Source organism: Bacillus cereus group sp. BfR-BA-01310, from assembly GCF_022664325.1.
GTDB lineage: Bacteria > Bacillota > Bacilli > Bacillales > Bacillaceae_G > Bacillus_A > Bacillus_A paramycoides.
Genome location: NZ_JAKUHD010000013.1, coordinates 57,672 through 115,342, shown reverse-complemented (window position 1 = coordinate 115,342; position 57,671 = coordinate 57,672). Strand labels below are relative to the sequence as shown.

The following is a 57,671-nucleotide window of genomic DNA, read 5'->3' as shown; positions in this document are numbered from 1 at the left end:
TCCGTCAAAAAGGGCTTATATCCGTAAACAAAAATGGAAAAGTACAAGATTGGAAAGCTTATTGCCAAAGCTGTGACGGATCTGCATACGTACATGTAAAAGATAAAAATGATACTGAAACGATTAAAGAGATTCAACTTCTTCTCGAAGAGCTTCTTCAGAATAAACAAAACGGAATTGAATTTATTCTACACGATGAAGATGCAAAAGAACGCGGTGCTGATGGTAATTGCTTATTTATGCTAGAAGCCATGGAAGGGTATTACTTCATTGAGAATCATATAGGTGATTTCATAAAAGAGATTACTAGAAAAGATGTTACTTCTAGTAAAAAATATACATTTGGAACACACGGATATTCCCCAACAAAACCTAACTATGAAACAATTTTTATAGCTGCCGGAAAAGGCATTCAAAGTGGCGTTACAATCCCTTATATGAGACTTATTGATGAAGGCCCCACTATCGCTAGGTTACTCGGTTTGCACTTAGGTGAAACAGACGGAGCAATTGTAGAGGATTTACTTCAATTGTAAAGAACTGTGTATATATGTAAAAGTTATGTAAAAATCATCCTTGTTTCTCTTTTTACAATTTTTATTTTTGTACACTGTTAGTAGAACAAATTTAAGGGGGAACATTATATGAAAAAGATGTCCAGGCAAGAAAAAAGCTGGATATTATATGATTGGGCAAACTCGGTATATTCGCTCGTCATTACAACTGCAGTATTTCCTATTTACTTTAAAGCAGCTGCAAAAGAAGCCGGACTATCTGGTGCAACTTCAACAGCTTATTGGGGATATGCAAACTCGTTTGCTACACTTTTAATTTCTATACTTGCTCCTATTCTCGGCACAGTTGCTGATTATAAAGGATTTAAAAAACGATTTTTCACATTCTTCTTTGGACTCGGTATCGTATTTACAAGTATGCTAGCAGTTGTTCCAACATCTCAGTGGTACTTATTACTAGGTTGCTATATGCTCGCATTAGTCGGCTTTGCTGGGGCAAATATTTTTTATGATGCATTTTTAGTAGATGTTACCTCTAAAGATAGAATGGACCGAATTTCTACGAGAGGTTTTGCATTAGGTTATATTGGGAGTACAATTCCTTTTATCGGTTGTATTGCTCTTATTATTCTTGCTCAAAAAGGAACTATCCCCTTATCGGTCGGCATTGCTAGTCAAATTTCCTTTGCAATAACAGCTCTTTGGTGGGGACTATTTACAATTCCAATGCTAAAAAATGTAGAGCAAACACACTATATTGAACGTCAGCCAAGACCAATTGCAATGAGCTTCAAGCGCCTTGCTAATACTTTTAAAAATATTAAAGAATATAAAACTGTATTTATGTTCCTAATAGCTTACTTTTTCTACATTGACGGGGTAGATACAATTATTACTATGTCTACCGCTTACGGAACAGATCTCGGTATTAGTGCAACTAATCTATTAATCATCTTATTTGTAACACAAATTGTCGCTTGTCCATTCGCTTTATTATACGGAAAATTATCGGAAACATTTACCGGTAAAAAAATGCTATATGTCGGTATTATTATTTATATCATTATCTGCACATATGCTTATTTCTTAAAAACGACACTTGATTTCTGGATCTTAGCAATGCTAGTTGCTACTTCTCAAGGCGGAATTCAAGCACTTAGCCGTTCATACTTCGCAAAACTAGTACCGAAAGAATCTGCAAATGAATTCTTCGGATTCTATAATATCTTCGGTAAATTCGCAGCAATTATGGGTCCGGTATTAGTTGGTGTCACAACACAATTAACAGGAAAAACTAACGCTGGTGTCCTTAGTGTTATTGTCCTATTTATTATCGGGGGATTCCTATTAACTAGAGTGCCTGAAAATGATACGTCCGTTACGCCACCTAATCCTAAAACTAAAACAATATAAGAAAAAGATCCTCTTCACACAAGAAGAGGATCTTTTTCTTTATTTTTAACGATAACGCCTTACAATTAAAAACTCTATAGCTGGCTTTACAACTATAGCAGCGCATAACGCAAACAGAAGCGGTATGTTATGAAAATCAATCCATTTATTAAAACCTACCGATGCGAAAAACAAACCAAAAATTAATACAACTAGTACATAATATGTAACATTTGCACTTGTTTTTAATACATGTTTTTCTAAATCTTCGTTCTCCTCAGTTGTCCCTTCAACATTATGCGATACCAAACTTTTAAACATATAATGTAATGCGATGCTACAAATAAATAGTGCATACCAGTTTACTTGAAGTTCAGTTAACCAATAGTAAAGTGCAAACGCTAGCGTACTTATAGCTACTAATGCCGTAACTAAAAGACTTATTTTCTCTTTCCCCAACAACTACTCCCCCTACTGCTTGTACAAAAATAGTTTATCGACAGTTGTTCCTAATACTTCGGCTAAACGGAATGCTAATGCTAAACTTGGGTCATATTTATTATTCTCAATTGCATTTATCGTCTGTCTTGATACGCTACACTTATCAGCTAATGCACCTTGTGAAATATTATTTTCAGTGCGTAATTCATAGATTTGATTTTTCACATTATTTCCCCTAACCTGTAAAATTATTTTTACAACATCAGTATATAGTTGGTACATTTCATTGTCAAAAGATTCCCATAGAAAAAGGGAGCAGCTCCGCTCCCTTACAATGGCTATTTCGAAACCACTGCATTCGTTAGTTCCTCTTGATTAGCAATCTCTTCTTTATTCATCCTCATACGTAAGATTGGCAAAATTGCCAATAAAATAAGTGACATTGCTATACAGAATACAATAACTAGTGAAGTCATTTCCTTCAATCCTCCAGCTAGTGAAGTTCCAATTAACATAGCACCCATAAACAGTGGTAAAATTGTCCCATTTACTCTTCCAATCATATTTTCTGGTACAAGTTGAATCATAAGCGTCCCGACCACAATATTTACACAGGCTAAACAAATTCCTGTGCCAAATCGCATCAAACTAGTAATCCAAAACGATGTAGACAGTCCTTCTACCAAAAATGATATCGCTAATATACTCATGCCGAATACAAACATTTTTTTCGGATTTACTTTTGAAGTAAAAACTGCTGCAACAATACCACCGATTAACATACCTATTCCGTCAGCTGCAGCTAAATATTGAACTGCTTCCTTTTCCATGCCTAAACGTTCGATCACAAGGAATACTTCTAATGGATTCGTTAATCCAACTGCTAAACCAATAATTGTGAAAGTGATCGTAATCATACGTAAATTTTTCGTATGAAGAACGTATTTCCATCCTTCTTTTATATCATTTTTTAATGAACCTCTCACCGCTTGCTCTTGTTCAACCCATTTTGGTAATAGCGAAAGAACAATAGCCGATAACAAAAATAAAATGATCAAGCTATATAGTGACGTAAATAAGCCAAGTTGTGTATACACAATTGAACCTACAACTGGTCCAAAAATCATAAATAATGACTGTAATGTTTGGTTAAATGCAATAGCACTTGCTACCTGTTCTTCCTTTACATAGCGCTTAAATATACGTGAAGATGACGGCTGAGAGAACTGACCTACAATTGCGGAAACGAGTGTTGCAAAAAATATTGCCTGCCAGTAATCAATCTTTAACAACAAAACAATTCCTATAATAGACAGTACACTTAACACATCTCCAGCGACCATTGTTCTTTTCGGGTTCCAGCGATCTGCTAGCGCACCACCAATAAACGAGAAAATAAAAATAGGTGCATATTCCATAACTGATAATAGTGACACTGACATTGGATCATTATTCGTTCGCTCCATTATGAAATACAAAAGAGCCATATTTCTGATCCAAATTGCAAATTGCTGTAAAATATCAGATGCCATAACGAGCATAAATGCTCGATTTTTAAATAAAGCTTTCATTTTCACTCCTCCTTTTATAAACCGACCGTTCGGTCTAATTTGTTTTATAAGAAAAGCTGCTGATTTATTATTCAGCTGCCATCCCTTTTAACAATACATCTATTGCCCTTTTATAAATTCGTTTTAATTCGTTATTATCAAGCTCGTAGTAGAGCACTCCCAGCCCCGATAATAAGCCGTTTACAATATACATAAGATCACGAGTGTTATCTTCACGGAACTCTCCAGACTGTATACCTGTTTCAATTAATTTCTCAAAAATACCATATGATTCTCTAGTTAAAGCTAGCATTTCATCTAAAATCTCTTTGCTTACAACTTGACTCATAGAAAATTCCTCTATTGCATTAGAAATAGGTTGCTGTATATCCTCTACATGATATTCTGCGAAGCCATATAATTTCTCAGTACTAGTAATATACAACTTCTCTTTTTCATTCCATTTCTCAAGCCAATCATACGTATGCTGTTTCACTACAAATAAAAATAATTCTTCTTTACTTTTAAAGTGATAATAAATACTTCCCTTACTTCGCCCTGTAATCTCACAAATATCTTCCATAGATGTAGCTGCATAGCCTTTTTGTGAAAACAGACTCTCTGCTTTATATGCAATTTCTTTCTTTATCTCTTCTGCGCTTTTTCTCATTCTCACACCTCTTTAAACCGACCGTTCAGTCTAATAATAACAAATGAAAAACCTCTATCGCAAGAGGCTATATTCCTTATTTACGAAAACGTATTTTCAAACCAAACTCGAATCATGTGTATTGTTCCAAATTTAAACCCCAGTTTAACAAGAAATACGCCTCCAGCAACTAATAAAAATAATGCTACTTTCCCTTTGTTTTTCACTTTCGGTTCCCTTTTCATTTCCATTCCCCTTATAACATGTTTATAAAGTGAAACTTTAATCAAACGTTTGTTTAACTGTTTTTTATGTGTATGTAATTCCACTAATCAAACGTTTGTTTAAAAAGAAATACGCCCGTATAAGGCGTATTTCTCATCAATCACCACCGCCGCCGCCATCGCAGCTACCTCCACTATCTCCGCCAAAAGATCCTCCGCAATCATGTGAATGACCGCCATCATGTGAACTATTACTATCAGATCCAGCAAAGAAAAATGATGGTGATGAGGTATTAGAAATATTATGTGCATTACTTTTTTTAGTAAGGTTTACTCTTCGATTATTTGATTTAACTGATGCTGCAATCATCCAAACTAAAACACAAAATAGTAACGCTGCAATAACAAACCCCATATAAAAACCTCCCTTATTTTTCTAACAATTGAAGTACTCTCTCTATATTTTCAAGTGAAATAAAGCGCGATTCACGAAGAATCTCCTTCCCTTCATGAAATAATAGAACTGTCGGCCCTGTAAATACTAAATATCGACCCGCAATCTCTTGCATGTCTTGTAGTAAAACCTCTACTTTCTTTACGTAATCATAACCCTCTAATACATAATTTACTTTCCTTAACATAACATCACAAACACCACAATTTTCCGTTTTTATAAACAGAAGTACTAACTGCTGTTCTTCAATATATGTCGCTAATTCTTCTACCGTTTGAAAATGATTCATCTTATCCCTCTTAACGTAATTTGCGAAATACTTTATCTTGATACATACGAAATGCTGAATTGTCTTTAATTTTTCTCTTTTCCATTAACTGCTGAAAACGCAAAGTTTTTACTGTTAGTTCTTCTTGTAATTTTATTCTCTCAACCTCATCATAACAGCAAGCGATTAAATCCTCTATTTTTAATATATCTTTTTGCAATTCCATTTCTGGTGGAATCATACCCGCATTTTTCAATATTTTATAACTCATTCTTAATTCTGGAGGTACCATTGAAAGGTCTTCTAATTGTAGTGGTTTTCCTTTTCCCGGAATATTATTGAGATCTCCATTCCGTATTGCTTGACGAATTTTTTCTTCAGCAATATTCAAAAACACATCCACACTATTCCCTCCTTTACATATTTTTACTATTATTTTACATGAAATTTCAATTTTCTGCTACATTACGCAATAGCAATGACACACAAGTTTTGGATTCTAAAATTAGTAGTAAAACAAATAATCGTTATGTAATTACTAATGTAGGATGGAGTGGCGAAATTCCTCCGGGTGGATTCGTTACAATCAGAGGTGCAGGAATAGGAAATCCTGCTGAACTTTTAAATGCAGTCATTAGTGAAAACTAAACGTAACCTTATTTAATTATTTCAATAAGGTTTGAATTTAGGTTTTAACGTTAATTCCTAAATTCAAACTTTTAATTTTATAAAAAGTAAAAAAATCAACATTCTAATAATCTATTATATTTATATTTAGTTTCTGATATGAAGTTTGTATGAAGCTCAGCTGAATTTTACATGAATTTCCTTTAATTACTATTGTCTTCCCATACTAATCACATTATCCTTTACATATAGGAATAATTTTTATTCCACTTCAAACTATCTATATATATACAAAGAAAGATAGTGGCCTATTAGGGAAAGGCATCTAGTATTATTATAAATATAATCGCAGAAAAAGCACGCTTATAAGCGCACCATAAGAGTGCTTCTTCATACAATTCTCATGTAAGAATTCTCGAAAATCATGTTAAGTACAAAGAAAAGGCATTAGCTCATAAAAGCTAATGCCTTTTCTTTGTGATTATTTTTAAACGTTCCATTCTTCAATATTCCATACTTTTGTTATCCACGCTTTATAGAAAGAGGGCTCATGTGAAACAATTAAAACCGTACCTTTATATTGTTTTAACGCTTCCTGCAAAGCCATCTTAGTCTCTGTATCCAAATGGTTAGTTGGTTCATCTAAAATTAAAACATTGCTTTGAGTTACGATAAGTTCGCATAATCGTACTTTCGTTTGTTCCCCTCCACTTAATAAATGGATAGGTTTTAAAACATGATCTTCTTTCAATCCGCACTTTGCTAATGCTTGTCGGATTTCTTTTCTTGTCATATCTGGTCTCCCTGCCCATACTCTTTCTAGTGCAGTTATTTCTGAAGCGAATTCCTCTTGTGCAAAATAAGCTGGTTTTACCCGTTCACCAATAAAAACTGAACCGCTTAACGGCTTTATTTGTCCTAGTAATGTTTTTAACACTGTTGTTTTTCCAACCCCATTATGACCAACAATTGCAATCTTTTCCCCTTTTTTCACTTGAAAATCCAATTCTGGAAATAACGGTTCACCATAACCAATTTTCAGTTTCTCTACCTGTAATATACGACTCACTGGCTCAGTATAAACATTAAAATCAAAACGCGCACGAGGTACATCATTAACCTTTTCCACCTTTTGCATTTTCTCTAATACCTTCTCACGACTTTTTGCTTGTTTCGCTTTTCGAATTTTATTTTTTTGAATAAAGGTTTCTAAATGTGCAATTTCTTTTTGTTGTTTCGCATACGCCGCTTGTAATTGTTTCCTTTGTAATTGATAACTTTGCAAAAAGGCTTCATAATCTCCTACATAGCGCTTAACCTTTCGTTCTTCTAGATGATAAATAACATTCGTAATATTGTTCAAAAATGCCTCGTCGTGCGAAATGATAATATAAGCTTTTTCATACATTTTTAAATACGATTGCAACCATTCTATATGCGCTGTATCTAAATAGTTAGTTGGCTCATCTAATAATAAAACATCCGCTTTTTCTAAAAGGAGTTTTCCAAGTAATAACTTTGTCCGCTGACCACCACTTAACTTTGAAACATCCTTTTCCATCCCTATTTCAAACAATCCTAAACCGGTTGCTACTTCTTCAATTTCTGTACGAATTTGATAGAAATTAGAACCTTCAAGTATCGTTTGTAGCTCGCCATACTTTACTAATAGTTTCCCTATCTCTTCCGTTATAGCCATCTCTTCTGTAATTTTTAACATTTCACATTCAATCGCATACAAACTAGAAAATGCACTTTGCAAGTATTCTTCAATTGTTATACCTTCTTGTAAATCCATATGTTGCTGTAAAAAGCCAACCTTCACATGTGGAAACCATTCAATTTTCCCATCATCATGTATAAGCTCTCCTGTTAACAGGCGTAACAATGTTGATTTTCCAATTCCATTTTTCCCTACTAACCCAACATGTTCGCCCTTTAATAATCGAAAACATGCATTATATAAAATAGTTTTCTCACCATATGAATGGCTTACATTTTCTACTGTTAATATACTCATTTTATCTCTCTCCTCTACTTATAGTTCATAAGCTAAATAGAGAGAACAACAGTATAAAGCCTTATTTAGTTGTACATATAAAAATGGGTAAGGTGAATACACCTTACCCATTACAATTTATTATCGTAAAAAAGGATTAAGGTTCTTTACCTGCTGTCTTCAATTTAGCTTAATCTTTAAAAATGGGCAGACTTCTCCCGTATCAAGCTAAAACCATTTGAAGAACAGTCGATAAAGTCATTTTATCCTTTCACTCCTTTTACATTTGTTATATTACGAGTATAAACTACTCTGTTATATTCTATTCGCTATTTTTCCTTTTGTTCCTTCTTATTCATTTCATGTTCTGCAAAAAAGTCTCTTAACAGTAATTATACTAAAACTGTTAAGAGGCTTTTTCTATTTTTTCATATAAGGAGCCAATACTCTTAAAATTTCTTCCTTATCTTTCTTTAACTCCAGAGATGTTAACATATCCATCGTTCGCGGTCGAGGTAATTTCACTTGTACCTCTCCAACAATTGATGCCGGTCTTTGAGATAAAATAAATACGCGATCAGAAAGCAAAATTGCCTCATCTAAGTCATGTGTAACCATAACAATTGTCTGCTTTTCTTGATGCCAAGAATTTAAAAGCCAACTGTGTACTTCCATTTTTGTAAATGCATCTAATTTTCCAAAAGGCTCATCGAGTAGCATAATTGGCTTTTCACATAAATATGTGCGAAGGAAACTAATTCTTTGACGCATTCCACCTGATAGCTCATCTGGGTAATGATTTGCATATTCATCTAGCTCAAACTGCTTTAATGCTTCCATTCCCTCTGTCAGCCTTTGTTTTTTAGGCTTCCCTTCGATTTCTAATGGAAGAACTATATTTTGCAAAGCAGATCGCCACGGTAGTAATAAATCTTGTTGTGGCATATAACTAACAACATCTTGTTTTTTTACATAGTTCTCGTTATAAAACACTTCTCCGCTCGTTGGTTGTTCAACACTCGCAATCATATTTAATAATGTGCTTTTTCCACAACCACTTGGGCCTACAAAGGAGACAAACTCTCCCTCTTGTATGGAAGCACTAATATTCGCTAATACATTCTTTCCATCGAAAGCTTTTACAATATCTTTTATTTGTAATCCACTCATTTTTCACTTGGAAGGAATTCATTTGTAAAAGCATCTTTTACATCAATTTTCTTTTTAATAACTTTGTTGTCATATAAGAAATTCATGTAATTCGTCCAAATCTCTTCCTTCTGTACTCCCCACGCTTTTGCATCATCTTGATACTTTGTACTTAACCACTTTTGACTTTCTTGTACTAATTCTTTATTCACATCTGGAACAGCTTTAATTAAAATATCAGCAGCTTCTTTCGGTTCTTTAATTGCAAAATTATAACCTTCCGTCGTTGCAGTCATAAACTTTTTCACAAAATCTTTATCTTGCTTCGTATGTTTTTCACTTGTAATAATGACAGGACTATAGAAATCGAGCGCTGGATCTAAGTCTTTCACCATAATTGTATTTAACTCTTTTCCTTGACGCTTCGCTTCAATTCCATCCCATCCATAATAAATCCATTCAAAGTCTGCATCACGACCGATTGATTTAAAGAAATCTGTTTGTCCAAGAATAATTTTTTCAACTTTATTAAAATCAGCTTGATGTTTATCCATAATTGTCTTTAACGTCGCTTCTTCTGCTGGTCCTCCCCAGCCACCATAACGTTTACCTTCAAAATCTTTCGCTGAAGCAATATTATCTTTCTTTAACGATGCAAAAGCAGATGTATTATGTTGAATAATTGCACCGACCGACACAACAGGAATACCTTCAACGCGAGCCAATGTTACATTTTCTTGTGCACTTATCGCAAAATCAGCTTTTCCTGAAGCTATCATTTGTTCGGCCGTAACATTATCACCTGGTTGAATGATTTCTACATCTAACCCTTGTTTTTTATAATAATCTTTAGTCTTCGCCACATATAAACCAGTATGGTTTGTATTTGGGAACCAATCTAAAACGACTTTCACTTTCTTTTCTTTGCTTGTGCTCTCTTCTTTCTTCGCCGCATTACATCCGGCAACACCAACTGCTAATAATGCAGCTAACATAATTTTTAAACCTTTTTTCATTTTCTGCCGCCCTTTCTGTATATCCATGGTGCTGTTATTCTTGCCATAAATTCAACAATAAAGTACAGGAATAATGTCACCATGACGATAATCGCTGCTACACCAAATACACGAGCTGTTAAAAAGGATTTTGTCGCTCTTGTGAGCATAACGCCTAACCCTTCACTCGCTCCAAGCCACTCCCCAATAATCGCTCCCATCACACTATATGTAACGGCAATTTTTAAACCTGAGAAAAAGTATGGAAGCACTGCTGGAAATTTCACTTTCTGATAAATTTGCCACTTTGTCGCCTTCATCGTTTGTAACAACTTCAGCATATTTTTATCTACCGTTTGGAAGCCTTCTAAAATGCTAAGCGCAATTGGGAAGAAACAAACAAGAATGACAACCATTACCTTTGGCAACATTCCGTACCCAAACCAAATAATAAATAATGGCGCGAGCACAACGATTGGAATTGTTTGCGAAATAACGAGCAACGGATTCATTAAAATCCGAAATAAAGGAATAACATCCATAATGATAGCAATGCTCGTTCCGAGTAAAATCGCAAAAAACAATCCAATAACAACTTCTTGTAACGTTTGTATTGTGTTTGGTAATAATAAATCTTTCATTCCAATTAATTCTTGTACAATTGCAGAAGGCTTTGGTAAAATCCACGGCTCAATTTTAAATAACGAAACAGATCCTTCCCATATAGCAATGAGAAGGATAAGCCAAATTGTTGTAATTATTTTAGATCGCTTCTGGTTTTGCATATTCATCACGGTACTTCCAAACCTTTTCGTCAATCGTTACGCCCGTACTTGGACGATAGTGAATTTTAATAGAAGTGATAACTTCTTCTGCTCCAGCATCGACGCAAGCTTGTTGTGCGCGTTTAATGACGTCAAGAAGTACATCTAATTCTCCTTCCAGCGTTGTTTCCATTGCCCCTACTTCATAACGAACTCCCGATTGTTGTACAACTTCAATCGCTTTATCAACAACAGAATACACATCTTTTGATTTCGCTTGTGGTACTACTGAAAATGAAATTGTAACTTGTTGTGACATAATAAAATCCCCCTTACAAAATATGTTTTCGAAAAAAGAAAAGGCTTTCCTACCATGTAGGAAAGCCTTGTATGCAAGTTATTCTATAATAACTTATGCTACATCACTTTAAAGTAACTCCCTACGCTGGCATTATCCAGATCAGGTTGAGGGTCGATGTATACTTACATCCTCTCAGCCAATTGGCTCCCCGGTTCTTAATTCGTTTTCATTGTAGCATGATTTATTTTATTGAACAAACAAAAGCATGCATAATCATTTCATTTAACTTTTAACTTTTAACTTTTAACTTTTAAATTCCCCAATTAACTCTTGTAACTCCTGTGAAAGCCAGCTTAAAGAAGTAGCTAATTCAGCAATATCTTGTACAGACATTTCCTGTTCTTTCATCCCCTCTTCAATATTACTACTACTATTCGCATACGTATTTGCGACATGTGATAGTTCATTTACAACACGAACAATATTTTGGCTATTTTGCAGTATATCACTTGAATTGCTAGAAACAGCTCTAACTTGATTTGTAACAGATTGTGCTGATTTTGAAATTTTTTCAAAGAAAGCACCACTACTTTGAACAAGTTTAATTCCAGATTCTACTTCTTTTGAACCTTTTTGCATTAAAACAACAGCTTCTTCCGTTTCATCTTGTGTTTCTCCTATTAATTTTGCTATATCTTTTGCTGATGCTTCCGTCTGCTCTGCTAATTTACGCACTTCATCAGCAACAACGGCAAATCCCCTTCCGGTTACCTCAGCACGTGAAGCTTCAATAGAAGCATTTAAAGCTAGCGAATTAGTTTGATTTGAAATACTTGTAATTACAGTTACAATATCACTAATTTCTTTGGATCTTGTTTCCAAAGAATAAATGATAGAAGATAAATCTTGTACTGCATTTTGTATTATGCTCATTTGATTAATCGCCTGTTCAATAACGCCATTTCCTTTTACTGAATGATGCTCCATACCTTCAGACGCTGTCGCCATTTGTTTTGCAGCATTCGCTATCTCTTCCATCTTATCTTCCATTTCATATACAATACCTAAATACTGTTGTACTGAAGTTTCTTGAGACTGAGCGCCAGCTCTTAACCCAACCATAGAACTTACGATTTCTTGAACTGCCATGCTATTCTCTTTCGTACTCACTGACAATTCTTGTGAAGATGAGGAAACCTGTTCTGCTGTCTGCTTCACTTTATCTATAATTCCTTTAAACTTCTCGATTGTATTATTAAAATAGGTATTAATAATACCAATATCATCTGCTCTTTCCTCTAATTTAATACTTAAATCTCCTTCACCCACTTTGCGCAAGCCTTCACGTAAATCTCGCAATGGAGCAAGTGCGTTACGCACAATTAAGAATTGAATAACAATTGCAATTAAAACAGAAATACAAATAAACATTAAACCTTGTATAATGAATTTTTTCTTTGTACTAGGAACAATAGAGGCATCTACATCAGCGGCAACAATTGCGACAATATTTTCTTCTCCATCTTTAATTGGCTCTAATATCGTTACCCATGATCCTAATTCGTCCTCATATACTTCTGTCATGTTTGCTTTTTTCGTGCTCATTACTTTATCATATGCTTTCATCCAACGATCTGGTTGTTTATAATAGTCTCCTGGCTTTACTTGAACAACATTTGCTAATCCTGTAGCCAAACCGACGATTTGTAACTCACCTTTTTCATTTGTTTTTGCTCCAACAACATACGTTTGTCCAACACTGTTCAATTCTTTCGTTACTTCATCTAATTGCTCTGTTAACTTCTCTCTCTTTTCTCTTTGTGCCGTTGGGTCTTTTTCAACATCTCTCACTATTTCTGCGTCTAATTTATGTAATACCGTATCTCCTGTTTCAAAAGAATGCCGTTCAAATAAAGACATCATACTATTTTGAAACATGTTAAAGCTTAACGCTCCCATAGTACCAACAAGCGTCAAAATAACTAACACAGTTAAAAATACATTTTTTTGAAGAAATGACAGCTTGCGCCAATATCTTTTCATTAACATCACCTTTCTTAATTAACGTAATATAAAGTAAAACTATTAAAATATAAACCTTAATAAATGATAATCATTCTCACTTATTTACAAATAAAAAAAAGACCAATGTAAAAAGCATTGGTCAAGACCAACCCTATCCGTCCGGTAACTGGCTAGCTTAGCCTCTCGACCTTAGCCCCTGTAGTTTTGCGTCCTCATGTTTCCATCAGTTTGCCTTTCTCGCTGAACGAGTTGAACGATATGGGAGTTCTATGAGAATTAAAATATTCTCTTTCAAAGATTACAACATAAGTATTAAAATGTCCACTTATTTAGAGATATAAATATAAAGTTTTGATGTATTATTTTTTCGAAATAATTTAACAAAATGCGTGAATGTTACTTTTTTTGTGTTATATAATAAAAAATGTATATAATTCAAGGATTACTTCGAATAATTATTTAATTTTCATTCAAATTAAACTATTCGAATATATCTTAACTTATGAATTTCGGAGGTAGTTTATCATGTTTTGGCTACAATTTCTTACCTTACTACTCTGTATTTTTATTGGCGCACGCCTAGGTGGAGTTGGTTTAGGAGTAATGGGTGGAGTTGGTATGGCAATACTCGTTTTTGTCTTCCACTTACAACCTACAGCTCCTCCTATTGATGTAATGCTTATGATTTTAGCAGTAATTACAGCTGCCGGCGCCCTGCAAGCTGCTGGAGGAATGGATTATCTTGTCCACCTTGCCGAGAAAGCATTACGAAAAAATCCAAAGCGTATTACATTTTTTGCTCCTATTGTTACTTATTTATTTACGCTATGCGCGGGAACTGGTCACGTTGCTTATTCTGTACTTCCTGTTATAGCCGAAGTATCTCGTGAATCAGGAATTAGACCTGAACGACCAATGTCAATTGCCGTAATTGCTTCCCAGCAGGCAATTACAGCTAGTCCAATATCGGCTGCAACTGTTGCACTTTTAGCAATGTTAGCCGACTATAAAATCACTTTATTAGATATTTTAAAAGTCAGTATCCCTTCTACCTTCATCGCTTGTATGGTAGCTGCATTCGTTGCTAGTAAAATGGGAAAGGAATTAAATGAAGACCCTGAATACTTGAAGCGATTAAAAGAAGGAATGATTCCTAAACTTGAAGAGAAAAAAGAGTTTGTAGGTACAAAGGGCGCGAAATTATCAGTTATCCTTTTCCTAGTCTCAACTTTCCTTGTTGTACTTCTCGGCTCATTTGAAACACTGCGTCCAGGGTGGATGGTGGATGGAAAATTAGTTCATCTTTCAATGCCAAACACAATTGAAATGGTTATGTTAACCATTGCTGCTCTTATTATTATTTTCTGTAAACCAAATGTGGAAAGCATTGTATCTGGTAACGTCTTTAAAGCAGGCGCAACAGCCGTTGTTGCCATTTTCGGTATCGCTTGGATGGGAGATACTTTCTTCAACGGTAACTTAAATATGATTCAAGGATCAATTCAACACTTAGTAACAAGTGCACCGTGGCTATTTGCTATCGCATTATTCATTCTATCTATCTTACTGTATAGCCAAGCAGCAACAGTTCGTGCATTAATACCACTCGGATTATCTCTTGGCATTCCACCAGCATTACTTATTGCGATGTTCCCTGCAGTAAATGGATACTTCTTCATTCCAAACTACGGAACAATCGTTGCTGCAATCAACTTTGATCGCACTGGTACAACTGGTATAGGTAAATATGTTTTAAATCATAGCTTTATGATTCCTGGCTTGATCGCAACCTTTACTTCTATCGGAATTGGAATGCTCTTAATTTCAATTATGTTTTAAAGAAAAAGCACAAACCTATGATTTTAAGGGGTTTGTGCTTTTTTAATCAAACGTTTGTTTAAATCTTTTCAATCGATAACTTCTACAGTATATCCTTTCTTTTTTAAACCACTCAATACTTCTTCGATATGATTTCTATCTTTAGTTTCTAATGATACGTGCAATTGCGCATATCCTGGAAATACCTTTGTACCAATTCGTTCTAAATATATATTTAATACATTCGCTTCAAAACTTGTTACAACCTCGAGTAAGCGTTGCAAATACCCTGGCTTATCTTTAATCATTGTCGCAATATGAACGAAACGCCCTGCTTCAACCATTCCATGCTCAATAATACGTGAAATAAAGTTTACATCGACATTTCCACCGCTTAGTACGGATACGACCTTTTTTTCTTTTATTGGGATTTTTTGATAAAGCAAAGCAGCCAATGAACTCGCGCCGGACCCTTCGACCAACAATTTATTCCGCTCAAGAAGCATTAACATCGTCCGAGCGATTTCCATTTCATCTACACAAAACACATCATCCACATAACGTTGTACAAGTTCAAAAGTTAAATCTCCTGGCCTTTTAACTGCAATTCCATCTGCCATGGTTGGCGCCGAATCTACCGTTATTACTTTCTTTTCCTCAAGTGATTGTTTCATTCCTGGACAAGCAAGTGTCTGCACACCATATATTTTTACTGATGGTTTTTGTTCTTTAATTGCCATCGCAACTCCTGCAATTAATCCCCCGCCTCCAATAGGACAAATAACAGCTTCTACGTCTTCAAGCTGTTGTAATATTTCCAATCCGACTGTCCCTTGACCCGCAATTACTGCTTCATCATCAAATGGATGTACAAATTTTGCTCCTGTCTTCTCTTTTAAATCTAGTGCGTAAGCTAATGCATCGTCAAATACATCACCTTGTAATTCCACATGAGCACCATACCTTTTCGTCGCAAGCACCTTACTTAACGGCGCACCTTTTGGCATTACAATCGTACAAGGAATACTGAGCATATTACTAGAATACGCAACCCCTTGTGCATGATTTCCAGCAGACGCCGCAACAACACCATTTTCTAAATCACCTTTCTCAAGAGAAACCATTTTATTATAAGAGCCACGTACTTTAAAGGAACCTGTCTTTTGTAAATTCTCAAGCTTTAAATAAACATCATTCTGTGATAATTCACTAAATGTGCTCGAATAATCTAGCGGTGTCATATGTACAATACCCTTCATTTTCTCATAAGCAGTTATAATATCCTGGAATACAATCATACCTTCGCCTCCGAAACAATATATGTTTATACATACTAGTTTAAGCGGCATATTTTGTTTTATACGACAAAAGATCACGTAGCATTTTATGCCACATGATCTTCTCTTACAAACTCTTATTTACTTCATCAGCTAATTTCTTCGTACTTTCATACGCAGAATCAGCTAAGCTAATCGCAGAAATAACCGAAATACCGTCCGCACCGGCATCTATAACAGAAGCTGTATTTTCAATTGTAATTCCGCCAATACCAACAATCGGTATTGTAATCTCGTGTTCTCTAAAATACTTTAGCCCTTTCGTTCCTTGAACTGCTTTCGTATCTTTTTTCGTACTCGTTGGGAAAATAGGACCAACTCCTAAATAATCAGCTCCGTTTTCAATCGCCCAGCGTGCTTCTTCAATTGTATGTGTAGATACTCCAACAATTTTATCTCCCATTTTTTCACGAACAGATGTTATTCCTTCATCATCTTGTCCAACATGTACACCGTCTGCATCTAATGCAAGAGCTAATTCAACGTCATCATTCACAATAAACGGCACATTATACTCTTTGCAAAGTGTTTGTAGTTCTTTCGCAAAACGAATACGTTTCTCACCAGTTAAAGCCCCTTCTCCCTTTTCACGAAATTGAAAAAGTGTTATACCGCCTTCTAGTGCCTCTCTCAATACTTGCAGTGGCTCCTTCGTACAATTGTTACTACCCATAATAAAATATACTGGTAGTAATTTAGACATTTCATCCATTGTAATACGCGACATCTATTTCCCCTCCTTACTGTACAAACTCAACCTTTCCATACTTCTCAATATCCTCTGAAGTTGTATTCGCTAATTGATTTAAAAACTCAATTTGGAAGCTACCAGGTCCTTTTTCTACCGTTTTGGCTGCTGCCAGTTCCGCAGCTACTCCATAAAATGTTAATGCTGCGACAGCTGCCTTCACATAATCTTTTTCAACTGCTGCAAATGCTCCTATTACAGAAGTTAATAAACAGCCTGTTCCAGTAACTTTCGTTAAAATGCTATGGCCATTTCGAATAAGAATAGTTCGCTCTCCATCTGTAACGATATCTTCTTGCCCAGTGATTACAGCAACTGTATTTAATTCATCCGCTGCCTGTTTTGCAATACTTACAACATTACCATTTCCAGTACCAGCGTCTACACCTTTGATTTCCCATTTTTCATTAATAACATTAGCTATTTCTGCTGCATTTCCACGAATTATCGCTAAATTTATTTCAGCTGGAATATGTCTCGCAACTTCTGTTCGATAAGAAGTTGCTCCTGCACCGACTGGATCAAACAATACCGGTACATCATTTGTATTTGCTGATTTACCAGCAAGTAACATCGCTTCTACCTCTTCAGGACGAAGTGTACCCATATTTAAAACAAGAGCTCCAGCAATGCTAGCCATTTCAGCTACTTCTTCTTTCGCATATGCCATTACAGGCGATGCTCCTAACGCTAACAAACCGTTTGCTGTAAAGTTTGTTACAACGACATTTGTAATATTATGCACGAGTGGATTAGACTCTCTTACCAGTTCCACTACTTTACTAATTTCTTGTACATTCATTCTTTTCATCTCCTAACTTTAATGATGGGAGATACACAAAAAGACACTTTGCGTATGCAAAGTGTCTGAACATGTGCTTTTACACTCTCCCTACGCTGGCATTATCCAACAGGTTCAAATGGTCAATGACGGGTTAGTCATACTCTCAGTTTGCATCCGCAAACTCCCATGTGCTTTTTTATTCATCTACTTCAAAGTCTACTCTCATTCTAGTGAAATAACAAGTTCTTTACTTTCTTATACAGAAAGAGTGATAGGGAATCCTATCACTCTTTTCATACTATTATTTTATAGCTTTTGATACTTCTTTCACCATTGCTGATACAGACTCAAGTCCGCCACCAGATAAGTACCAGTAGTTTGCATCAAGGTAAACTACGTTTTTGTTTTTCACAGCGTTTGTTTTACTTACCAGTTCATTTTCAACAACTTGCTTAGCAGAAGATTTCCCGCCAGTTACTACGCCTCTATCAATTACAAATAAGTAATCAGGGTTCTTCTCAAGGATGTACTCAAATGAAACTTTATTACCATGTGTATCTGCTTTAATTTCTGGGTCAACAGGAGTTACGCCAAACACATCATGAATAATACCGAAGCGAGATTGAGGGCCGTATGCACTTACTTGACCATCGTTCGCTAAAATAACTAAAGCTTTTTTATCGCTTTTCTTCGCTTTTTCATTTAATTCTGCCACGTCTTTTTCAACTGCTGCAATTTCTTTTTTCGCTTTATCTTCTTTACCGAAGATTTTTGCTAATGTTTCTGTGTTTTCTTTAAATGATTTCATGTATTCTTTTGTATCTTGTTCTACGTAAATTGTTGGAGCAATTTTTTCGAATTCTTTATATGAATCAGCTTGACGTCCAGAAATGATAATTAATTCCGGATTCATTTCATTGATTTTTTCGAAGTCTGGTTCTTTTAAACCACCAACGTTTTTATACTTTTTATCTTTATATTTAGAAAGGTATTCTGGTACACTTTTTTGCGGCACACCAGCCACGTCAACACCTAGTTTATCTAATGTATCTAATGAACCGAAGTCGAATACTACAACGTTTTTCGGATTCATTTTAACTTTCGTTTCGCCTAATTTGTGCTTAATCGTAATTTCTTTTGATTTACTTTCACTTGCCTCGGTCTTCTTGTCAGTAGAAGCACCATTACTACATGCCACAGCGACAACAGCAAGCATGAAAGTTAATAATAGCATCGCTAATTTCTTCACTTCAATCACCTCAATAAAATTTTTAAAATTATTTAAATCGATAGCACATTTACACCATCAAAAATAACTTCCTCTTATGAAAAATAAATACAAATGTTGTTTCCAGATATCTCTTCTATATGAATGTCCATATCATAAATATCTTTTAAAACAGCTTTATCAATAATTTCGCTCGTTGGACCTTCTTTCATTACTTTTCCATCTTTCAAAGCAACGATATGATCGGAATAACAAGAAGCAAAATTAATATCATGAATTACGATAACAACCGTTTTTCCAAGCTCTTCAACAAGTCGTCTCAGTACTTTCATAATTTGTACAGAATGTTTCATATCTAGATTATTCAGTGGCTCGTCCAATAAAATGTATTCTGTATTTTGAGCAATAACCATTGCGATATACGCCCTTTGCCTCTGCCCACCACTGAGTTGGTCTAAATACTTATGCTGGATGTCCTCAAGTTCCATATAGCGAATAGCTTCCTCAATATGGCTCCAGTCTTCCTTTGTCAGATTACCTTGTGAATATGGAAATCTACCGAAACTAACTAATTCTCGAATGCTAAGCCTTAAATTAATATGATTCGTTTGCTTTAAAATTGAGATTTTCTTAGCAAGCTCATCGCTCTTCCATTCCCCAATTTCTTTATCTTCAATGTAGATTTCACCAGCATCTTTTTTTAATAACCTACTAATCATAGAAAGAACCGTACTTTTCCCTGCTCCATTTGGCCCAATAAAAGATGTGATCTTTCCTTTTGCTATTTTAATAGAGACATCTTCAACAACATTTTTATTACCATATTGCTTTGATATGTTTCTTACTTCTACCATGACTTGCTCTCCTTTAATAGAAGATAAATGAAGTACACGCCACCAACAAAGTTAACAATGACACTTAAAGTCGTGTTAAATTCAAACACTCTTTCAACAATCAATTGTCCTCCTACTAAGGCGATAATACTAATAAGGATAGAACCTATTATTAAATATTTGTGTTTGTATGTATGCAAACATTCACGTGCAACGTTTACTACAAGCAGTCCTAAAAATGTAATTGGTCCTACTAACGCTGTGGAAATAGATACTAAAATTGCAATTACAATTAAAAGCTTCTTCACGACTTTGTCATAATCTACTCCTAAATTAATTGCCTCATCTCTTCCGAGTGATAGTACATCTAATAATTTCAGCTCTTTATACACATAAGCAATAACCAATACAATTCCAATGATAGACGTTACAAGTAGCTCTGTTTTTACATTATTTACACTTGCAAACATTTTCCCTTGTACAATTTGGAACTCATTTGGATCAATGAGCACTTGCATAAAGGACGATAAACTTTGGAAGAATGTACCGAATATTAATCCGATTAAAAGTAGGAAGTAAATATTATTCCCTTCTCTTTTAAACAGAAACTTATAAAGAAATAGTGAGAAAATCACCATTAAACTTACTGATATAAGGAAGTTTACGTTTGTGTTCATCATCGTGAAATGCTGTGATCCAAATACAAACACAACAAACGTTTGAATAAACATATAAAGTGAATCTAAACCGATAACACTCGGTGTTAAAATACGGTTATTACTAATCGTTTGGAAAATCATTGACGAAAATGCAATCGCTCCGCCTGTTATGATCATCGCTAACAATTTCTTACCTCTTCTCGGCAAGGCATAATCTAATGTGTTCATATTTAAGTTAATAAATAAAAATATCCCAATGGCTATAACTGATACAATGGCTAGTAATGCCAAAATCATCTTATAATTTCTTTGTTTTCTAAGCTGCATATGCGTTTCTCCTCATCAATAAATAAAGGAAAATTCCGCTTCCGATTACTCCTACTGTAAGACCAATAGAAATCTCGTACGGATAAATTACGACCCGGCCAAGTATATCGCAAGCTAGTACGAAAACTGCTCCTAACAAGGCAGTGTGCGGTAAGCTATTCTTCAAGTTATCCCCGCGATAAATAGAAACAATATTCGGAATAATGAGCCCTAAAAATGGAATCATTCCTACAGTTAAAACAACTAACGCGGAAATTAAAGAAACGATAACAAGTCCAATATTTAGTACTCGATTATAATTCATCCCTAAATTCGCAGCAAAGTCTTCTCCCATTCCAGCAACGGTAAAGCGATTTGCATATAAAAAGGCGATGATTACAAGCGGGATACTTAAATATAAAATCTCATATCTTCCTTTCATAATCATTGAAAAGTCACCTTGTAGCCAGGAATTGATATTTTGAATTAAGTCATATTTATAAGCAAAGAATGTTGTAACGGAACTAATAATGTTCCCAAACATAATCCCTACAAGTGGAATAAATATCGCATCCTTAAACTTAATTCTCTTTAAAATTTGCATAAATAAAAATGTACCAGCTAATGCAAAGACAAATGCAACAAGCATTTTCTCAAGAGGACTCGCTGTCGTAAATAACATTAACGACACTAACACCCCAAGCTTCGCACTATCCATCGTACCCGCAGTTGTCGGAGATACAAATTTATTTCTGCTCAATTGCTGCATAATTAGGCCGCTTATACTTAAGCTCACACCAGCAACGATAATACTGATTAAACGTGGCAACCTACTAATGAATACAACCTGCATTTTATCTTGATCCCAATGCACAATATCCATGAGGCTTATATCTTTTACACCAATGAAAATAGAAGCAATCGATAAAACAATAAGCATAATAAACAAATATCTTTTTTTCATAGTTATTCATGGTGCAGATTATGTTCTGTCGCCATCATCTGATTTTAAACAGATTATAATCCTATCATTTTATCCCCCTCATCTATTTATAGAATGATAGAAATCATAACTCTTTTGGTAAAACCTTTTCTTGCCTTCTTATGGTTAAAATGAATTTCATTATCAATTAAGAACATAATTTATATGTATTAATCAACTTTCCCATATATTATTTTGGCAATATTTTGGTAACCTCCTTTAATGATAATGAAATTCATTTACAATGGCAACGGATACACTCAAAAATCTGACATTTATATCAAACTTTTATTCATATACGTAAATCCTCCCTCATTCATTTAATCGGAAATATTTCAAACCTGTAGCATAACTGAATCCAGCAAAGATGTATGCTATATTTAACGTATGGAAATTTGAAAGGATGTTTTTAAAATGGCAAAAAGTATTGTAATTGCTGAAAAGCCTTCTGTTGCACGTGATATCGCACGTGTACTGAAATGTGATAAAAAAGGAAACGGCTACCTTGAAGGTAGTAAATATATTGTTACTTGGGCTTTAGGCCACCTCGTTACATTAGCAGATCCAGAAAGCTATGATGTAAAATATAAAAAGTGGAATTTAGAAGATTTACCAATGTTACCTGAGCGTTTAAAACTAACGGTAATTAAACAAACAGGAAAACAATTTAACGCTGTGAAAAGCCAGCTACTTCGAAAAGATGTAAGTGAAATCATTATAGCTACAGACGCTGGCCGTGAAGGTGAATTAGTAGCGCGCTGGATTATCGATAAAGTTAAAATGAACAAACCGATTAAGCGTTTATGGATTTCATCGGTTACTGATAAAGCAATTAAAGATGGCTTCGCAAATTTAAAGCCTGGCAAAGCATATGACAATTTATACGCTTCAGCTGTCGCACGTTCAGAAGCTGACTGGTATATCGGTCTTAATGCGACTCGAGCATTAACTACCCGCTTTAATGCCCAACTAAATTGTGGTCGTGTCCAAACACCTACTGTAGCCATTATTGCAGGCCGTGAAGACGAAATAAAGAATTTTAAAGCTCAAACTTACTACGGTATCGAAGCTCAAACAGCGGAGAGATTAAAGCTAACTTGGCAGGATATAAAAGGAAATAGTCGCAGCTTTAATAAAGAAAAAATTGATGCACTTGTGAATAAAATCAGTAAGCAACATGCTACTGTTGTAGATATTGATAAGAAACAAAAGAAGTCGTTCGCTCCTGGTCTTTACGATTTAACTGAACTACAACGTGATGCGAATAAAATCTTTGGTTACTCTGCAAAAGAAACATTAAACATTATGCAAAAACTATATGAGCAACATAAAGTTTTAACGTATCCTCGTACAGATTCACGCTACATTTCATCTGATATCGTCGGAACGCTTCCAGAGCGTCTGAAGGCATGTGGCGTCGGAGAATACCGTCCTTTAGCGCATAAAGTATTGCAAAAACCTGTAAAATCTAATAAATCATTTGTTGATGATAGTAAAGTAAGCGATCATCATGCAATCATCCCAACAGAGAGCTATGTAAATTTCTCAGCTTTCACAGATAAAGAACGTAAAATTTATGATTTAGTTGTGAAACGTTTCTTAGCAGTTTTATTCCCGGCCTTTGAATATGAACAACTAACATTACGCACAAAAATTGGTGACGAAACGTTCATCGCACGCGGAAAAACAATTTTGCATGCTGGCTGGAAAGAAGTATATGAAAATCGATTTGAAGATGATGATGCAGTAGACGATTTGAAAGAACAAATCTTACCTCGCATTGAAAAAGGCGATACATTAAACATAAAACTAATTGTCCAAACATCAGGTCAAACGAAAGCACCTGCACGTTTTAATGAAGCAACGTTACTTTCAGCGATGGAAAACCCAACAAAATACATGGATACGCAAAACAAACAACTTGCTGATACATTAAAATCAACTGGTGGATTAGGTACTGTAGCTACACGTGCGGATATCATCGATAAGCTCTTCAATTCATTCTTAATTGAAAAACGTGGTAAAGATATTCACATTACATCAAAAGGGCGTCAGTTACTTGATTTAGTGCCAGAAGAACTAAAATCTCCTACACTAACTGGTGAATGGGAGCAAAAACTTGAAGCAATCGCAAAAGGTAAATTAAGAAAAGAAGTATTTATTTCAGAAATGAAAAACTATACGAAAGAAATTGTTGCTGAAATTAAATCGAGCGATAAAAAATATAAACACGACAATATCTCAACGAAGTCTTGTCCAGACTGCGGTAAACCAATGTTAGAAGTAAACGGTAAAAAAGGTAAAATGCTTGTATGCCAAGATCGCGAGTGTGGTCATCGTAAAAATGTATCCCGTACTACAAACGCACGCTGCCCTCAGTGTAAAAAGAAACTAGAACTACGTGGTGAAGGATCTGGCCAAATTTTCGCATGTAAATGTGGCTATCGCGAAAAACTTTCTACGTTCCAAGAGAGACGTAAGAAAGAATCAGGCAACAAGGCTGATAAACGTGACGTCCAAAAATATATGAAACAACAGCAGAAAGAAGAAGAACCATTAAACAATCCATTCGCAGAAGCATTAAAGAAATTAAAATTTGATTAAACCTATTTTAAAATACAAAAAGGTTCCTACCACTCTCGGTAGGAACCTTTTATTTTTAATGAATAATTTTACTTCCTTTTGCGTTCTCAACAAACTTTTCACTTGATTTGTTAATTGGTGTTTTTAGCAATATCGCAGCAACAACTATGACTACTACGAAAGCACTTAACACGAGTAAATCTCTAATTACTATATCCCAAAGCATTCCACCTACTGTTTCACGAATTGCACTAATTGCGTATGTGAATGGTAAGAACGGATAAATTGCTTGGAAGAACGGTGGTGTCATTTGAATTGGGAATGTTCCGCCCGATCCTGCTACTTGCAGTACAAGTAAAATGATCGCCATCGATTTCCCAACGTTTCCGAAAATAGAAACGAGTGAGTATACGATACAAACAAAGACTCCACCGATAAATAAACTAAATAACACAAACCAGAATTTATCGACTACGTACGTACCGAGTAAGAATATATCCCCCATCGATACGATAAATGCTTGTGAAAGCCCTATTGTTAAGAATGTTAATAGGCGTCCGAAGTATATTTCATGGCTCTTATAATTCGCGCCCTCTTCATGTACTTCTACTGTTAATAACGAAACCATTAATAGTGCACCAACCCATAGTGCAAGCACTGTATAGAATGGTGACATCGCTGAACCGTAGTTCGGCATCGCAAATAATTTATTCTCTTTTAAATTTACTGGATTTGCGAAGTAATCACTTTGCTTTTCAACATCATTTTTCAATAAACGTATGATGTCTTTTATATCCTCTTCTGATTCAAAATCACGAATTTTATTTGCTAAGTCTTTAATCTTTTTCTCAGTCTCCGGCATTTCAGCTTTAATATCTGCTAATTTCTTTCTACCGTCCACTAAGCCTTTTGATGAATCTTCTAGTAATTTTTTAACATCTGGAAGCTTTTTGTCTGCATCGTTTAAAATTTGAGTTGTATTTTTCGACATCTCTTTTGTACGAGCAATTGCTGTATTGAAATTAGGTACAATTTCTGAATCATACGTCGATAATACATCTGTTAATTGAGCTGATCCGCCCTTCGCAGCATTGTTAATACTTTCAATTACATCTTTTGTCGGTTTCTGTCCATTGTTAAGAAGTGTAATTCCTTTATTCGTTGCATCTACACCTTTTTGTAAACTACTTTTCGCTTTATTTAACTTTGCAATTCCATTATTAAGGTTTTTATCACTATTTACATCCGCTAAAACCTTATTTGTACTTTCTAGAACTGGAATCATATCATCAATTAAACCGATTCCAGATTGGAATTGACCATTTAAGCTGTTTAAAGCTACTTTTGTTGAATCTAAATCGTTAACACCTTTATTTTGTACATCCTCTAGTGCTTTTTGGAAACTAGATTTAGTACTTTCAAGACCATTTTTCGCTTTATCATAATCTGCTTTTGCATTATCGTATATTTGATTTGCATCAGCTTTAGCTTGATCTACTGTGCTAACTGCTTTTTTATAATCTGCTACAAATGTTTCGTTGTAATCTTTTTCAGCTTGATCAATTAACGCATTTGCTGCATCTAATTTTTGATTCGCTACATCTGTTACATCTTTCTTTACTTCTTGTCCTGTACCGATAACATTTACAATATCTTTAATACCGTTGTTTGCATTTTCCATACCACTTTTCAGCTGAGTTAAGTGATCCACTCGCCCTTTGAAAAAGCTTTTTCCAAAATCAGTCGTCGCTGAGTTTTGAAGTTCAGTAAACATATTAATAAGATACGAAATCCCTTCTGTACGAGCTTGCAATTGATTTGATACTGCATTTAAATCTTTCTTTGCTTGTTCTGGATCAAACTGACCATTTTGCAATCCATTTACAACACTTTTCCCATAAGCTGTTCCTGCACGTGATGAGCTTAAAACATTATTTACTGTTTGATTAATATTTTGCGCTATACTTTTATACCCATCATTATTCAACTTAGAAAGGTCCGGTCTCGCTGGGAATTCAGGTAAACCATTCATTCCAGACAAATCAGGGATATTTAACTTCACACCTGGATTCATTAAAAAGTCAGTAAATGCAGCTGCACTATCCATAACACCTTTTGCTGCTACTAAATCATTTCTTATCGTCCCTGGAGCATTTTTCAATGTTTGGTCTTGATTCGCAAAGAACTTATCTAAATTTGCCAATGCTTCCTGCCCATCATTTATTACACTCTCTACAACAGGTAGATCTTTTTGCGCCACTTTCACAATATCTTCCGCTCGAGTCGCATCATCTAATGCCTTATCCATCAGCGTATTCATTTCTGGGAACTGTGCTTCTAACTTAAATACAAGATCCTTGACCTTCTCAATACTCGGTAAGTTAGTTTCTAAATCGATTCCAAGGTCATTGAAGATTTCAAAAATCTCACCGTTTGCTGTTTTAACAAAGTTTTTACTAATTTCTTCAGTAAGACCTGATGCACCTTTAGCTGTAATCTTCGGTGCAATGGCATTCACCTTTTCATTTACGTAATACTCAATTTCCGGTTTCTCTGGATTTTCATTCAAGACTGTTGCAATCTTTTCAGAAAAATCTTTCGGAATAGTAATACTTGCGGAATAATCTCCACGCTCTACTCCATAAATTGCTTGCTTTTCATCGACAAACTTCCACCCAAAATTTTTGTCCTTCTTAAGTGAATCTACAATTTCTTTCCCGATGTTAATATCTTTCCCTCTTAAATTTGACCCAACATCTTGGTTAGAAACTGCAATCTGGATTCCTTTCGTATTTCCGTAAGGATCCCAAGAGGCTTTAATGTTAAACCATGCATATAACGATGGTAGAACCATCAAACCTAATACAATAACAATTGCAGCCCAATGTTTGGCTACATTCCGTAAATCTGTCTTATAAATACGCCAAATCTGTTTCATATAAGCTATCACCTAATTATATATTTTTCCTTCTTTAGAAAATGATACATACATTTTGCAATTATATCACTTTCTACATCGTGGATTAAACGAAAATGCACTATTTTTTCCCATAAAATATTTCACCTACTTCATTATATAACGAAGTAAAAAAAGTATGCATACAAAATGACCAAATTAGTTTTACATTCAATAATAACAAATATATAGGAAATGTCATAAAAAGTACAATTATTTTCTCTTGGAAATACTTGTATTCATCAAAAAAATCCTCACAGCTTTTTATTATCTGTGAGGATTTCTTCTATTATATATCTAATTGTACCTCTACACCGAAATGATCTGAAATTACATTTCGATTTGTACCATTAAAAATAACTTTTGAAGAACTAACCGTTTTACTTTGGTCACATAATATTAGATCGATTCGTAAGTTTTGTTTATTTTCATCCCAACCAGCAATCTCACCTTGGACAGTTGTTCCTTCATCCTTCTCCATTGCTAGTTCATATGTGTCATATAAACCTTTTTTCATAATATACTCATAACCCTCTCCTTGCAGACGAGCATTGTTATTAAAATCACCCATTAAGAAGGAAAGTTCATTGCTATCTACACGCTCTATTAAACGATCAACCTGGCCTTTGAATGATTCTTCTTCATCATTCCACCAACCGAGATGGCAAGAGTAAAACGTTATCTTCTTACCATTATAAGCAATTGTTGCACTTACAATTTTGCGTGTTTTCCAATACGCTGTATCCTTATTTTCTGAAATAAAGAACGTATCTTCTTTTACAACGTTATGCTTTGTTATAATTGCTAATCCTTCCTCGTACACATCATATCCAATATGAGAGAAGTCCCAAATAATATTGTACTCTTTTACATGTAAGGCTCTTAACTCTTCTAGTAGTAATAGTCCAAAATTATCTTTTTTCTTGTTACCGCATACATTTTCAGCTTGTATAGATTGACTTACTTCTTGCAATGCGATCACATCATAATCTTCTTCTTGAATTACTTTGGCAAGATACTTTATTTTTTCAATTTGATTCTCTTCTTGCCAAGAGTGACAATTTAAAGTTAGCAATTTCATATTATTACGCACCTAACATATCTTGAATGTCTGACTTTAATACGTCAGCTTTCGGGCCATATACTGCTTGTACACCTTTATCTTTTACAATAAGTCCTAAAGCACCATTTTGTTTCCACTGTGCTTCTGGTGCAACCACATCTAAATTTTTTACTGTTACACGTAAACGCGTCATACAAGCATCTACGTCAGCAATATTATCTTTTCCGCCCAATAAATCAATAACTTTTGTTGCTAATGAACCATCTTGTACATTTCCTGTTCCTTCTGATGACTCATCTTCATTATCAATATAGTTACCTGCACGCCCTGGTGTTGGTAAATTGAATTTTTTAATTAAGAAGTTGAATAATGTAAAGTTAAGGCCGAAGAACACTAATGAAACAATGACAAAGTTGATTAAATCTCTCGTTAAACCTGCATTGACCATCATTGGTGTACGTGTAATTAACTCAATAAATCCAAATGCATGAACACGTAAATTAATTAAATCTGCTAATGCGAATGCAAGTCCTGTTGTAATTGCATACACAACATATAATACTGGCGCAATAAACATGAACATGAATTCAATTGGTTCTGTAACACCTGTTAAGAATACTGCTAATGCTGCTGATAAGAACATCGGTTTATACTTTGCACGCTTATCTTTATCAACGTTACGGAACATTGCAAACGCAATACCCATTAATGCTGCTGTTGAACCGATAACTTGCCCAGCTTTGAAACGAGCTGGTACAACATTATTTAATAAATCATTATACGCTTTCGTGTCTCCATTTGCTAACAAGTTATTTAAATCTGTAATCCATGCAAGCCATAATGGATCCTGTCCTGCTACAACTTGTCCAACTTTTGAACCAGTTAACATCGTATATGTTCCGCCTAGCTCTGTGTAGTTCATCGGAATTGTTAACATATGATGTAATCCAAACGGTAATAATAAACGTTCTAATGTTCCATATACAAATGGTGCAACAACTGGTGCACTATCTTTAGATGCTGCAATCCAGCGACCAAATTCATTTAATCCACTTTGGATAAATGGCCATAAAAGTGATAATACAATCGCAGTAACTGTAGACCAAACAATTACAACGAATGGTACGAAGCGTTTTCCATTAAAGAACGCTAATGCCTGTGGTAGTTTATTATAGTTATAGTATTTGTTGTATAAAGTAGCTCCTAAGAAACCAGTAATAATCCCTACGAAAACTCCCATGTTTAATGCTGGTGCACCAAGTACAGAAGTGAAATAATCTTTTACAAGTAAATCTCCTGCTAATACCGAAGAAACTGTCGCTTTTGAATCCGTTAACATTTGAGGGTTTACACCAAATATAGCTCCTGTAATTCGATTTGTTAAGACGAATGCTAAGAGCGCTGCAAACGCACCACCTGCGCGATCCTTCGCCCAAGATCCCCCAATTGCTACTGCGAATAAAATGTGTAGATTTGTAATAATTGCCCAACCGATGTCTTCCATTACTCGAGCAATTGTATGAACTGCGTTAATATCCCCAGCAGACATCCCAATTAACTTACCGATGGAAATCATTAAGCCAGCTGCTGGCATTACAGCTACAACAACTAATAACGCTTTCCCGAACTTTTGCCAAAAATCAAAAGACGTAATTTTCATCTGTTCTTCCTCCCCTTTATTTATAACAACATAATGATTTGAATTATAATTTCTATTTCTCTTATGAAAACGATTCCTTACATCCCTTCTTTTTTGTTACGCAACCGTTTTCATAAATCTATTTTAATAAAAGCGTTTTCACATTGCAATAGAAATTTATTTTTTTTAATAAAAAAAGATGCTCAAAGAGCATCCTTTTTTATTATGAAATGCGATAAACCCTTGTTTCATAAGGTTTTAACGTAATTGTAGTTAATTGATCATGTTCAGCAACTTCATAGTTATTTAAGAGCAAACGTTTGCGTTCTAGTGCGAATGTACTCTCATTATATACAGCTTCCTGGTTCGAAATGTTACTAATTACAATTACTTTTTCACCCTGCAATGTACGAGTATATGCGTAAATTTGCGAATCATCTTCTAAAATTAAATCATACGTACCATAATTCAATACATCGTGCTCTTTTTTCAAGGCAATCATTTTTTTATAGAAATTGAAAATAGAGTCCTCTTCATTTTTCTGCTTTTCAACATTAATTTCCTTGTAGTTTGGATTCATCCCAAACCAAGGTGTTCCTGTTGTGAAGCCAGCATTATTTTCAGCATTCCACTGCATAGGTGTACGTGAATTATCACGGCAAGAAGCCCATATAATTTCCATCATATCTTGATGAGATACTCCTTCTGCAATTTTCTCGCGATATAAATTTTTAATTGCTACATCATCATAATCTTCAATATTTTGGAACTGAACATTCGTCATACCAATTTCTTGTCCTTGATAAATAAACGGTGTACCGTGCATAAAGAAATACATCGCTCCTAAAGCTGTTGCACTTTCACGCCAGTATTCTTTATCATTCCCCCAAGTAGACACAATACGTGGCTTATCATGGTTCTCAATGTATAAAGCATTCCAGCCCTTATTTTCTAAACCTTTTTGCCACTTTGTTAATACTTTTTTCAACTCAACAACATCAAGATCTTTCTTCTTTTCTGCATCCCATAAGCTTAAATGCTCAAATTGGAATACCATATTGAATTTACCGTTCTCTTCTCCAACCCAAAGATCAGCATCTTCAACTTTCACACCATTTGCTTCCCCAACAGTCATAATATCGTATTTAGCAAATGTGTTTTCTTTTAATTCTTCTAATAATGGCTGAATACCATTGACATTCATATGTTTGTCAAAAGAAGGCACATACTTTAACCCTTTTGGGTTTGGCATATCCTTTAAACCATCTTCTTTTTTTATGTGGCTAATCGCATCGACGCGGAAACCATCAATACCTTTATCAAGCCACCAATTAACAGTATCATATAAAACTTCACGAACTTCTTTATTCTCCCAGTTCAAATCTGGTTGTTTACGCGAGAATAAATGTAAATAATATTGCTCTGTCACTTCATCATATTCCCATGCAGAACCATTAAAGATACTTTCCCAATTGTTTGGTTCCACGCCATCTTTACCATCACGCCAAATATACCAATCACGCTTCGGATTGTCTTTAGAAGAACGTGATTCAATAAACCACGGATGTTCATCACTTGTATGATTAATAACTAAATCAATAATAAGCTTCATATCGCGCTTATGAACCTCATCTAGTAACGCATCAAAATCTTCCATCGCACCAAATTCATCCATAATATCTTGGTAATCACTAATATCATAACCATTATCATCATTAGGCGATTTATACATTGGACAAATCCAAATTACATCTATACCTAAATCTTTTAAATAATCCAGTTTTGCAATAATACCTTGTAAATCTCCAATACCATCGCCATTTGAATCCATAAAGCTACGTGGATAAATTTGATAAGCAACCGCTTCTTTCCACCATGTCTTATTCATAATCATTCTCTCCTTTTGCATCCCATTAAAATTTATGCAAACGTTTTCGTAACACTATCATAACAAAATATGAACAGTTTGCAACTGTTTTCATGAAACTCTATGTAGATTCCTTATTCTTACGCTTTATTTATTTCATCCTCCCCCCTCTCTTGTCCACGCACGTTAAACACGCTCTTCATATACTAATACAAGCTCATTTTATTTTAGAAAGGAGATATAAATTGAAACAAACAAAATTAACTGGTCGTATCGTTGTTCCCTCAGATCCCGAATATGACATAGCGCGAATAAATTTAAATTTAAGCATTCCAAAACTCCCTTGTATTATTGTTTTTTGTCAAAATAAAAATGATGTGTGTAACGCCTTAAAATGGGCACGTGAGCGTCATATACCATTTCGCTTAAGAAGCGGACGGCATAGTTATGAAAATTTCTCTCTTTTAAATGGCGGACTTATTATTGATGTGAGTGAAATGCATCGAATTACTGTTAATACAGAGAAGTTAATAGCAACAATTGAAGCTGGTGCAAATCTTGGCACTGTTTATAAAGAGCTTTGGAAATATGGTGTTACAATACCAGCTGGCACAAGTGCAAGCGTTGGAGTTGTTGGATTAACACTTGGCGGTGGAATCGGCATGCTTTCACGTTTATTTGGATTAACATGTGATCAATTAGTAGAAGTTGAAATGGTACAAGCTTGCGGAAAATTTGGCGCAAAACTCATTCGTGCAAACGAGCAAGAAAACTCTAACTTATTTTGGGCATGCTGTGGTGGTGGTGGTGGAAACTTCGGAATTGTTACATCCTTAACTTTTCGAGTACATCCTATAAAAAATGTATCAATCTTCTCAATTACATGGGAATGGCAAGACTTTATTGCTGCCTTTCAAGCTTGGCAAAACTGGGCGCCTTATATAGACGAACGTCTCACTTCATCAATTGAATTATTCGCAAAGCAACGAAATAAAATCGAAGCACAAGGTGAGTTTGTTGGCTCTCCCTCTGAACTCCATTCCTTATTATCTCCTCTTCTTGAAACTGGTAATCCTTCTCTATTTATAGATGAAGTCCCATATATAAAGGCTGTTCAATTCTTTAACAGCGGTAATATTCCTGAAAACTTTAAACGCTCTGGTTCCTACGTATATAAACCTATCCCTCTTAAAGGCATTCAAACCATGCAATATTTTCTTTCTCATGCACCAAATAAAGATGCGAGTATTTGGCATCAATCACTCGTAGGTGCTGTAGAAAATATTTCTCCTAATGAAACCGCTTATTTCCATCGCAAGGCAATCATTGCTCAAGAATACATTACTTCTTGGAAATGCGACGATGAAGAAAATCAAAATATACGCTGGGTTAAAGACTTACGAGAAAGTTTAGATCCTTATACACTAGGCGACTATGTCAATTGGCCCGATATCGACATTAAGAATTGGCAAACTAGTTATTATGGCTCTAACTTTCAAAGATTGCGTAAAGTGAAAACCTTATATGACCCTTGCAACGTTTTTCACTTTCAACAAAGCATTCCCCCTTTTCATATATAAAAAGGAAGAACAGAATGCTGTTCTTCCTTTTTACATTGAAAACCGTTCAATTGTTCGTTTCAAATCAGTTGCTTGCTTCTCTAAATCCTTTAATAATTGATCGATTACTATCATATTTTTAGACTGTTGCAGCGTCACACGTGCCACTTCTTGTGAACCAGCTGACGTTTCCTCTGCAATTGCTGCTACAGCCTTTGTTTGTGCTCCCGTTTGATGAATATGACTCACTTGTTCATTCATATAAATACTAATTTGCTTGGTTGCATCGGCTACTTCCATAACACTTGATGACATTTCTTTTAAAATTAATTCTGTAGCTTCTCCGCGTTTCGCCTCTTCCTTAGCTGTTTTCACTTGCTCGGTCATTTTCATGGCGACTTGTTGCACTTCATCCTGCATATTCCGTAATAACTGCGATATGTTTCTTGCAGAATGATTACTTTCATCAGCAAGTTTACGTACTTCTTCTGCTACAACCGCAAAGCCTCTTCCATGTTCTCCTGCACGGGCTGCCTCAATAGAAGCGTTGAGTGCTAATAAATTCGTTTGGCTAGCAATCTCACTCACAACAGAAACAATATGTTCAACTTGTTTCATTCGTTCTTCTAACTTCTGTACATTTTGCATCGAATCTTCATTTTCTTTCGCCAATGTTTGAATACCTTGAATTAAAGAGGTAAAGACACGTGTACTTTGTCCTAAAGCTTGAACCATTTCTGAAGACAACTCGTCAGACTGTTTAGCTTTTTCTTCTACTTCACTCGCAATAGAAGTCGTTGTATCAACGGCAGAAACAATCGCCTGAATTGACGCTGCTGATTGCTCAGCACCAGAAGAAATCTCTGCAAGGGTTTCAGACACACCTTGTGCTTGCTTAGTCGCTTCGCCTGTTTGTTTTCTAATTTGCTGAACTTGATTATTTGTATACGAAAATGTAGTATCAATATTTTTTACCATACCCCTTAAGTTTCCTAGCATCATATTAAATGCAACACTTAAAGATTTAATCTCATCATCTGTATTTGGCAATGGGACATCTTCACGAATATCACCATCAGCCGCTTTCCTTGCAGCTTCCTCTAACTTCCGAAGTGGTTTAATTAAAAATATTGCTGCCCCATATGCTAAAATTCCAGACCACACCACACCTAATAACATAACGATAATATTATAAACAGTTTGACTTACATAACTTTGAAAATAATCATATATGACGTAAATAAAAAATAAACTTGTTGAATATGTAATTAAAGCTAAAACTGTAGTAAATAGCATAAGCTGTATACGCAAGCCAAAGGAAAATGTTTTCCTTTCTTTTTCCATCTCTTCTTTCCCCCTTCTTATAAGCAATATAAGTACTACCTATATATTATTATCCATATTTTCGTTATAGAAAGATATAGGGATTTTAAAAATCATTATTTCCTTGAATATCAAATCCACCGAAAAAAATAAAGGATTCTGACAATTTATGACTAATAACAGAAATAAGGGGCAACATTTGTAAAATATATTTTTGACTGGAGGTTTTGTATGATTGAAGTTCAAAATCTAGTAAAATCATTTGGCTCACTTGATGTTTTAAAAGGAATTGATTTAGAAGTAAAAGAAAAAGAAGTTGTTGTTTTAATTGGTGCCAGTGGTTCCGGAAAAAGTACATTACTTCGCTGTCTTAACTTTTTAGAAATGTACGATGAAGGTGAAATTCACCTTCAGGGTGAACGAATTGATCCAAAGCATTCAAATTTAAACAAAGTCCGTGAAAATGTCGGTATGGTTTTTCAGCACTTTAACCTCTTTCCTCATATGACCTCACTAGAAAACATCATAGAAGCACCTATTCACGTTAAAAAATTGGAGACAGCAAATGCAAAGGAGATTGGGAATCAACTCCTACAAAAAGTCGGCCTACAGGATAAGGCTGACGTAACGCCCCACCTACTTTCAGGTGGCCAAAAACAGCGCATTGCGATAGCAAGAGCTCTTGCTATGAATCCTAAAATTATGCTATTTGATGAACCTACCTCAGCCTTAGACCCTGAACTTGTTGGAGAAGTATTGCAAGTTATGAAAGAACTTGCTGAAGAAGGAATGACCATGGTTATTGTTACTCATGAAATGAATTTTGCAAGAGATGTAGCTGATCGCGTCATCTTTATGGATGATGGGAAAATTGTAGAGGATGCTCCTCCAGCGCAATTCTTTTCAGCTCCATCACATGAACGGGCAAAGCAATTTTTACGTAACGTTTTATAATGTTACTTCTATTTCAAGCGTAAAGAAATACATTCATACGGCGCACAACTAATTGTCCAAATAAAATATCTCGATAACATACTTAAAACCATCCGTATGATCAATATATAGGAGGGGTTTTATGAAGAAGAAATTATTAACCATTGTTGCGAGTATTACATTATGTACATCCTTCATACTAGGAGCCTGTAGTAAGGAAAGTTCTACTACTTCATCAAACGGTGAAAAGGAATTTCGTTACGCGATGAGTGGCTTATACAAGCCTTTTAACTATAAAGAAAATGATGGGAAACTTGTCGGTTTTGATGTAGAAATAGGTGAAGCTCTCGCAAAAAAGATGGGAATGAAACCTGCTCCTGTTACAAATCCTTGGGAAACATTGATTCAAGGCCTACAATCAAAAAAATATGATGTGATATTAGGAAGTATGGCAATCACAGAAGAACGATTAAAAGCTGTCAATTTCTCAAATCCTTATTATCGCTCTGGTGCCCAAATTTTTGTATCTAAAAAAAATACATCTATCTCTTCTCCAGAAGACTTAAAAGGTAAGAAAATTGGTGTTGTAAAAGCTAGTACCTTTAAAAATCTTGTCACAAAATATACAGATCAAATTACAGAATACGATAGTGACATTACCGCTCTTATGGACTTAGAGCCTGGGCGTGTTGACGCGGTAATCACTGACCAGATGGTTGGTTTACGTATGATAAAAGAAGGAAAATCTAATATAAAAGAAGCTGGAAAGCCATTAAATCTTGATGAAATGGGAATTGCTATTCGCAAGGATGATAAAGAAATGACTGAGAAAGTAAATAAAGCTTTAGATGAAATCATTAAAGATGGCACGTATGAAAAGATCAGTAAAAAATGGTTTGGCCGTAATATTCTTGGGGAAGAGGCAAAAGCGAAGTAAGTTAGCTATTCAATGATTCCATAAATCATGCCCCACTTTTCATGTGGGGCATTTCATTCCCTACTAAAATCCATACAATATGAGGTGACACATATGTTTGAAATTTTTATTTCTACCTATCCTACACTCTTAAAGGCTACTATTGTCACATTACAATTAACATTAATATCCCTATTACTAGGTTCACTAATTGGATTACTATTCGCTTTCTTTCGAATCTCTAACAATAAGGTTTTAAATAGTATTGCTCATGTATACATCGCCATTATTCGTGGTACACCTTTAATTGTTCAAATCGCAATTCTCTATTTTGGGATTACATCTGTTGTTGTTTTTACCCCTTTTTGGGCAGGAGCAATTGCTTTAGCAATTCATAATGGGGCATATATTACAGAAATTTTCCGCGGATCAATTCAATCCGTTGACCGTGGACAATTGGAAGCTGCTCGCTCTTTAGGCATGCCTTATCCTTTAGCGATGCGCCGTATTATCTTACCGCAAGCATTTCGCCTATCTCTTCCTCCTCTAGGGAATCAATTTATTATTGGATTGAAAGATTCTTCCCTTGTTGCTTACGTAGGGATGTCCGAATTATGGGGATCAGGTTTATCGATTGCCGCAGGTAACTTCCAACAATTAGATACATATATCATTGTTGGTGTATACTATCTCGCACTTGTTCTTCTATTTACTTATCTTGTTAGTCTTCTAGAAAAACGACTACAACGAAAAGAAAATAACTCTATCCACGTCAATACAAAGAACAAGAAAGAAGTTTCTTTATAATAAAAAGCAAGCTCCAAGAGAGCTTGCTTTTTCACTTTAAAATATATCTAATTTTATTGATTTACCTTTTTAATAGCCTCTTTTTCCTCTATATGTTCCTCACGATATGAAATATTATGAGGGTCTAGTCCATTTCCTAAAGAACCGTAGAAATGTTCTTTATGAGGATCAATTAACTCACTTCCTTGATAGTACACACGTGGTGTATTCCAAAGCGCTGCCAATGCTTTTGTCATTGGCATTTCGTGATAACGTTCCGGCCACATTTCTTTAATTTTCTCTTTTACTAACGGATAGTATTTAGAGCTCATAGCAGGAAACAGATGATGTTCTGTATGATATGAGAAATTGAAATGTAAAACGTCTACCCAGCGCGGCACTGTTACTGATAAACAGTTTGCTAATGGATCATTTACTGGAACAATTGGATTTAAGCGATGATTTGTTGCGATATATGCCATTACAATAAAGTTAGCAATTAACAACGGAATCACGTATGCAAATAACCACTTTGCAGGTCCCATAATAAACAATAGACTAATCCAAACCGTCCAAGGCAAAAGAAGTTGAAGCCATACAGATTTTTGATTGGATGACTTAAATTCCTTAATAAAATGAAAGAACATTCGAGTCGAATGCAATGTAAATTGAATTGTTAGTGACAGAAAACTAAAGAATGAACGAACATGAAGAGGCATGTGATATACCCAGCTCAAAAATTTACTCTTTTTAAGTTTCTCAAGTGTCGGCCATGCATCTGGATCATTCTCTTCATGCTGTGTGTGAACATGATGCGTTGCATTATGCCACTTTCTCCAAAGTTTTGGACCAGTTGATAATGGCATAAATGCAATCGCACCTAAAAAATCACGAAGCCATGCCTTTCTTACAACCGTTCCATGTAAAATTTCATGTCCTAAAAATCCAAGTGAAGCAAAACATAGTCCAAGAACAATTGCAATTCCTAGATTTGCCCACACATTCAATTCAAATACACCAATCGTTATTAACCCCGCCAATGCCACAAGTAAATAAGCCAGTCCACCAAATAAACGAGTAGGAACTGGTTTAAATGCTTTTTTTGGCAAATGTGGTGATACACGCGCTGCATACCACCCAAACGTATGAAGCTCCTTCATCCTTTTGCCCCTTTCTTATGCCGCGCCCTGCGCAACTTGCATATATCAATTCTTGCTTCCAGATTGATTTTACTAGGCGATCCAAAAAGCATTTATCATAAGGAAAATATACTCACTCTATCGTCACTTATTTTTCGCTTTTATTATCAATGAAAAACATTTCTCTTTTTACTCTCTATCAACCTTTCCACATGATGAATCATAACAATAGACTTTCTATATTGTCAACAACTTTTATGACCTAGTAATAAAAGTTGGTTATATTTTTATAATTATACCTTATTTCAATAAAGAGAAAGTATAGGTTTTATAAGGATTTATCCGTTATATATATAAATATACTTAAAAGCTACAAACTCTATCTCACTCAAGAACTCTCTATGTATTAACAAATACGATCACTTGAATTTAGTTTTATATAAAGCATACCTCTTCATACTAATCCCTAAAAATAATTATTTTAGAATAGTTATATCTTTCGTTCATTAAAATTAAAATCCTTCAAAAATAGCACACATGAATTCCATATAATATGGAGATATTAAAAGGAAAATTGTTCTAAATCAGGAGGTTTTCGTAATGACAGATGACACATTTCCACAATTGCCATCATCCTATTGGATTAAATCCACTCAGTTTCCTACTTTTCCTCATTTATCCGAAAATATAAAGACAGATGTTGCTGTCATCGGTGCTGGTATTACAGGTATTACCACTGCCTATTTACTCGCTAAAGAAGGATTGAAAGTTGTTTTAATTGATTCTGGCTCTATTTTAAATGGAACAACTGGACATACAACTGCAAAAGTAACAGCACAACATGATCTTATTTATGACGAATTAATAAATCATTTTGGTGTTGAAAAAGCTCGGCTTTACTACGAATCAAATAATAAAGCTCTACAATTTATAAGCGAGACTGTGCAAGCATATAAAATTGACTGTAATTTCACAAATGAAGATTCCTATTTATACACAACTACTGATAATGGATTACGAAATTTAACGAAAGAATATGAAGCCTATCAAAAATTAAATATTCCTTGTGACTATGTTCAATCCCTACCCCTACCTATTCCAGTACAATCAGCACTTGTAATGAAGAATCAAGCGCAATTCCATCCTCTCCTTTATTTAAAAACACTTTTAGAAAAGTTTGTGGAAATGGGTGGAACAGTTTATGAACAAACAACAGCGTTAGATATTGAAAAAGGGGTTTATCCACAAGTAATTACAAAGAGTGGTCACCGCATCACTTGTGGATATGTCGTCTCTTGCTCACATTTCCCTTTTTATGATGCCAATAGCTTTTTCTTTACGCGAATGTATGCAGAACGTTCCTATGCTCTTGCTATAAAAGCGAAAACAGATTATCCAGGAGGGATGTATTTAAGTATTGATGATCCCAAACGCTCCTTACGCTATATAACAGACAATGGTGAACAACTAATTTTAATCGGTGGAGAAAGCCATAAAACAGGGCAAGGGATTAATACGATGCTTCATTATGAAGCACTATATTCCTTTGCTGAAGCTACTTTTGGAGTAGATGAAGTTCCTTATAGATGGTCTGCACAAGACTTAATTACTTTAGATAAACTCCCTTATATCGGACATATTAATGAAAGTAATCCAAATATATTTGTTGCAACAGGATATCGTAAATGGGGCATGACAACTGGAACTGCAGCAGCTCATTTACTAAAAGATTCAATTACAAAAATTCACAACCCTTATAAAGAACTTTTTGTACCATCACGCTTCCACTCGAATCCGGACATAAAGTCATTCCTTACACAGAACATTGATGTTGCTAAACATTTAATTGAAGGAAAAATTGAAATTGCTTTACGTAAACCAGAAGATCTTGAAGTTGGCGAAGGATCTGTTGTACGTGTCAACGGTAAACGCGCAGGTGCCTATAAAGACACAGAAGGAGAATTACATATTGTCGATACAACTTGTACGCACCTCGGCTGTGAAGTTGAATGGAATAACGGTGATTGCACTTGGGATTGTCCTTGCCACGGATCTCGCTTTTCAATTGATGGGGACGTTATCGAAGGTCCAGCAGATCAGCCATTGAAACGAGTGGATAACGAGTAAAAAAATAAAGAAGTTCAACGGAAATCCCGTTGAACTTCTTTATTTTTATGAAGATTTTTCAGATAATTTTCGACATAAGAAGGAAAATATTAGCATTCAACAAAATAATATATTAATTTACAGAAAAGAGGTGAATACTATGCAACCTTCTGCTCCACCTCATCTAGAATCTACAAAAACTACCTTTTCAAGCTCTATTACAAAACTTGTTGTTTTTATTTGTTGGCTAGCCATTCTAGCTGACGGATATGATTTAGGTATTTACGGTGCCGTCCTACCAAAGCTCCTAGAGGACAATAGCTGGGCACTATCACCAGCTCACGCTGGAACAATTGCCAGCTATGCTTTATTTGGGATGTTTATTGGTGCTATTCTAGTTGGAACCATTACAGATCTAATTGGACGAAAATGGACACTCATATGCTGCCTAGCCCTTTTTTCTATTACAATGGGCTTAGCTGCAATTGCTCCTTCTCCGGAATTATTCGGGCTATCTCGATTTATCGGAGGAATTGGATTAGGTGGTGTTATCCCAACAGCTTCGGCACTTACTGTTGAGTATTCACCCCAAAAGCGACAATCTTTTATTTATGCACTTATGTTTACCGGCTATCCTTTAGGTATCGTACTAGGCGCCATTTTGTCCATATTTATGTTAGAAGATTTCGGATGGAGAATTATGTTTGGCATCGGAATGATTCCGCTACTTCTCATTCCTTTCATTGTTCGTTATTTACCTGAGTCCATTCAATTTTTACTGTCACGTAATCGGCAAGAAGAAGCGAAACAAATTCGTGATCGTTTTCAAATTGAATTACATGTAAGAAAAGAAATTCCTCAAACATCATCTAATATACAAAAGAAAAACGGATTCCTTACATTATTCTCAAAAGAATACATGAAAGCAACTCTACTTTTCTGGACCACTTATATAATGGGAATGTTTTTAATATACGGTTTAAACACTTGGTTACCACAGATGATGCGCCAAGCAGGATATCCACTTGGATCTAGTTTATCATTTCTACTTATGCTAAACATTACTGCAGCTATCGGTGCATTATTTGCTGGGGCAATCGCGGATCGTATAGGAGCCAAAATTGTTATCAGCATCTCCTATCTTATGGCGGCCATATGTATCGGACTATTAACAATTAAACCATCCATTACAATCATTTATCTTTTAATTGGTCTTGCTGGAATTGGATCAGTCGGTATTACTCAAATATTAAATGCGTATGTAACACAATACTTCCCATCGCATATCCGAGCTACCTCTTTAGGCTGGGGACTTGGTCTTGGACGAATTGGCGCAATCGCCGGTCCGGTTCTTGTCGGTATTATTATGACAATGCAGTATGACTTGGCATGGAATTTTTACTTATTCTCATTTGCAGGTCTTATCGCAGCTATCTCTGTTTTCTTTATTCCTACAAACAAAAAAAGAGCATAAACTTACTTATGCTCTTTTTTGTATACTTCAAACAACATATTTCGAAATAATGTATTTAAGCTTTCAATATCGATGCCTAGTCCCTTTTCAATCCCTTTCACGTATTGCTGATAATAATCAATTTGCTCCTCTAAAAATTGATTTAACACATTAATTTTTAGACCAATATCCAATTCAGTACCCGCTTTTTTCTTTATTAGCAACTTTTCAATTTCATTCAATACAATAGGCTCTACTGATAGTTCCGTAATTAACCGGTCAAATTCTACTGGGGGCAATGTCCCTTTCTCTTCTAACCATTTACAGGCTAAAATAGGACGTAATACGTAAAAGTACTTTTTCAACTTTACATTTTCACCTTGTAAAAATTCACGATAGTTTTTTGAAGCCATATGTAAGTAATGATATATTGTTGATTTCGGATCAAAATCCTTTTCACTCATTTGCTGAAGTTGTTCTGGAAGGTTAGAGTTTTTCGAATAAAAAATCGGTGATCGAACCCATTCAAGTAACGCTGGATTTGACTTTGCAAATAGTTGCAATGCCTTTTTAATATCCCAGCCACTTATGTCTAAATCATCGCTAATTGGATATTCAATTACATCACGTTTATCATGAATTGATAAATACCAATCTACAGGACGTATATAGACAAACCTAACATCATAATCACTATCTTTCGACGGAAATCCCCACGCCCTGCTCCCTGATTCTACAGCAAATAAAATTTTCACATCATTCTCTTTTTCAATTCTTTCTAATTCTAATTCAATTTTCCCTTTCATTTCATACCCTCCCTATTTTTTGATCATTTCCCTGGAAATTCGACAAATATACTTCTAATTTTACTACATACTAAAATGGCTGTCAGAAAATTCCCGACAGCCTAACAAAATACTTATTTTTTCTTTTCAATTACAGCAACTGCAATTCGTTCAATCTCTTTTTGAATTTCTTCTTTATACGCATCGACTTTTGAAAAATCCATAGCAGCAATATAAATTCGCTCTAATTTATCACGAACTGATTTTGCCTTTGCTAAGAAAGACATCGCCTCACTCATTTTTGTTTTATACTGAATTGAAACGTCGCGAATTTCCGTAGCATACTTCTCATCTGTCCCTGGTGTAACAATGAGATCATACATATCAATAATTTCATCACCCTCACGACTTGGAAAATATTCATGCGGTGCTGTGCTATCAAAAATTGCAAATCCTAGTTCCCTTACAATAATCATATCGAGACTATTTGGATCAAATCCACAATGATACACTTCTACTTCAAAACCTTTTTCTTCTGCTGCCTTGGCTAATTTTTTAAGCATCGTTGATTTCCCGGAACCTGGGCGACCTTTTATAAAATAGCGATGCGGCAGTCCTTCTGTTAAATTAGGAACGAAATCAACCGCTCCCTTCGGTGTAGCAGCCCCTAAAAAACGGTGTTTCACGATCGATTTATCTCCACTTTTATCTGCAAATAGTTTCTGTATAAGCTGATCTGTTAATTCGTTTGCTTTATTAAAATCAATGTTATTAATATATATTTTCTCCCACTCATCATGTATAACTAACGCTTCTTTAAAACATCCATAAGCTGCTTGAAAGGCTTTACTTGCTTCTGAAACGAATCGTTCAATCTCTAATTTCTGCTTTCTTAATTTATTTGAATCCCAAGCAACCCCTAAATTTATATACTCTTCTACAACTCCAGGCATTTTCGGCTCAATAACGTGTGGCGATGTCCCATCGACAATTCCTACATTTAACTTCGGAATAATTACACCGTCAACTGACTTATTGTCAGAAGAACAATGTAAAAATTCAATATTATATCCTTTTTCAGCCCATTCACGCCCAATTGCTTTTATTAAAGAAGACTTCCCTGTTCCTGGACCACCTTTTAAAATAAACAACCTATCTAGCCCTTTTAAACTCTCTTCATACAAGCTATAAAATCCTCTAGCTGTATTTCCACCAGCAAAATAGTTCAATACATTCCCTGTCACTGCACCCACCCCTTCGCAGCATTCTACTTACATAAGCTACAATATGCGAGATACTTTATTTGGGTGAATACCTATTTTGTATTGCACTAAAAAAGGAAATGAATTACAATTAAACAAACAAAAAATTCCGAATATTAAAACTGAATATACCTTTATCAAGAGAGGCAGAGGGACCGGCCCTTTGAAGCCCAGCAACCTCAGTTTATAAAAACTGAATAGGTGCTAATTCCTGCAAAATGCTTTGCATTTTGGAAGATAAAACTTAACTACTGTATGTAAAGCTCATCTTTCTTGATTATGGAAGATGAGCTTTTTATTATTTTAAAAACATATATTGGAGGTATTTAGGATGAAAGTAATTGACCTATCACAAACGTTTGAAAACAATATGTCTCAATTTCCTGGAACACCAAAAATCCAACTACAAGCAATTACAAGTGTTGAAGAGACAGGATATCAAGTTACAGATTTTCATTCTGTCGTTCATGTCGGCACGCATTGCGATGCTCCTGCGCATTTTATTTCTGGCGCAACAACAATTGATCGATTACCCCTTGATCAATTTGTAGGCGAAGCTGTTCTTATCGATGTAACTCATGTTCAAGAACGAAAGTTGCCTAAGGAAGTACTCAATACTACCGACATAAAGGAAGGAGATATTGTTATTTTCCATTCCAATCTATCTAATAAATGGAACACGGAATCTTATGCGAAAGAAGCATTTTATCTTTCCGAAGAATTAGCTGAAGAACTAGTTAAATTAAAAATAAAATCTGTCGGTTTAGATTTTATTTCTCCTGATGAAGTAACTACAGAAACATCACCTATTCATCACATATTACTAGGGAATAACATTTATTTAATTGAAAACTTAACAAATCTAGATTCCATTAAAACGAAGCGCTTCTTTTTCTCAGCAGCACCTTTAAAAATTAAAAATAGTGATGGTGCTTTTGCCAGAGCATTTGCTGTTATTTTTTAAAATAAGAACTACTTAAGGACAACAAAAAAAGCAAAGATCACTTTTGACCTTTGCTTCTATATTTTTTATTTAAATTAAGAAAGAATTGTTCCACCCGTGGGCGTACCCAAGCTAAATAATCTTTATCTTTCTGCTTTGTACAAGCTATCTCTTCTCCATCTACCATTCCGACAAGTTCTAGCTCTAACATTTGCCTCGTGAATGCTAACATGTCTACTTCTTCTGTCGGATACTCTTCTTTTAATTTCTCCTCAATTTCTCCCAATAAAAAACCGTCACGCATCATTGCTAGTGCATCAATCCAAAGTGGCGGCATTTCATATTTTTCTCCTGTAATCGTATCTTTTACAATATAATTCTTTTGCTCTTTTCGAAATTGAATCGTGTGTAAACATACAGCCGAATTTAATGTTAATTCCATCATACCACCCCTTTCATCATATCTGCATAGAAAAAAGGATGCGCGTGCACCCCTTCTTTTCTTTTCATAACACTACCGAACCGTTACACGAGCTCAAAGCTTCATGTCGATATTTTCCTCCATTATAAACGAAGTGTTTTATAAAAAAAACCCTTCTTGAAACATTTTATAAAATGTTTATATTTACACAACAAGAGCACTTTTCTGAAAAATTTTTTCTTCTAATGCACTACGCTGTTGGTAAATAAATTTTCACTTTCGTTCCTACGCCCATACTACTTTGAATTGCGATACTCCCTTGATGTTCTTCAATAATTTTATATGTAATCATTAACCCAAGACCTGTACCATTCTCCTTTGTTGTATAAAATGCCTTTCCGATTTTCTCTATCTTCTCATTCTCTATACCAAAACCTTGATCTTCGACAGAAATACACAAATTATCTCCAGCTTTTTTGAATGCACGAATATGAATGTCTCCACCTTCTGGCATCGATTCTATTCCATTCTTGATAATGTTTAACAACACTTGTTTTAATTGCTTATCATCGCCATTTATAGCGGGTAAATTTCCATCTACTTGCAAGTGGAATTTCACCTTATATTGAGACGCATAACTTTCCATTAACTGTACAACATATAAAAGGATTTCTCGTATATTACACCATTCATAATTAATCGGTTTCGGTTTTCCCAATAACATCAATTCACTAACAAACCCGTTAATCCTCTCAATTTCTTGTAGCATAATCTCATAGCTCATCACATCAGTAGGGTTTCTTTCTTTTTGGATTTGTGTAAATCCTTTTAGAGCTGTTAATGGATTTCGAATTTCATGAGCAATTGTTGTAGACATAGTCCCAATTACAGCTAAATTTTCGGTCTCTTTCATAATATTCATCATCTCAACAACTGTTCTTACATAAGACTGAAATCGATTTAACAAAGAATGTGAAATAATAAAAAAGAATACACATAAAACAAGCGGAATCACAACTTTTATATCTTGTAATACCAACGTAAAAAATACATATTTTCCAATTACACTAAAGGAAACTAAATAAAAATATTTTCTATTCACAAAAATCGGTGCAAATAAAATTAACAGTATTTCAACCATATTTCCGCTTTCAAAAACACGATCACTGTGTAGATAAATCATTAGGTTATTAATAAGATCAGTAAGCATGTACCCAATTAAAAATAAATATTTTACAAAATAAACATACCCTTGTCTTTGAAGATATATTGAAATAGGAAATAAAGATATTACTAATATATATACACCTATCCCCATACCACCTTCTGGCCAACCTATCGTTGCCTCATTAATATCCATAGCAGGATAAACAAAATAATAGATAACGTCATATAAAAAGAATATAATATAGAATAATAATAAAAATACTTTTAAAGCTTCTCTTTCTTCATAAACCAAGCTTTTGAATTTGTTCATATAAAAACTCCTCTTGATCAATACCCCAAAAATATTTTAAATTTTATCCCTTTAAATTATAATTATGAAATTGCTTTCAGGGCAATATGTAACCTTCTAATACGAAAAGATCCCGTATTAAGATACATTTCTGTATATCTTAATACGGGATCTTTTCATAAATTTAATCTTCGTCTTTAACATCCATATCTTCCGGAATTGGCTCGTTTAATATTTCTTCCACTAACTGTTTATATTTCTCCATTTGTTCTAAATGTGTATTAAATTGTTCTTTATTTAATAAATATTGCTCTCCATCGAACAACGCACGAATTTTCTTTTGCTGAATTAAATCTTCAACATACGATTTTGGTAAATTCAAATACTCCGCGGCCTCTTCTATCGTTATATACAATGTGTTCATTCCTTTATTGTTTTTTCATATATATACTGTACCTTACTTTACTTTATTTTTGTAAACAAATAAAAAAGATTTTGTAAATGCAAATTAAAAAGCAGGTAGATGCATTCCATATATTGTATAATAATATAGTAAGTATTTTTTTAAATATAGAATGGTATTACCCATTTACACAAAGGAGAGTTAACATATGGCTACTCGACACATCATTACAATGTTAGAAAAAACATTACGAGTTGAAACAGAAAACACAATTTCTCATCTATCTAAGTCTTTATCCGATCGCATTCTTTCTCAAAGTGCAGCAGCACATGAAAGCAATTGTTACCATACGATTGGTGAATGGTACAAAAATCATTTCTTATTCCAACAAGATGATTTCCTTTGGGCTAAATACGCTTTCTATGATGCATATTGTGAGGCTATAAAAAAACAAGGTCATCTTACAAAACGCGTTCGTCAAATATTGGAATCGTTAGCTCGAAAACATGGAAAACAATACATTTCTTCCATACAGAATATGCCATTTCCAAACGAACAAGCAAAAGGGACAGCATAATTTGATGTTGACCAACACAAATCAAGCATAGATTCATTGTTTTCAAGAAAGATTTACAAATAAAACGTTCAAGTCTTTGTATTCCCTTTTTGGAGAAATACATTCATATGACATGAACTAATGAAACCGGTGTCATGATAATGAATGAAAATATAGTAAACAGGAAAACCCCCATTTACACCTCTCATTCATAGAAATAGAGATGTAAATGGGGGTATACTTGCTTCCTTTCTTATTTCATCATCTGCTTAATCAATTCTCGATTTCTCTTCTTAAATACTTCATTATGCGAAGAAACCATTCCGTACTCACTTGCATCTGGTTGAATAAATTGTTTCGCTTTATTCACAGCATTTCCAGCATCTTGGAATGCTCCTGCTATTAAATGTAATTTCCCTTCATGCTTTAGAATATCTCCAGCAGCATATAATCCATCTACCGAGGACTCACTATTTGCATTCCCTGCAATAAAATAATTATCCACAATTGCAACATCTAGCTCACTATTTTCTAATAATGTAATGTCACGTTCATATCCATGATTAATAATAACTTCATCAACAGATACATGAGAAACCTCTCCAGTTTCATGATTCGTTAATTCTACATACTCAATCGCCTCATGACTATCGCTAGCAATTAATTTTGTAATTGCTGTATTAAAGAAACATTCTGCTGAACTGTTCATAAGTTGTTTTACTTGTGCTTCATGGCCAGATAATGATTCTTTTCTATATGTTAAATAAACCTTTTTTGCGATTGGTTCTAATTCATTCGCCCAATCAATTGCAGAGTTCCCCCCACCTGAAATAATTACCGTTTTATCTTTGAAACGCTTTAAAGATTTAACTGTATAATTTAAATTTGAGACTTCGAATCTCTCAGCACCTTCAATTGATAACTTTTGTGGATTCAATATACCACTTCCAGTTGCGACGATCACTGTTTTTGAAAAATGTTCTTCTCCAGTACTTGTTTTTAACGTAAAAATGCCATCCTGATTACGAATAATCGATTCTATTTTTGTATTTAATATAACTTCTGGTTGGAATGTTAATCCTTGTTGTATAAGTTGCTCAATTAATTTCTCACCAGTAACTGGTAACAATCCGCCAATATCCCAAATCATTTTTTCTGGATAAACATGTATTTTACCACCTAACTGTGGTTGAAATTCTATTATTTTCGTTTTCATCTCTCTTAGTCCACTATAAAAAGCTGAATAAAGCCCCGCAGGTCCACCGCCTATCACGGTTACATCAAACAATTCTTCTTGATTCATTCATGCTCACTCCTCAGCTACTAATCATTGATTATCATTCTCAATAAAATATAACTTGTTTTTATGAATTTTACAATCCAAATTACTATTGACAATACATCTATATACAATTATATTATTTAAAGAATCGATAGTGATAATCATTATCATTTTGTTAATTATTAGCAAGTTGTAGATTTCATCTTCTTTCATTAATTATGATGAACACTCTATAGTGAAATCTCAAATTCAAGATTGTTAATAAGAATTTTGTATTACCACCAGCTTTTCAAAAAATCAAAGTTAAACAAATTATTATGTATTACATATTAGCTATCAAAAGGAGCAAGACGATGAAAAAATTATTCATTTCACTAACAGTTCTGTTCGTCCTTGTTATGAGTGCTTGTAGCAACGGTTCAACAGACAAGAAAAACGACGCACAAGGTAAGAAGTCAGAGACAATTACATACCAATCTGAAAATGGTAAAGTGGAAGTTCCAGCAAATCCACAACGTGTCGTTGTCCTATCATCATTCGCTGGTAACGTAATGTCATTAGGTGTAAATCTTGTTGGGGTAGATTCATGGTCTAAACAAAATCCTCGCTTTGATAGCAAACTTAAAAACGTTGCTGAAGTATCAGATGAGAATGTTGAAAAGATCGCAGAATTAAATCCAGACTTAATCATTGGTTTATCAAATATTAAAAATGTCGATAAGTTAAAGAAAATCGCTCCTACTGTAACATTTACATATGGAAAAGTTGATTACTTAACACAACATTTAGAAATCGGTAAGTTATTAAACAAAGAAAAAGAAGCAAAAACTTGGGTTGATGATTTCAAGAAACGCGCACAAACGGCTGGAAAAGAAATTAAAACGAAGATCGGTGAAGATGCAACAGTTTCTGTTGTTGAAAACTTCAACAAACAGCTTTATGTATATGGCGATAACTGGGGCCGTGGAACAGAAATTCTTTACCAAGAAATGAAATTAAAAATGCCTGAAAAAGTAAAAGAAAAGGCATTAAAAGAAGGTTACTACGCATTATCTACTGAGGTATTACCTGAGTTTGCTGGTGATTACTTAATCGTAAGTAAAAACAAAGATACTGATAACTCATTCCAAGAGACAGAATCATACAAAAACATTCCAGCAGTAAAAAATAATCGTGTATTTGAAGCAAACATGATGGAATTCTACTTTAATGATCCACTTACATTAGACTTCCAATTAGATTTCTTCAAGAAAAGCTTTCTTGGTCAATAATACAACAATGAGGAATTCTTAAATTAAGAATTCCTCTTCCTTTATTCTATGAAAAGAAAAGATGTGAAATTGATGACAAAAGAGCAAGACAATCTACGTTCCACCGCTTTTACATACAAATTAATTTTGAGCGTTATTGCATTCTTTCTTATTTTTATGGCAGCAATGGTATTCGGTGCTGCAGATACTTCTATAAAAGATGTATGGTTAGCACTCACCTCCTCTGCTAAAGGCGACAAGTTATCTATTCTTCGTGAAATACGTTTACCACGTGAAGTTGCTGCTATTTTTGTAGGAGCTGGACTTGCTGTTTCTGGTGCAATTATGCAAGGCTTAACGCGAAATCCTCTTGCTGATCCTGGATTACTTGGCCTAACTGGCGGTGCAAATGCTGCGCTTGCACTCACACTCGCTTTCAATCCTTCCATTAGCTATCTTTACTTAACGCTAGCTTGCTTTATCGGTGCTGCAATTGGCGCTATTATGGTATTTGGAATTGGCATGGTGAAAAAGGGCGGACTTTCTCCCCTTCGAATTGTATTAGCTGGTGCTGCTGTTTCAGCATTCCTAATCGCCATTTCAGAAGGTATTGGCATTTACTTTAAAATTTCACAAGATGTATCACTTTGGACGGCTGGGGGCGTAATTGGAACGACTTGGAGCCAATTAAAAATTATTATTCCGGTTATTTCGATAAGTATCTTTATCGCTATTTTACTTGCAAAGAAATTGACAGTCCTTAGTTTCAGTGAAGAAGTTGCCATTGGACTCGGTCAAAAAATTATCGTCATTAAAACGATTTTATTTATCATTATTATCTTGCTTGCTGGTGCTTCTGTAGCGCTTGTCGGGAATATGGCATTTATCGGCTTAATGATACCTCATATGGTTCGTCCAATCGTTGGGCCAGACTACCGTTTTGTCATACCGATGTCAGCAATCGCTGGTGCTTCCTTTATGCTACTCGCAGATACAATTGGGCGTACAATTAACGCTCCGTACGAAACACCAGTTGCTGCAATTGTCGCTATTGTAGGATTACCAGTCTTCCTATTTATTGTTCATAAAGGGGGAAGAACGTTCTCATGATGCAACAATCTATTATAAAGAAACAACGTCTTATCATACTTGCATTACTTATACTTACTATCACAACAATTGTGATCGGAATGGGACTCGGCTCTGCCTCTCTCTCCTATGACAGATTAATCCCAACACTTATGGGACAAGGTACATTTAAAGAGGAATTCGTTTTATATTCTTTAAGACTACCTAGAATCGTCATTACATTATTAGCTGGTATGGCACTCGCTTTATCAGGTGCTATATTACAAGGTATTACTCGAAACGATTTAGCTGAACCCGGTATTCTTGGAATCAACTCTGGTGCTGGTGTTGCAGTTGCAGTTTTCTTCTTATACTTCCCGATAGATGTAGGTTCATTTCTTTATCTACTACCAGTCGTTGGATTTATCGGTGCTTTTCTGACAGCTTGTCTCATTTACGTATTTTCATACAGTAAAACAGAAGGACTTCAGCCAATACGATTAACATTAACAGGTATCGGTTTTGCCTTTGCACTATCTGGAACAATGATTGTACTAATCTCATCAGCAGATCGTATGAAAGTAGACTTTATTTCAAAATGGATTGCCGGAAACATTTGGGGAGATGACTGGACATTTGTTTTAGCAATGCTTCCATGGCTAATCGTATTAATCCCATTTGTCTTCTATAAAGCCAACCGATTAAACATCCTTGCATTAAACGAACCAATAGCAATTGGAGTCGGTATCGAAATTGAAAAAGAACGAAGATACTTATTAATTGCAGCCGTTGCGCTTGCTGCCGCAGCCGTTTCCGTAACAGGAGGAATTAGCTTTATCGGACTTATGGCTCCTCACATCGCCAAATCTTTAGTAGGCCCAAGACATCAAATATTCATCCCTATCGCCGTTTTAATCGGCGGATGGTTATTGCTACTAGCGGACACAATTGGACGAAATATTGTCGAACCTAGCGGTATTCCAGCAGGTATTGTCGTTGCTTTAATTGGTGCACCTTACTTTATGTATTTGTTGTTGAAGAAAGCGTAAAAAACCCCCTCAAGATTTTTTCTTTGAGGGGGTTTTCATTTCATTCTACTGCTGCCCATCCCCTTCAAACTTCTTCGCCAAACTTTCCATCTCGTCTTCTGGCAATAACTTCGGTTCCCCGACACTTTTCGTTTGATAATAAATTTGAGCTCAAAACTCGATTTCTTCTGCAACAGTAAATGCCATGATGACAAAAATTGTTCAAAAAGATTCCGATACATTTTGTTTTATTTATTGCAAAATTCTTTGTACAATAAAATAAGAAGTTACTGTTCAAATACAACATCTACTAAGAACTCTTTCCACGAATAAATTTAATTATCATCTTTATATTTCAATCTTAAATTAAAACACCCTTTCACCTATGACTATATTCACTCATTTAAAACTAAATTTTCTACTCTATCACTGCTAAACTACTTCATAATCTTAATTGAGAATAAATATTAATTAAAATTACAATAAAGTGCTACATTCTCCTTGACAAAATAACCACTTCTATATGATAATTAATATTGAATTAGAATTATTACAGTTAATTAAAAAATATATTTTATGAGCAAACTAATTTCCGATGCTCAAAACCAACATTTAGGAGGAATTTTAATATGTTATTAATCGGCACAGAAGTAAAACCGTTTAAAGCTAATGCTTACCATAATGGAGAATTTATCCAAGTTACTGATGAAAGTTTAAAAGGAAAATGGAGCGTAGTTTGTTTCTACCCTGCAGACTTCACATTCGTTTGTCCAACTGAACTTGAAGACTTACAAAACCAATATGCAACACTTAAAGAACTAGGCGTTGAAGTATACTCTGTATCTACAGACACTCACTTCACACATAAAGCATGGCATGATAGCTCAGAAACTATCGGCAAAATCGAATACATTATGATTGGTGACCCAACTCGCACAATCACTAGCAACTTCAACGTTTTAATGGAAGAAGAAGGTCTTGCTGCTCGTGGTACATTCATCATCGATCCAGACGGCGTTATCCAATCTATGGAAATCAACGCTGATGGTATCGGCCGTGACGCAAGCATTCTTGTTAACAAAATTAAAGCAGCTCAATACGTACGTAACAACCCAGGTGAAGTTTGCCCAGCTAAATGGCAAGAGGGTTCTGCAACACTTAAACCAAGCCTTGACCTTGTAGGCAAAATCTAAGGAGTTCGATCAAAATGATACTAGATGCAGATATAAAAACACAACTATCCCAATACCTTCAATTAATGGAGAATGACATTTTACTTAAAGTTAGCGCAGGAGACGATAACGTATCTAAAGATATGTTATCTCTAGTAGATGAATTAGCTACTATGTCATCTAAGATTACAGTAGAAAAAGTTGAACTAGAGAGAACACCAAGCTTTAGCGTAAATCGCCCTGGTGAAGACACTGGTGTAGTATTCGCTGGTATTCCATTAGGACACGAATTCACTTCATTAGTGTTAGCTTTACTACAAGTGAGTGGACGCGCTCCAAAAGTTGAACAAAAATTAATTGATCAAATAAAAAACATTCAAGGCGAATATCATTTTGAATCTTATATCAGCCTAAGTTGTCACAACTGTCCTGATGTTGTACAAGCTCTTAACGTAATGAGCGTTCTAAACTCTGGTATTACACATACTATGATTGACGGCGCTGCATTCAAAGAGGAAGTCGAAAGTAAAGACATTATGGCAGTACCAACTGTTTATCTAAATGGTGAATCTTTCGGAAGTGGTCGTATGACACTTGAAGAAATTCTAGCTAAAATGGGTAACGGTCCAGATGCATCAGAGCTTTCTGATAAAGATCCGTACGATGTTCTTGTTGTTGGTGGCGGCCCAGCTGGTGCAAGTGCAGCAATTTATGCAGCACGTAAAGGCATCCGCACTGGTATCGTTGCTGAGCGCTTCGGTGGTCAAGTAATGGATACTATGGGTATTGAGAACTTCATCAGCGTAAAACGCACTGAAGGTCCTAAGCTAGTAGCAAGCCTTGAAGAGCACGTAAAAGAATACGACATCGATGTAATGAATCTACAACGTGCGAAACGTTTAGAGAAAAAAGAACTTATTGAAGTGGAACTTGAAAACGGCGCTATTCTGAAAAGTAAGAGCGTAATCGTTTCAACAGGTGCTCGCTGGCGTAACGTTGGCGTACCAGGTGAAGCTGAGTTCAAAAACAAAGGTGTAGCATACTGCCCTCACTGTGACGGTCCATTATTCATCGGAAAAGATGTAGCGGTTATTGGTGGAGGTAACTCTGGTATTGAAGCAGCTATCGACTTAGCAGGTATTGTTAAGCACGTAACTGTTCTTGAATTCATGCCAGAATTAAAAGCTGATGCTGTATTACAAGAGCGTCTTAATAGCCTACCTAACGTAACTGTTCTGAAAAACGTTCAAACGAAAGAAATTACTGGTACTGACAAAGTAAACGGTATTTCTTACATCGATCGTGAAACTGAAGAAGTTCACCATGTTGAATTACAAGGTGTATTCGTTCAAATCGGTCTTGTGCCAAACACAGACTGGTTAGGTGACACAGTTGAACGCGTTCGCGGTGAAATCGTAACAGATAAGCACGGTGCTACAAATGTACCAGGAGTGTTTGCTGCAGGTGACTGTACAAATAATCCATACAAACAAATTATCATCTCTATGGGTTCAGGAGCGAATGCAGCTTTAGGTGCATTTGATTACTTAATCCGTAACTAATTATAGAGACGTGAGTTTTAAAAAGCAGGTGCCTTGGCACCTGCTTTTTTTATAATCCTAATGTATAAACTAAAAATCTCTCATTCCCATTCTTCTCATAAGCTTCTGGCAACCTAATTTCTTTCTTCAGTTCAAACGCAGTCTGATTTTCTAAGAAGAAAATGTAATCCTCCGAAGGATAGTATAAAATAATATCCACTTCTCTCTCTGCTTCTTCTACCGAACGTAAGATGTTATTTACTACATTCATAAACACTTGTACTGAAAACGGATTAAAGAAATAAAACCGATTATCACGCGGATCAATCTCATATTCCTGTGCTAAACAACATTCAAATTGGATTTTATCTTTACTGTTTCTTACCTTCTTTGCATAACGCTCAAGGTTCTCCATCGCTTCTTTATAAAATTCTTCATTCATTTCAATTCCTACAGCTGAAGCACCGCACTTATGATGCATGTAAAAATTCAATCTCCCTTTTCCACATCCAAAGTCTACAATTCGATCGCCACCTTTAATCTCGTATTGATTCAACAGTTCCTCTAATCCACTATATGGTGTCGGCTCATAACGGTGGTAATGTAAAGATTTATTAAAACCTTTTTGCTCTCCGACAGTTTTTATATGTAATACAGCATCGTAATATTGTTCGTTCATTTGTTTTCTCCTACTAAGAAATTATATTTACTATTATACACCACAGAAAAAGCCTGATTTTTCATCAGGCTTTCAGCAATTGAAATATATCGACTTATCGACAAAACAGGAACTTTCTAGCCCCTGTTTTCTAATACTTTCAACACAGTTTGTTTTAATATCTCTACTCCATCCATGATACAGCTATGATCAAACTTCATATACGGATGGTGTAATCCCGGTTGTAGATTTGCCCCTAGTCCTAGCATAACTGCTTTTAAATGCGGTCTTTTCACTGTATAGTAATGGAAATCATCGCTTCCCGTCGTATACAGAGGTCCCGTACATCCCTCTTCCCCATATACTTCAAGAATACCTTTACGCATAAAGCGTTCAGCTTCTTCTGATACCTCTGCTCCTGGCGCAAGGTCAATCCACTCATAAGAAATTTTGGATCCCATTGATTCAGTAGACGTAATTACGTGCTCAATTTTTTGTTTCAACTCATCTAGTAATATATTATTTTCTGCCCTTACATCTAAACTAAAATGACCGTTTCCTGGAATGATATTTAAATTATCACCACCAGCTTGGCATCTCGTCATCTTAACAGAATGCGATGTTTGCGGTGGTAACCATATATTTTTCAATCCAATATTAATCATTGAAATAACGTCAATTGCGTTTATACCTTGATGTGGGCGTGCTCCATGTGCATCCTCTCCATGAATCGTACCTTCTAAAAAACCCGCTGCTCCGTGACGAATAGATGGTGCCGCTTGTTTCAAAGGCAATTCCTCAATCGGTCTTAAATGAACACCAAATAGGAAATCAGCATCATCCACAGCACCTTTCTCTACCATCTTTAAAGCACCATTTCCTTTTTCTTCAGCCGGCTGAAAAATAAATCTAACCGTACCGCTATCCCATCTCATATTCCTCAATTGTAAAACAAGTCCCATCACAATTGTCATATGAGCATCGTGACCACACGAATGGTTCGCTTTGAACTCTCCGTCCACCTCTTGCCAGAGTGCATCCATATCAGCACGAACCGCGATAACTGGATGGCCGCTTCCGATTTCAGCGATTATGCCTGGACAATCGTCAAATGTTTTATATGAAATTCCTTCTTCTTTTAAAAAGTTAGTAATATAAGCTGTCGTTTCATATTCCTTCCAACTCACTTCAGGGTTTTCATGTAAATGCTGAAAAATTTCCGTTAAACGCTCTTGTAGTTCTAATGTTTTCAACTTCCATTCTCCTTCCTAAATTCGAAGCAGTTTAATCATTTATAAAAAATCCCATTTTGAAGAATATATTGAACATTCACTCAAATGTCAAGAGATTGTCCCTACATTTCTTTTGAAATATAATAAGGTAATTAAGATTATAATTCAGAAAATTCTTTGTATGAATTATTCATCATTAGCTTCAGCCTCTTATTAATATATGTAACTTCAAATCTACAGATA

52 protein-coding genes, 2 pseudogenes and 4 riboswitches (1 of these 58 only partly in view) are annotated in these 57,671 nt (G+C 35.1%); of the genes and pseudogenes, 17 read left to right on the top strand and 37 right to left on the bottom strand.

Going from position 1 to position 57,671, the window contains the following annotated elements; translation table 11 throughout:
* On the top strand, positions 1 to 536 hold the 3' portion of the coding sequence (locus MR109_RS21515; RefSeq protein WP_242273811.1) for an alkaline phosphatase family protein. It extends 778 nt beyond the left edge of the window; the window shows 536 of its 1,314 coding nt (coding positions 779–1,314); the start codon falls outside the window, past its left edge; its stop codon occupies positions 534 to 536.
* A 108-nt stretch (positions 537 to 644) separates the two neighbouring features.
* The gene (locus MR109_RS21510) at positions 645 to 1,928 is read left to right on the top strand and encodes an MFS transporter (protein WP_242273810.1); all 1,284 of its coding nucleotides are present in this window, start codon (positions 645 to 647) and stop codon (positions 1,926 to 1,928) included.
* A gap of 45 nt (positions 1,929 to 1,973) precedes the next feature.
* On the opposite strand, the gene MR109_RS21505 is transcribed toward MR109_RS21510, so the two are convergent.
* The 14 genes from MR109_RS21505 to MR109_RS21440 form a co-directional block, all read right to left on the bottom strand.
* On the bottom strand, positions 1,974 to 2,366 hold the full coding sequence (locus MR109_RS21505; RefSeq protein ID WP_242273808.1) for a hypothetical protein: 393 nt from the start codon (positions 2,364 to 2,366) through the stop codon (positions 1,974 to 1,976).
* Positions 2,367 to 2,378: 12 nt separating this feature from the next.
* The gene (locus tag MR109_RS21500; protein ID WP_242273806.1) at positions 2,379 to 2,630 is read right to left on the bottom strand and encodes a helix-turn-helix transcriptional regulator; all 252 of its coding nucleotides are present in this window, start codon (positions 2,628 to 2,630) and stop codon (positions 2,379 to 2,381) included.
* 56 nt (positions 2,631 to 2,686) lie between these two features.
* Positions 2,687 to 3,919 carry an MFS transporter gene (locus tag MR109_RS21495; protein ID WP_242273804.1) on the bottom strand — a complete coding sequence of 411 codons (1,233 nt, stop codon included), beginning with the start codon at positions 3,917 to 3,919 and terminating at the stop codon, positions 2,687 to 2,689.
* 67 nt (positions 3,920 to 3,986) lie between these two features.
* Entirely contained in the window at positions 3,987 to 4,568 is a 582-nt protein-coding gene (locus MR109_RS21490) for a TetR/AcrR family transcriptional regulator (RefSeq protein WP_025150519.1), read from the bottom strand.
* A gap of 80 nt (positions 4,569 to 4,648) precedes the next feature.
* On the bottom strand, positions 4,649 to 4,792 hold the full coding sequence (locus MR109_RS21485) for a hypothetical protein (RefSeq protein WP_025150520.1): 144 nt from the start codon (positions 4,790 to 4,792) through the stop codon (positions 4,649 to 4,651).
* A 136-nt stretch (positions 4,793 to 4,928) separates the two neighbouring features.
* Positions 4,929 to 5,186: a hypothetical protein gene (locus MR109_RS21480; protein WP_002174688.1), complete on the bottom strand. Its 258-nt coding sequence runs from the start codon at positions 5,184 to 5,186 to the stop codon at positions 4,929 to 4,931.
* Between the two features lie 13 nt (positions 5,187 to 5,199).
* Positions 5,200 to 5,514: a thioredoxin family protein gene (locus MR109_RS21475; protein WP_002174687.1), complete on the bottom strand. Its 315-nt coding sequence runs from the start codon at positions 5,512 to 5,514 to the stop codon at positions 5,200 to 5,202.
* Between the two features lie 10 nt (positions 5,515 to 5,524).
* Entirely contained in the window at positions 5,525 to 5,896 is a 372-nt protein-coding gene (locus tag MR109_RS21470; RefSeq protein ID WP_048375487.1) for a DnaJ family domain-containing protein, read from the bottom strand.
* 711 nt (positions 5,897 to 6,607) lie between these two features.
* Entirely contained in the window at positions 6,608 to 8,140 is a 1,533-nt protein-coding gene (locus MR109_RS21465) for an ABC-F family ATP-binding cassette domain-containing protein (RefSeq protein WP_025150522.1), read from the bottom strand.
* 399 nt (positions 8,141 to 8,539) lie between these two features.
* Positions 8,540 to 9,289, bottom strand: a complete 750-nt coding sequence (locus MR109_RS21460; RefSeq protein ID WP_025150523.1) for an ABC transporter ATP-binding protein — start codon at positions 9,287 to 9,289, stop codon at positions 8,540 to 8,542.
* Positions 9,286 to 10,284: an ABC transporter substrate-binding protein gene (locus tag MR109_RS21455; RefSeq protein ID WP_002174683.1), complete on the bottom strand. Its 999-nt coding sequence runs from the start codon at positions 10,282 to 10,284 to the stop codon at positions 9,286 to 9,288. The genes MR109_RS21460 and MR109_RS21455 overlap by 4 nt, the downstream gene beginning before the upstream one ends.
* Positions 10,281 to 11,054, bottom strand: coding sequence for an ABC transporter permease (locus MR109_RS21450; protein ID WP_002174682.1), 774 nt, complete (start codon positions 11,052 to 11,054; stop codon positions 10,281 to 10,283). The genes MR109_RS21455 and MR109_RS21450 overlap by 4 nt, the downstream gene beginning before the upstream one ends.
* Positions 11,026 to 11,346, bottom strand: coding sequence for an MTH1187 family thiamine-binding protein (locus MR109_RS21445; protein ID WP_002174681.1), 321 nt, complete (start codon positions 11,344 to 11,346; stop codon positions 11,026 to 11,028). Before MR109_RS21445 ends, MR109_RS21450 begins: the two co-directional genes overlap by 29 nt.
* A 101-nt stretch (positions 11,347 to 11,447) precedes the next feature.
* Positions 11,448 to 11,549: riboswitch (TPP riboswitch) on the bottom strand.
* Between the two features lie 82 nt (positions 11,550 to 11,631).
* Positions 11,632 to 13,371, bottom strand: a complete 1,740-nt coding sequence (locus MR109_RS21440; RefSeq protein ID WP_242273803.1) for a methyl-accepting chemotaxis protein — start codon at positions 13,369 to 13,371, stop codon at positions 11,632 to 11,634.
* 140 nt (positions 13,372 to 13,511) lie between these two features.
* Positions 13,512 to 13,596, bottom strand: a riboswitch (cyclic di-GMP riboswitch).
* A 282-nt stretch (positions 13,597 to 13,878) separates the two neighbouring features.
* Here MR109_RS21440 and MR109_RS21435 point away from each other — a divergent pair.
* Positions 13,879 to 15,192, top strand: coding sequence for an anaerobic C4-dicarboxylate transporter family protein (locus MR109_RS21435; RefSeq protein ID WP_002174679.1), 1,314 nt, complete (start codon positions 13,879 to 13,881; stop codon positions 15,190 to 15,192).
* Positions 15,193 to 15,260: 68 nt separating this feature from the next.
* Here the strand turns inward: MR109_RS21435 and ilvA are convergent, their stop codons facing one another.
* The 7 genes from ilvA to MR109_RS21400 form a co-directional block, all read right to left on the bottom strand.
* Positions 15,261 to 16,469, bottom strand: coding sequence for a threonine ammonia-lyase (gene ilvA, locus MR109_RS21430; protein ID WP_242273802.1), 1,209 nt, complete (start codon positions 16,467 to 16,469; stop codon positions 15,261 to 15,263).
* Between the two features lie 106 nt (positions 16,470 to 16,575).
* Positions 16,576 to 17,235 (bottom strand): thiamine phosphate synthase, encoded by a 660-nt coding sequence (thiE, locus tag MR109_RS21425; protein ID WP_071718241.1) that lies wholly within the window; start codon positions 17,233 to 17,235, stop codon positions 16,576 to 16,578.
* Between the two features lie 13 nt (positions 17,236 to 17,248).
* Positions 17,249 to 18,058, bottom strand: a complete 810-nt coding sequence (thiM, locus tag MR109_RS21420; protein ID WP_098306648.1) for a hydroxyethylthiazole kinase — start codon at positions 18,056 to 18,058, stop codon at positions 17,249 to 17,251.
* Positions 18,059 to 18,128: 70 nt separating this feature from the next.
* A riboswitch (TPP riboswitch) is annotated at positions 18,129 to 18,238 on the bottom strand.
* Positions 18,239 to 18,341: 103 nt separating this feature from the next.
* Positions 18,342 to 19,289 (bottom strand): siderophore ABC transporter substrate-binding protein, encoded by a 948-nt coding sequence (locus tag MR109_RS21415; RefSeq protein ID WP_242273801.1) that lies wholly within the window; start codon positions 19,287 to 19,289, stop codon positions 18,342 to 18,344.
* Positions 19,290 to 19,363: 74 nt separating this feature from the next.
* Positions 19,364 to 20,122, bottom strand: coding sequence for an iron ABC transporter ATP-binding protein (locus MR109_RS21410; RefSeq protein WP_002174674.1), 759 nt, complete (start codon positions 20,120 to 20,122; stop codon positions 19,364 to 19,366).
* Entirely contained in the window at positions 20,116 to 21,087 is a 972-nt protein-coding gene (locus MR109_RS21405; RefSeq protein WP_082148035.1) for an iron chelate uptake ABC transporter family permease subunit, read from the bottom strand. The genes MR109_RS21410 and MR109_RS21405 overlap by 7 nt, the downstream gene beginning before the upstream one ends.
* The gene (locus MR109_RS21400) at positions 21,077 to 22,030 is read right to left on the bottom strand and encodes an ABC transporter permease (RefSeq protein WP_033719739.1); all 954 of its coding nucleotides are present in this window, start codon (positions 22,028 to 22,030) and stop codon (positions 21,077 to 21,079) included. The genes MR109_RS21405 and MR109_RS21400 overlap by 11 nt, the downstream gene beginning before the upstream one ends.
* Positions 22,031 to 22,462: 432 nt before the next feature.
* Here MR109_RS21400 and topB point away from each other — a divergent pair, with 432 nt between their 5' ends.
* Complete coding sequence (gene topB / locus MR109_RS21395) at positions 22,463 to 24,652, top strand: DNA topoisomerase III (RefSeq protein ID WP_242273800.1); 2,190 nt, start codon at positions 22,463 to 22,465, stop codon at positions 24,650 to 24,652.
* A 55-nt stretch (positions 24,653 to 24,707) separates the two neighbouring features.
* On the opposite strand, the gene MR109_RS21390 is transcribed toward topB, so the two are convergent.
* From MR109_RS21390 to MR109_RS21375, 4 genes are all read right to left on the bottom strand, one after another.
* Positions 24,708 to 27,569 carry a YhgE/Pip domain-containing protein gene (locus MR109_RS21390; RefSeq protein WP_242273799.1) on the bottom strand — a complete coding sequence of 954 codons (2,862 nt, stop codon included), beginning with the start codon at positions 27,567 to 27,569 and terminating at the stop codon, positions 24,708 to 24,710.
* A gap of 307 nt (positions 27,570 to 27,876) precedes the next feature.
* Complete coding sequence (locus tag MR109_RS21385; RefSeq protein ID WP_242273796.1) at positions 27,877 to 28,668, bottom strand: endonuclease/exonuclease/phosphatase family protein; 792 nt, start codon at positions 28,666 to 28,668, stop codon at positions 27,877 to 27,879.
* A gap of 4 nt (positions 28,669 to 28,672) precedes the next feature.
* Positions 28,673 to 30,310, bottom strand: coding sequence for a PTS transporter subunit IIBC (locus MR109_RS21380; RefSeq protein WP_025150536.1), 1,638 nt, complete (start codon positions 30,308 to 30,310; stop codon positions 28,673 to 28,675).
* A 202-nt stretch (positions 30,311 to 30,512) separates the two neighbouring features.
* The gene (locus MR109_RS21375; protein ID WP_002174667.1) at positions 30,513 to 32,177 is read right to left on the bottom strand and encodes a glycoside hydrolase family 13 protein; all 1,665 of its coding nucleotides are present in this window, start codon (positions 32,175 to 32,177) and stop codon (positions 30,513 to 30,515) included.
* A gap of 224 nt (positions 32,178 to 32,401) precedes the next feature.
* Here MR109_RS21375 and MR109_RS21370 point away from each other — a divergent pair, with 224 nt between their 5' ends.
* Positions 32,402 to 33,736 carry an FAD-binding oxidoreductase gene (locus MR109_RS21370; protein ID WP_242273793.1) on the top strand — a complete coding sequence of 445 codons (1,335 nt, stop codon included), beginning with the start codon at positions 32,402 to 32,404 and terminating at the stop codon, positions 33,734 to 33,736.
* Between the two features lie 30 nt (positions 33,737 to 33,766).
* Here MR109_RS21370 and MR109_RS21365 read toward each other — a convergent pair whose 3' ends face one another.
* Positions 33,767 to 34,693, bottom strand: coding sequence for a methyl-accepting chemotaxis protein (locus MR109_RS21365; RefSeq protein ID WP_472926445.1), 927 nt, complete (start codon positions 34,691 to 34,693; stop codon positions 33,767 to 33,769).
* 15 nt (positions 34,694 to 34,708) lie between these two features.
* A pseudogene (locus MR109_RS30560) lies at positions 34,709 to 34,894 on the bottom strand (HAMP domain-containing protein); the annotation flags it as partial.
* A 375-nt stretch (positions 34,895 to 35,269) separates the two neighbouring features.
* Between MR109_RS30560 and MR109_RS21360 the strand changes: the two are divergent.
* From MR109_RS21360 to MR109_RS21350, 3 genes are all read left to right on the top strand, one after another.
* The gene (locus MR109_RS21360; protein WP_242273791.1) at positions 35,270 to 35,992 is read left to right on the top strand and encodes an amino acid ABC transporter ATP-binding protein; all 723 of its coding nucleotides are present in this window, start codon (positions 35,270 to 35,272) and stop codon (positions 35,990 to 35,992) included.
* A gap of 121 nt (positions 35,993 to 36,113) precedes the next feature.
* Positions 36,114 to 36,908: an ABC transporter substrate-binding protein gene (locus MR109_RS21355; RefSeq protein WP_098306666.1), complete on the top strand. Its 795-nt coding sequence runs from the start codon at positions 36,114 to 36,116 to the stop codon at positions 36,906 to 36,908.
* A 93-nt stretch (positions 36,909 to 37,001) separates the two neighbouring features.
* A complete protein-coding gene (locus MR109_RS21350; RefSeq protein WP_242273790.1) occupies positions 37,002 to 37,694 on the top strand; it encodes an amino acid ABC transporter permease in 693 nt (230 codons plus the stop codon).
* Between the two features lie 53 nt (positions 37,695 to 37,747).
* Here the strand turns inward: MR109_RS21350 and desB are convergent, their stop codons facing one another.
* Positions 37,748 to 38,833 (bottom strand): Delta(10) desaturase DesB, encoded by a 1,086-nt coding sequence (gene desB, locus MR109_RS21345; RefSeq protein WP_025150542.1) that lies wholly within the window; start codon positions 38,831 to 38,833, stop codon positions 37,748 to 37,750.
* Between the two features lie 579 nt (positions 38,834 to 39,412).
* On the opposite strand from desB, the gene MR109_RS21340 reads away from it, so the two are divergent.
* Together MR109_RS21340 and MR109_RS21335 are read left to right on the top strand one after the other, a co-directional pair.
* The gene (locus MR109_RS21340; protein WP_242273789.1) at positions 39,413 to 40,939 is read left to right on the top strand and encodes an FAD-dependent oxidoreductase; all 1,527 of its coding nucleotides are present in this window, start codon (positions 39,413 to 39,415) and stop codon (positions 40,937 to 40,939) included.
* A 139-nt stretch (positions 40,940 to 41,078) separates the two neighbouring features.
* Positions 41,079 to 42,392, top strand: coding sequence for an MFS transporter (locus MR109_RS21335; protein WP_242273788.1), 1,314 nt, complete (start codon positions 41,079 to 41,081; stop codon positions 42,390 to 42,392).
* Positions 42,393 to 42,394: 2 nt separating this feature from the next.
* Here the strand turns inward: MR109_RS21335 and MR109_RS21330 are convergent, their stop codons facing one another.
* Together MR109_RS21330 and MR109_RS21325 are read right to left on the bottom strand one after the other, a co-directional pair.
* Positions 42,395 to 43,177, bottom strand: coding sequence for a nucleotidyltransferase domain-containing protein (locus MR109_RS21330; protein ID WP_242273787.1), 783 nt, complete (start codon positions 43,175 to 43,177; stop codon positions 42,395 to 42,397).
* 113 nt (positions 43,178 to 43,290) lie between these two features.
* The gene (locus tag MR109_RS21325) at positions 43,291 to 44,400 is read right to left on the bottom strand and encodes a PRK06851 family protein (RefSeq protein ID WP_048375523.1); all 1,110 of its coding nucleotides are present in this window, start codon (positions 44,398 to 44,400) and stop codon (positions 43,291 to 43,293) included.
* Between the two features lie 149 nt (positions 44,401 to 44,549).
* Positions 44,550 to 44,662: riboswitch (SAM riboswitch) on the top strand.
* Between the two features lie 87 nt (positions 44,663 to 44,749).
* Between MR109_RS21325 and MR109_RS21320 the strand changes: the two genes are divergently transcribed.
* Positions 44,750 to 45,382 (top strand): cyclase family protein, encoded by a 633-nt coding sequence (locus MR109_RS21320; protein ID WP_242273786.1) that lies wholly within the window; start codon positions 44,750 to 44,752, stop codon positions 45,380 to 45,382.
* A gap of 37 nt (positions 45,383 to 45,419) precedes the next feature.
* Here MR109_RS21320 and MR109_RS21315 read toward each other — a convergent pair whose 3' ends face one another.
* The 3 genes from MR109_RS21315 to MR109_RS21305 all read right to left on the bottom strand — a co-directional run bounded on the left by MR109_RS21315 (position 45,420) and on the right by MR109_RS21305 (position 47,662).
* Positions 45,420 to 45,803 carry a hypothetical protein gene (locus MR109_RS21315; protein WP_178941194.1) on the bottom strand — a complete coding sequence of 128 codons (384 nt, stop codon included), beginning with the start codon at positions 45,801 to 45,803 and terminating at the stop codon, positions 45,420 to 45,422.
* Positions 45,804 to 46,032: 229 nt separating this feature from the next.
* Positions 46,033 to 47,259 (bottom strand): ATP-binding protein, encoded by a 1,227-nt coding sequence (locus tag MR109_RS21310; RefSeq protein WP_242273785.1) that lies wholly within the window; start codon positions 47,257 to 47,259, stop codon positions 46,033 to 46,035.
* A 163-nt stretch (positions 47,260 to 47,422) separates the two neighbouring features.
* Positions 47,423 to 47,662 carry a helix-turn-helix domain-containing protein gene (locus MR109_RS21305; protein ID WP_029953170.1) on the bottom strand — a complete coding sequence of 80 codons (240 nt, stop codon included), beginning with the start codon at positions 47,660 to 47,662 and terminating at the stop codon, positions 47,423 to 47,425.
* Positions 47,663 to 47,849: 187 nt separating this feature from the next.
* Here MR109_RS21305 and MR109_RS21300 point away from each other — a divergent pair, with 187 nt between their 5' ends.
* Positions 47,850 to 48,218 (top strand): hypothetical protein, encoded by a 369-nt coding sequence (locus MR109_RS21300; RefSeq protein ID WP_071718259.1) that lies wholly within the window; start codon positions 47,850 to 47,852, stop codon positions 48,216 to 48,218.
* A 232-nt stretch (positions 48,219 to 48,450) separates the two neighbouring features.
* On the opposite strand, the gene MR109_RS21295 is transcribed toward MR109_RS21300, so the two are convergent.
* The gene (locus tag MR109_RS21295) at positions 48,451 to 49,500 is read right to left on the bottom strand and encodes an NAD(P)/FAD-dependent oxidoreductase (protein ID WP_071718260.1); all 1,050 of its coding nucleotides are present in this window, start codon (positions 49,498 to 49,500) and stop codon (positions 48,451 to 48,453) included.
* Positions 49,501 to 49,832: 332 nt separating this feature from the next.
* On the opposite strand from MR109_RS21295, the gene MR109_RS21290 reads away from it, so the two are divergent.
* Genes MR109_RS21290 through MR109_RS21280 form a run of 3 tightly spaced genes read left to right on the top strand, consistent with a single transcriptional unit; the run spans position 49,833 to position 52,846 of the window.
* Positions 49,833 to 50,750 carry an iron-hydroxamate ABC transporter substrate-binding protein gene (locus MR109_RS21290; protein ID WP_098306684.1) on the top strand — a complete coding sequence of 306 codons (918 nt, stop codon included), beginning with the start codon at positions 49,833 to 49,835 and terminating at the stop codon, positions 50,748 to 50,750.
* Between the two features lie 48 nt (positions 50,751 to 50,798).
* Positions 50,799 to 51,839 carry a FecCD family ABC transporter permease gene (locus MR109_RS21285; RefSeq protein ID WP_242273783.1) on the top strand — a complete coding sequence of 347 codons (1,041 nt, stop codon included), beginning with the start codon at positions 50,799 to 50,801 and terminating at the stop codon, positions 51,837 to 51,839.
* Positions 51,839 to 52,846 carry a FecCD family ABC transporter permease gene (locus tag MR109_RS21280; protein WP_071718280.1) on the top strand — a complete coding sequence of 336 codons (1,008 nt, stop codon included), beginning with the start codon at positions 51,839 to 51,841 and terminating at the stop codon, positions 52,844 to 52,846. The genes MR109_RS21285 and MR109_RS21280 overlap by 1 nt, the downstream gene beginning before the upstream one ends.
* Positions 52,847 to 52,891: 45 nt before the next feature.
* Here the strand turns inward: MR109_RS21280 and MR109_RS21275 are convergent.
* A pseudogene (locus MR109_RS21275) lies at positions 52,892 to 53,032 on the bottom strand (fuculose phosphate aldolase); the annotation flags it as partial.
* Between the two features lie 422 nt (positions 53,033 to 53,454).
* On the opposite strand from MR109_RS21275, the gene ahpC reads away from it, so the two are divergent.
* Positions 53,455 to 54,018, top strand: coding sequence for an alkyl hydroperoxide reductase subunit C (gene ahpC, locus MR109_RS21270; RefSeq protein WP_000924421.1), 564 nt, complete (start codon positions 53,455 to 53,457; stop codon positions 54,016 to 54,018).
* Positions 54,019 to 54,032: 14 nt separating this feature from the next.
* On the top strand, positions 54,033 to 55,559 hold the full coding sequence (gene ahpF / locus MR109_RS21265; RefSeq protein WP_098475675.1) for an alkyl hydroperoxide reductase subunit F: 1,527 nt from the start codon (positions 54,033 to 54,035) through the stop codon (positions 55,557 to 55,559).
* A gap of 49 nt (positions 55,560 to 55,608) precedes the next feature.
* Here ahpF and MR109_RS21260 read toward each other — a convergent pair whose 3' ends face one another.
* On the bottom strand, positions 55,609 to 56,217 hold the full coding sequence (locus MR109_RS21260) for an SAM-dependent methyltransferase (RefSeq protein ID WP_178941173.1): 609 nt from the start codon (positions 56,215 to 56,217) through the stop codon (positions 55,609 to 55,611).
* A gap of 116 nt (positions 56,218 to 56,333) precedes the next feature.
* Positions 56,334 to 57,449, bottom strand: coding sequence for a M20 peptidase aminoacylase family protein (locus MR109_RS21255; RefSeq protein WP_002174649.1), 1,116 nt, complete (start codon positions 57,447 to 57,449; stop codon positions 56,334 to 56,336).
* Between the last annotated feature and the right edge of the window lie 222 nt (positions 57,450 to 57,671).

Bases quoted from the DNA above. Each gene is read 5' to 3' on its own strand.
- MR109_RS21510 (WP_242273810.1), top strand. From the start codon at position 645: ATGAAAAAGATGTCCAGGCAAGAAAAAAGCTGGATATTATATGATTGG.
- MR109_RS21500 (WP_242273806.1), bottom strand. From the start codon at position 2,630: ATGTACCAACTATATACTGATGTTGTAAAAATAATTTTACAGGTTAGG.
- MR109_RS21495 (WP_242273804.1), bottom strand. From the start codon at position 3,919: ATGAAAGCTTTATTTAAAAATCGAGCATTTATGCTCGTTATGGCATCT.
- MR109_RS21490 (WP_025150519.1), bottom strand. From the start codon at position 4,568: ATGAGAAAAAGCGCAGAAGAGATAAAGAAAGAAATTGCATATAAAGCA.
- MR109_RS21485 (WP_025150520.1), bottom strand. From the start codon at position 4,792: ATGAAAAGGGAACCGAAAGTGAAAAACAAAGGGAAAGTAGCATTATTT.
- MR109_RS21480 (WP_002174688.1), bottom strand. From the start codon at position 5,186: ATGGGGTTTGTTATTGCAGCGTTACTATTTTGTGTTTTAGTTTGGATG.
- MR109_RS21475 (WP_002174687.1), bottom strand. From the start codon at position 5,514: ATGAATCATTTTCAAACGGTAGAAGAATTAGCGACATATATTGAAGAA.
- MR109_RS21465 (WP_025150522.1), bottom strand. From the start codon at position 8,140: ATGAGTATATTAACAGTAGAAAATGTAAGCCATTCATATGGTGAGAAA.
- MR109_RS21460 (WP_025150523.1), bottom strand. From the start codon at position 9,289: ATGAGTGGATTACAAATAAAAGATATTGTAAAAGCTTTCGATGGAAAG.
- MR109_RS21455 (WP_002174683.1), bottom strand. From the start codon at position 10,284: ATGAAAAAAGGTTTAAAAATTATGTTAGCTGCATTATTAGCAGTTGGT.
- MR109_RS21450 (WP_002174682.1), bottom strand. From the start codon at position 11,054: ATGAATATGCAAAACCAGAAGCGATCTAAAATAATTACAACAATTTGG.
- MR109_RS21445 (WP_002174681.1), bottom strand. From the start codon at position 11,346: ATGTCACAACAAGTTACAATTTCATTTTCAGTAGTACCACAAGCGAAA.
- MR109_RS21440 (WP_242273803.1), bottom strand. From the start codon at position 13,371: ATGAAAAGATATTGGCGCAAGCTGTCATTTCTTCAAAAAAATGTATTT.
- MR109_RS21435 (WP_002174679.1), top strand. From the start codon at position 13,879: ATGTTTTGGCTACAATTTCTTACCTTACTACTCTGTATTTTTATTGGC.
- ilvA (WP_242273802.1), bottom strand. From the start codon at position 16,469: ATGATTGTATTCCAGGATATTATAACTGCTTATGAGAAAATGAAGGGT.
- thiE (WP_071718241.1), bottom strand. From the start codon at position 17,235: ATGTCGCGTATTACAATGGATGAAATGTCTAAATTACTACCAGTATAT.
- thiM (WP_098306648.1), bottom strand. From the start codon at position 18,058: ATGAATGTACAAGAAATTAGTAAAGTAGTGGAACTGGTAAGAGAGTCT.
- MR109_RS21410 (WP_002174674.1), bottom strand. From the start codon at position 20,122: ATGGTAGAAGTAAGAAACATATCAAAGCAATATGGTAATAAAAATGTT.
- MR109_RS21405 (WP_082148035.1), bottom strand. From the start codon at position 21,087: ATGCAGCTTAGAAAACAAAGAAATTATAAGATGATTTTGGCATTACTA.
- MR109_RS21400 (WP_033719739.1), bottom strand. From the start codon at position 22,030: ATGAAAAAAAGATATTTGTTTATTATGCTTATTGTTTTATCGATTGCT.
- topB (WP_242273800.1), top strand. From the start codon at position 22,463: ATGGCAAAAAGTATTGTAATTGCTGAAAAGCCTTCTGTTGCACGTGAT.
- MR109_RS21390 (WP_242273799.1), bottom strand. From the start codon at position 27,569: ATGAAACAGATTTGGCGTATTTATAAGACAGATTTACGGAATGTAGCC.
- MR109_RS21385 (WP_242273796.1), bottom strand. From the start codon at position 28,668: ATGAAATTGCTAACTTTAAATTGTCACTCTTGGCAAGAAGAGAATCAA.
- MR109_RS21380 (WP_025150536.1), bottom strand. From the start codon at position 30,310: ATGAAAATTACGTCTTTTGATTTTTGGCAAAAGTTCGGGAAAGCGTTA.
- MR109_RS21375 (WP_002174667.1), bottom strand. From the start codon at position 32,177: ATGAATAAGACATGGTGGAAAGAAGCGGTTGCTTATCAAATTTATCCA.
- MR109_RS21365 (WP_472926445.1), bottom strand. From the start codon at position 34,693: ATGGTAAAAAATATTGATACTACATTTTCGTATACAAATAATCAAGTT.
- MR109_RS21360 (WP_242273791.1), top strand. From the start codon at position 35,270: ATGATTGAAGTTCAAAATCTAGTAAAATCATTTGGCTCACTTGATGTT.
- MR109_RS21355 (WP_098306666.1), top strand. From the start codon at position 36,114: ATGAAGAAGAAATTATTAACCATTGTTGCGAGTATTACATTATGTACA.
- MR109_RS21350 (WP_242273790.1), top strand. From the start codon at position 37,002: ATGTTTGAAATTTTTATTTCTACCTATCCTACACTCTTAAAGGCTACT.
- desB (WP_025150542.1), bottom strand. From the start codon at position 38,833: ATGAAGGAGCTTCATACGTTTGGGTGGTATGCAGCGCGTGTATCACCA.
- MR109_RS21340 (WP_242273789.1), top strand. From the start codon at position 39,413: ATGACAGATGACACATTTCCACAATTGCCATCATCCTATTGGATTAAA.
- MR109_RS21335 (WP_242273788.1), top strand. From the start codon at position 41,079: ATGCAACCTTCTGCTCCACCTCATCTAGAATCTACAAAAACTACCTTT.
- MR109_RS21330 (WP_242273787.1), bottom strand. From the start codon at position 43,177: ATGAAAGGGAAAATTGAATTAGAATTAGAAAGAATTGAAAAAGAGAAT.
- MR109_RS21320 (WP_242273786.1), top strand. From the start codon at position 44,750: ATGAAAGTAATTGACCTATCACAAACGTTTGAAAACAATATGTCTCAA.
- MR109_RS21315 (WP_178941194.1), bottom strand. From the start codon at position 45,803: ATGGAATTAACATTAAATTCGGCTGTATGTTTACACACGATTCAATTT.
- MR109_RS21310 (WP_242273785.1), bottom strand. From the start codon at position 47,259: ATGAACAAATTCAAAAGCTTGGTTTATGAAGAAAGAGAAGCTTTAAAA.
- MR109_RS21305 (WP_029953170.1), bottom strand. From the start codon at position 47,662: ATGAACACATTGTATATAACGATAGAAGAGGCCGCGGAGTATTTGAAT.
- MR109_RS21300 (WP_071718259.1), top strand. From the start codon at position 47,850: ATGGCTACTCGACACATCATTACAATGTTAGAAAAAACATTACGAGTT.
- MR109_RS21295 (WP_071718260.1), bottom strand. From the start codon at position 49,500: ATGAATCAAGAAGAATTGTTTGATGTAACCGTGATAGGCGGTGGACCT.
- MR109_RS21290 (WP_098306684.1), top strand. From the start codon at position 49,833: ATGAAAAAATTATTCATTTCACTAACAGTTCTGTTCGTCCTTGTTATG.
- MR109_RS21285 (WP_242273783.1), top strand. From the start codon at position 50,799: ATGAAAAGAAAAGATGTGAAATTGATGACAAAAGAGCAAGACAATCTA.
- MR109_RS21280 (WP_071718280.1), top strand. From the start codon at position 51,839: ATGCAACAATCTATTATAAAGAAACAACGTCTTATCATACTTGCATTA.
- ahpC (WP_000924421.1), top strand. From the start codon at position 53,455: ATGTTATTAATCGGCACAGAAGTAAAACCGTTTAAAGCTAATGCTTAC.
- ahpF (WP_098475675.1), top strand. From the start codon at position 54,033: ATGATACTAGATGCAGATATAAAAACACAACTATCCCAATACCTTCAA.
- MR109_RS21260 (WP_178941173.1), bottom strand. From the start codon at position 56,217: ATGAACGAACAATATTACGATGCTGTATTACATATAAAAACTGTCGGA.